This window comes from Sphingomonas sp. BL-S-28, from assembly GCF_055521515.1.
Genome location: NZ_CM145484.1, coordinates 288142 through 343829, shown reverse-complemented (window position 1 = coordinate 343829; position 55688 = coordinate 288142). Strand labels below are relative to the sequence as shown.

51 protein-coding genes (2 of these 51 only partly in view) are annotated in these 55688 nt (G+C 65.4%); 21 read left to right on the top strand and 30 right to left on the bottom strand.

Annotation, left to right across the window (positions count from 1 at the left end; genetic code table 11):
* From ACZ1JC_RS10335 to ACZ1JC_RS10305, 7 genes are all read right to left on the bottom strand, one after another.
* Positions 1-566, bottom strand: the 5' portion of a protein-coding gene (locus ACZ1JC_RS10335) for a GAP family protein (RefSeq protein WP_465136943.1). Its footprint begins 103 nt before the window's first position; only the first 566 of its 669 coding nucleotides appear in the window; it begins with the start codon at positions 564-566; its stop codon lies beyond the left edge, outside the window.
* 64 nt (positions 567-630) lie between these two features.
* Positions 631-2145, bottom strand: a complete 1515-nt coding sequence (locus ACZ1JC_RS10330) for an arylsulfatase (RefSeq protein ID WP_465136944.1) — start codon at positions 2143-2145, stop codon at positions 631-633.
* Positions 2146-2269: 124 nt separating this feature from the next.
* Positions 2270-3718: an ATP-binding protein gene (locus ACZ1JC_RS10325; RefSeq protein WP_465136945.1), complete on the bottom strand. Its 1449-nt coding sequence runs from the start codon at positions 3716-3718 to the stop codon at positions 2270-2272.
* A 14-nt stretch (positions 3719-3732) separates the two neighbouring features.
* Positions 3733-4467, bottom strand: coding sequence for a response regulator (locus ACZ1JC_RS10320; protein WP_465136946.1), 735 nt, complete (start codon positions 4465-4467; stop codon positions 3733-3735).
* Positions 4468-4488: 21 nt separating this feature from the next.
* A complete protein-coding gene (locus ACZ1JC_RS10315; protein ID WP_465138628.1) occupies positions 4489-5076 on the bottom strand; it encodes an EF-hand domain-containing protein in 588 nt (195 codons plus the stop codon).
* A gap of 351 nt (positions 5077-5427) precedes the next feature.
* Positions 5428-5829 (bottom strand): cupin domain-containing protein, encoded by a 402-nt coding sequence (locus ACZ1JC_RS10310; protein WP_465136947.1) that lies wholly within the window; start codon positions 5827-5829, stop codon positions 5428-5430.
* A 66-nt stretch (positions 5830-5895) separates the two neighbouring features.
* Complete coding sequence (locus tag ACZ1JC_RS10305) at positions 5896-7728, bottom strand: aminopeptidase P family protein (protein ID WP_465136948.1); 1833 nt, start codon at positions 7726-7728, stop codon at positions 5896-5898.
* Positions 7729-8101: 373 nt separating this feature from the next.
* On the opposite strand from ACZ1JC_RS10305, the gene ACZ1JC_RS10300 reads away from it, so the two are divergent.
* A complete protein-coding gene (locus ACZ1JC_RS10300) occupies positions 8102-10183 on the top strand; it encodes a S9 family peptidase (RefSeq protein WP_465136949.1) in 2082 nt (693 codons plus the stop codon).
* Entirely contained in the window at positions 10180-10578 is a 399-nt protein-coding gene (locus tag ACZ1JC_RS10295; RefSeq protein WP_465148413.1) for an acyl-CoA thioesterase, read from the top strand. Before ACZ1JC_RS10300 ends, ACZ1JC_RS10295 begins: the two co-directional genes overlap by 4 nt.
* Here the strand turns inward: ACZ1JC_RS10295 and ACZ1JC_RS10290 are convergent.
* From ACZ1JC_RS10290 to ACZ1JC_RS10280, 3 genes are all read right to left on the bottom strand, one after another.
* Positions 10565-12220 (bottom strand): sensor domain-containing diguanylate cyclase, encoded by a 1656-nt coding sequence (locus ACZ1JC_RS10290; RefSeq protein ID WP_465136951.1) that lies wholly within the window; start codon positions 12218-12220, stop codon positions 10565-10567. The two genes, ACZ1JC_RS10295 and ACZ1JC_RS10290, sit on opposite strands and share 14 nt — an antisense overlap.
* Before the next feature lie 117 nt (positions 12221-12337).
* On the bottom strand, positions 12338-13453 hold the full coding sequence (gene ald / locus ACZ1JC_RS10285; protein WP_465136952.1) for an alanine dehydrogenase: 1116 nt from the start codon (positions 13451-13453) through the stop codon (positions 12338-12340).
* A gap of 236 nt (positions 13454-13689) precedes the next feature.
* Complete coding sequence (locus tag ACZ1JC_RS10280) at positions 13690-15444, bottom strand: cation:proton antiporter domain-containing protein (protein WP_465136953.1); 1755 nt, start codon at positions 15442-15444, stop codon at positions 13690-13692.
* A 179-nt stretch (positions 15445-15623) separates the two neighbouring features.
* On the opposite strand from ACZ1JC_RS10280, the gene ACZ1JC_RS10275 reads away from it, so the two are divergent.
* A complete protein-coding gene (locus ACZ1JC_RS10275; protein ID WP_465136954.1) occupies positions 15624-17231 on the top strand; it encodes a M20/M25/M40 family metallo-hydrolase in 1608 nt (535 codons plus the stop codon).
* A gap of 237 nt (positions 17232-17468) precedes the next feature.
* Here ACZ1JC_RS10275 and ACZ1JC_RS10270 read toward each other — a convergent pair whose 3' ends face one another.
* The gene (locus ACZ1JC_RS10270) at positions 17469-19913 is read right to left on the bottom strand and encodes a DNA translocase FtsK (protein ID WP_465136955.1); all 2445 of its coding nucleotides are present in this window, start codon (positions 19911-19913) and stop codon (positions 17469-17471) included.
* An 86-nt stretch (positions 19914-19999) separates the two neighbouring features.
* The gene (locus ACZ1JC_RS10265) at positions 20000-20560 is read right to left on the bottom strand and encodes a thiamine phosphate synthase (protein WP_465136956.1); all 561 of its coding nucleotides are present in this window, start codon (positions 20558-20560) and stop codon (positions 20000-20002) included.
* Between ACZ1JC_RS10265 and ACZ1JC_RS10260 the strand changes: the two genes are divergently transcribed.
* Positions 20559-21227 carry a YggS family pyridoxal phosphate-dependent enzyme gene (locus ACZ1JC_RS10260; protein WP_465136957.1) on the top strand — a complete coding sequence of 223 codons (669 nt, stop codon included), beginning with the start codon at positions 20559-20561 and terminating at the stop codon, positions 21225-21227. The genes ACZ1JC_RS10265 and ACZ1JC_RS10260 overlap by 2 nt on opposite strands.
* A gap of 137 nt (positions 21228-21364) precedes the next feature.
* Here ACZ1JC_RS10260 and ACZ1JC_RS10255 read toward each other — a convergent pair whose 3' ends face one another.
* Complete coding sequence (locus ACZ1JC_RS10255; protein ID WP_465136958.1) at positions 21365-21994, bottom strand: LysE family translocator; 630 nt, start codon at positions 21992-21994, stop codon at positions 21365-21367.
* A gap of 7 nt (positions 21995-22001) precedes the next feature.
* Positions 22002-23477 carry a pyruvate kinase gene (pyk, locus tag ACZ1JC_RS10250; RefSeq protein WP_465136959.1) on the bottom strand — a complete coding sequence of 492 codons (1476 nt, stop codon included), beginning with the start codon at positions 23475-23477 and terminating at the stop codon, positions 22002-22004.
* A 77-nt stretch (positions 23478-23554) separates the two neighbouring features.
* On the opposite strand from pyk, the gene ACZ1JC_RS10245 reads away from it, so the two are divergent.
* The gene (locus ACZ1JC_RS10245; protein WP_465136960.1) at positions 23555-23866 is read left to right on the top strand and encodes a DUF1244 domain-containing protein; all 312 of its coding nucleotides are present in this window, start codon (positions 23555-23557) and stop codon (positions 23864-23866) included.
* Positions 23867-23979: 113 nt separating this feature from the next.
* Here the strand turns inward: ACZ1JC_RS10245 and sugE are convergent, their stop codons facing one another.
* Positions 23980-24297, bottom strand: coding sequence for a quaternary ammonium compound efflux SMR transporter SugE (gene sugE / locus ACZ1JC_RS10240; protein WP_465136961.1), 318 nt, complete (start codon positions 24295-24297; stop codon positions 23980-23982).
* 271 nt (positions 24298-24568) lie between these two features.
* Here sugE and ACZ1JC_RS10235 point away from each other — a divergent pair, with 271 nt between their 5' ends.
* Positions 24569-24805, top strand: a complete 237-nt coding sequence (locus ACZ1JC_RS10235; RefSeq protein WP_142636167.1) for a DUF2312 domain-containing protein — start codon at positions 24569-24571, stop codon at positions 24803-24805.
* Positions 24806-24917: 112 nt separating this feature from the next.
* On the opposite strand, the gene ACZ1JC_RS10230 is transcribed toward ACZ1JC_RS10235, so the two are convergent.
* A complete protein-coding gene (locus ACZ1JC_RS10230) occupies positions 24918-25649 on the bottom strand; it encodes a CPBP family glutamic-type intramembrane protease (protein WP_465136962.1) in 732 nt (243 codons plus the stop codon).
* Between the two features lie 219 nt (positions 25650-25868).
* Here ACZ1JC_RS10230 and ACZ1JC_RS10225 point away from each other — a divergent pair, with 219 nt between their 5' ends.
* The 4 genes from ACZ1JC_RS10225 to ACZ1JC_RS10210 all read left to right on the top strand — a co-directional run bounded on the left by ACZ1JC_RS10225 (position 25869) and on the right by ACZ1JC_RS10210 (position 28200).
* Positions 25869-26633 (top strand): YebC/PmpR family DNA-binding transcriptional regulator, encoded by a 765-nt coding sequence (locus ACZ1JC_RS10225; protein WP_132468669.1) that lies wholly within the window; start codon positions 25869-25871, stop codon positions 26631-26633.
* A gap of 155 nt (positions 26634-26788) precedes the next feature.
* Positions 26789-27202, top strand: coding sequence for a hypothetical protein (locus ACZ1JC_RS10220; RefSeq protein ID WP_465136963.1), 414 nt, complete (start codon positions 26789-26791; stop codon positions 27200-27202).
* Positions 27203-27206: 4 nt separating this feature from the next.
* Positions 27207-27683 (top strand): crossover junction endodeoxyribonuclease RuvC, encoded by a 477-nt coding sequence (gene ruvC / locus ACZ1JC_RS10215; RefSeq protein ID WP_086492366.1) that lies wholly within the window; start codon positions 27207-27209, stop codon positions 27681-27683.
* A gap of 19 nt (positions 27684-27702) precedes the next feature.
* The gene (locus tag ACZ1JC_RS10210) at positions 27703-28200 is read left to right on the top strand and encodes a nucleoside deaminase (protein ID WP_465136964.1); all 498 of its coding nucleotides are present in this window, start codon (positions 27703-27705) and stop codon (positions 28198-28200) included.
* A 57-nt stretch (positions 28201-28257) separates the two neighbouring features.
* Here ACZ1JC_RS10210 and ACZ1JC_RS10205 read toward each other — a convergent pair whose 3' ends face one another.
* Positions 28258-29760 carry a glycosyltransferase family protein gene (locus ACZ1JC_RS10205; RefSeq protein WP_465136965.1) on the bottom strand — a complete coding sequence of 501 codons (1503 nt, stop codon included), beginning with the start codon at positions 29758-29760 and terminating at the stop codon, positions 28258-28260.
* A gap of 85 nt (positions 29761-29845) precedes the next feature.
* Between ACZ1JC_RS10205 and ruvA the strand changes: the two genes are divergently transcribed.
* The 3 genes from ruvA to ruvB are packed head-to-tail and all read left to right on the top strand — an operon-like array spanning position 29846 to position 31898.
* Entirely contained in the window at positions 29846-30454 is a 609-nt protein-coding gene (gene ruvA / locus ACZ1JC_RS10200) for a Holliday junction branch migration protein RuvA (RefSeq protein ID WP_465136966.1), read from the top strand.
* On the top strand, positions 30454-30867 hold the full coding sequence (locus ACZ1JC_RS10195; protein ID WP_465136967.1) for a hypothetical protein: 414 nt from the start codon (positions 30454-30456) through the stop codon (positions 30865-30867). Before ruvA ends, ACZ1JC_RS10195 begins: the two co-directional genes overlap by 1 nt.
* Positions 30864-31898 carry a Holliday junction branch migration DNA helicase RuvB gene (gene ruvB / locus ACZ1JC_RS10190; protein ID WP_465136968.1) on the top strand — a complete coding sequence of 345 codons (1035 nt, stop codon included), beginning with the start codon at positions 30864-30866 and terminating at the stop codon, positions 31896-31898. The genes ACZ1JC_RS10195 and ruvB overlap by 4 nt, the downstream gene beginning before the upstream one ends.
* A 507-nt stretch (positions 31899-32405) precedes the next feature.
* Here the strand turns inward: ruvB and ACZ1JC_RS10185 are convergent.
* From ACZ1JC_RS10185 to ACZ1JC_RS10175, 3 genes are all read right to left on the bottom strand, one after another.
* The gene (locus tag ACZ1JC_RS10185) at positions 32406-32909 is read right to left on the bottom strand and encodes a hypothetical protein (protein ID WP_465136969.1); all 504 of its coding nucleotides are present in this window, start codon (positions 32907-32909) and stop codon (positions 32406-32408) included.
* 443 nt (positions 32910-33352) lie between these two features.
* Positions 33353-36025: an aconitate hydratase AcnA gene (gene acnA, locus ACZ1JC_RS10180; protein WP_465136970.1), complete on the bottom strand. Its 2673-nt coding sequence runs from the start codon at positions 36023-36025 to the stop codon at positions 33353-33355.
* A 174-nt stretch (positions 36026-36199) separates the two neighbouring features.
* Positions 36200-37114 carry a DMT family transporter gene (locus ACZ1JC_RS10175; protein ID WP_465136971.1) on the bottom strand — a complete coding sequence of 305 codons (915 nt, stop codon included), beginning with the start codon at positions 37112-37114 and terminating at the stop codon, positions 36200-36202.
* Positions 37115-37297: 183 nt separating this feature from the next.
* On the opposite strand from ACZ1JC_RS10175, the gene ACZ1JC_RS10170 reads away from it, so the two are divergent.
* From ACZ1JC_RS10170 to ACZ1JC_RS10160, 3 genes are all read left to right on the top strand, one after another.
* Complete coding sequence (locus ACZ1JC_RS10170; protein WP_465136972.1) at positions 37298-38803, top strand: L,D-transpeptidase family protein; 1506 nt, start codon at positions 37298-37300, stop codon at positions 38801-38803.
* A gap of 243 nt (positions 38804-39046) precedes the next feature.
* Positions 39047-39328 carry a hypothetical protein gene (locus tag ACZ1JC_RS10165; RefSeq protein WP_465136973.1) on the top strand — a complete coding sequence of 94 codons (282 nt, stop codon included), beginning with the start codon at positions 39047-39049 and terminating at the stop codon, positions 39326-39328.
* A 43-nt stretch (positions 39329-39371) separates the two neighbouring features.
* Entirely contained in the window at positions 39372-39671 is a 300-nt protein-coding gene (locus ACZ1JC_RS10160) for a hypothetical protein (protein ID WP_465136974.1), read from the top strand.
* Between the two features lie 5 nt (positions 39672-39676).
* Here ACZ1JC_RS10160 and ACZ1JC_RS10155 read toward each other — a convergent pair whose 3' ends face one another.
* Positions 39677-40129, bottom strand: a complete 453-nt coding sequence (locus ACZ1JC_RS10155; protein ID WP_465138629.1) for a YaiI/YqxD family protein — start codon at positions 40127-40129, stop codon at positions 39677-39679.
* A gap of 91 nt (positions 40130-40220) precedes the next feature.
* On the opposite strand from ACZ1JC_RS10155, the gene ACZ1JC_RS10150 reads away from it, so the two are divergent.
* Positions 40221-40880 (top strand): glutathione S-transferase family protein, encoded by a 660-nt coding sequence (locus ACZ1JC_RS10150; RefSeq protein ID WP_465136975.1) that lies wholly within the window; start codon positions 40221-40223, stop codon positions 40878-40880.
* A gap of 4 nt (positions 40881-40884) precedes the next feature.
* Here the strand turns inward: ACZ1JC_RS10150 and ACZ1JC_RS10145 are convergent, their stop codons facing one another.
* On the bottom strand, positions 40885-41331 hold the full coding sequence (locus ACZ1JC_RS10145; RefSeq protein ID WP_465136976.1) for a YiiD C-terminal domain-containing protein: 447 nt from the start codon (positions 41329-41331) through the stop codon (positions 40885-40887).
* Positions 41332-41351: 20 nt separating this feature from the next.
* On the bottom strand, positions 41352-43139 hold the full coding sequence (gene recQ, locus ACZ1JC_RS10140) for a DNA helicase RecQ (protein ID WP_465136977.1): 1788 nt from the start codon (positions 43137-43139) through the stop codon (positions 41352-41354).
* A gap of 161 nt (positions 43140-43300) precedes the next feature.
* Here recQ and ACZ1JC_RS10135 point away from each other — a divergent pair, with 161 nt between their 5' ends.
* Positions 43301-44146 (top strand): SDR family NAD(P)-dependent oxidoreductase, encoded by an 846-nt coding sequence (locus ACZ1JC_RS10135; protein WP_465136978.1) that lies wholly within the window; start codon positions 43301-43303, stop codon positions 44144-44146.
* 41 nt (positions 44147-44187) lie between these two features.
* On the opposite strand, the gene ACZ1JC_RS10130 is transcribed toward ACZ1JC_RS10135, so the two are convergent.
* Complete coding sequence (locus ACZ1JC_RS10130; protein WP_465136979.1) at positions 44188-45378, bottom strand: cation:proton antiporter; 1191 nt, start codon at positions 45376-45378, stop codon at positions 44188-44190.
* 286 nt (positions 45379-45664) lie between these two features.
* Here ACZ1JC_RS10130 and ACZ1JC_RS10125 point away from each other — a divergent pair, with 286 nt between their 5' ends.
* Positions 45665-45967, top strand: a complete 303-nt coding sequence (locus ACZ1JC_RS10125) for a hypothetical protein (protein WP_465136980.1) — start codon at positions 45665-45667, stop codon at positions 45965-45967.
* Positions 45968-46128: 161 nt separating this feature from the next.
* Here ACZ1JC_RS10125 and metH read toward each other — a convergent pair whose 3' ends face one another.
* The 5 genes from metH to ACZ1JC_RS10100 are packed head-to-tail and all read right to left on the bottom strand — an operon-like array spanning position 46129 to position 52278.
* Positions 46129-48753, bottom strand: a complete 2625-nt coding sequence (gene metH / locus ACZ1JC_RS10120; protein WP_465136981.1) for a methionine synthase — start codon at positions 48751-48753, stop codon at positions 46129-46131.
* A 30-nt stretch (positions 48754-48783) separates the two neighbouring features.
* On the bottom strand, positions 48784-49317 hold the full coding sequence (locus tag ACZ1JC_RS10115; protein WP_465136982.1) for an N-acetyltransferase family protein: 534 nt from the start codon (positions 49315-49317) through the stop codon (positions 48784-48786).
* Positions 49318-49325: 8 nt separating this feature from the next.
* Entirely contained in the window at positions 49326-50375 is a 1050-nt protein-coding gene (locus ACZ1JC_RS10110) for a homocysteine S-methyltransferase family protein (RefSeq protein WP_465138630.1), read from the bottom strand.
* The gene (gene metF, locus ACZ1JC_RS10105; RefSeq protein WP_465136983.1) at positions 50375-51277 is read right to left on the bottom strand and encodes a methylenetetrahydrofolate reductase [NAD(P)H]; all 903 of its coding nucleotides are present in this window, start codon (positions 51275-51277) and stop codon (positions 50375-50377) included. Before metF ends, ACZ1JC_RS10110 begins: the two co-directional genes overlap by 1 nt.
* Positions 51274-52278 (bottom strand): ArsR/SmtB family transcription factor, encoded by a 1005-nt coding sequence (locus ACZ1JC_RS10100; RefSeq protein WP_465136984.1) that lies wholly within the window; start codon positions 52276-52278, stop codon positions 51274-51276. Before ACZ1JC_RS10100 ends, metF begins: the two co-directional genes overlap by 4 nt.
* 167 nt (positions 52279-52445) lie before the next feature.
* Between ACZ1JC_RS10100 and ACZ1JC_RS10095 the strand changes: the two genes are divergently transcribed.
* Entirely contained in the window at positions 52446-52622 is a 177-nt protein-coding gene (locus ACZ1JC_RS10095; RefSeq protein WP_165912237.1) for a hypothetical protein, read from the top strand.
* Positions 52623-52826: 204 nt separating this feature from the next.
* Positions 52827-54482 (top strand): NAD+ synthase, encoded by a 1656-nt coding sequence (locus ACZ1JC_RS10090; protein ID WP_465136985.1) that lies wholly within the window; start codon positions 52827-52829, stop codon positions 54480-54482.
* A 39-nt stretch (positions 54483-54521) separates the two neighbouring features.
* On the opposite strand, the gene ACZ1JC_RS10085 is transcribed toward ACZ1JC_RS10090, so the two are convergent.
* On the bottom strand, positions 54522-55688 hold the 3' portion of the coding sequence (locus ACZ1JC_RS10085) for a S10 family peptidase (protein ID WP_465136986.1). It continues 402 nt past the right edge of the window; the window shows 1167 of its 1569 coding nt (coding positions 403-1569); the start codon falls outside the window, past its right edge; its stop codon occupies positions 54522-54524.

The following is a 55688-nucleotide window of genomic DNA, read 5'->3' as shown; positions in this document are numbered from 1 at the left end:
ATCTCGTCAAGCCAAGGCCGCACCCGTTCCCGAGCCACGAAATAGCCGATCACAGGCACGACTACGGTGCTCGCAGCAATCAGCACATAGACCAGGCAAACGAGGGCAGCCTGGCCCGCCGGAAGCCGGAATTGACCGAAGGCCACGCCTGCCGCGATACCGACGGTCAAATTCTTGGGATTCGCCGCATAGATGCCGAACCCCAGTCCGCCGGCCGCGAACGGGCCCATCTTCTCCACGGCTTCAAGCCAGTGGGGAAGCTGGGCGGTCTCGCCCCGGCGCGGCCGGGCCCGCCATTCTTTCCACGCAAGAAACAGCAGGCCGGCGCCAAGAGCCATTTTCACCGCCGCGACAATCCCGCTGCCGCCTTTTCCGAAACCGAGCCCGGCCAGGCTGCCGAACAGGATCAAGGCTGCCGCGATGGCGATCATCCACCCTACCAGGAAAGCCGGAGCCGACATCGAGGCATTGGGCGACATCAGCAGCACGATCATGGCGATGATCGGCAGCGGGCTGATCGACACGCCGACCGCCAAGGGTAGCAATTCACCGATCGCCTCCAGCAACTGCGCCCCTCCTCAAACCGGTGTGCACCGGGCAGCGACAACACGCCGCCCGGTGCCGATCTTGCTAGTCGTGACCCTTGCTCATGAACTGTTCGACCACGTTCGACATGTCGAAGCTCTTGCCGCCCTGTACCGGCGGATACTTCGCGAGCGTCGTAAGGTGATCCTTCATCAGTTCGCCCAGCACGCTCGTCTGCCACGAGACTTTCTGGAGCAGGTGGCCGTAGGAGTCGGAATTGTCGTAGCTTTCGAAGGGATCCATGCGGATGTTGAACACCAGCGGCTTCGAGCGGCCGATCATGTTTCCGTAATAGTCCTCGTTGGTCGAGAAGTGCCATTTCCACGGGCCCATCCGCATCGCTGTCAACTTGGACTCGTTGTAGTGGAACACGTGGTTTCTCGCGGATTCCTCGGCTTTGCCCAGCCAGTAGTCGAGATTGTCGATACCATCGATGTACTGGTTCTTTTCGGAAAGGACCTTCCCTTGCACATCGTCCACACCGGCCGCCTTGGCTAGCGTGGTGAACATGTCCTGATGGCATTGAATGCCGTTCTTGAGCTGCAACGGCTCGATCACGCCTGGCCAGCGCAGCATCGAAATGACCCGTACGCCGCCCTCGTAGGTCGTCATTTTCTCGCCGCGCCACGGCGTCGTCGCGCCATGCGGCCAGGACGAATGCTCGGGGCCATTATCAGTCGAGTACCAGACGATCGTGTCTTCCTCGAGGCCGTTCTCCTTCAGCCAGTCGAGCACGATACCCACGTCGTGATCGTGCTGCAGCATGCCCGATCCGTGAAGATCGGCTTCCGAGGTGTATTTCTCGGCCGCGTAGCGCCACTTGTCGTTGAGACGGGTGTAGAGGTGCATGCGACTGGTGTTGAGCCAAACGAAGAACGGCTCGTCCGCATCCTTCGCGTTCTTCATGAATTCGAGCGCGGGCGGGATGAATTCCTTCTCGTCCACCTCGTGCATGCGTTCCTGATGCAGCGGCCCGGTATCGACGATCTTCTGCTTGCCGATCTTGCCGAAGCGCGGATCCTCGGTCGGATCGTCGACATCGGTGGCCCAGCTGTGGATCACGCCGCGCGCGCCGAACTTCTCTTCGTAGGCCTCCAGGCTTCCCGCATAGGCCTTGGCGAAGTTCTGGTAGTCGCGCTGCTCGTCCTCCTCCGAGACGTTGAGGTGATAGAGGTTGCCGAAGAACTCGTCGAAGCCGTGATTGGTCGGCAAGTGCTCATTGCGGTCGCCGAGATGGCTTTTGCCGAAATGGCCGGTGCGATAACCCACTTCCTTGAGCACTTCGGCGAGGCAGGGCGAGGCCGGTTGCAGGCCGAGCGGATCGCCCGGCTGGCCCACGGTAACCATGCCGGAACGGATCGGATATTGGCCGGTGATGAAAGCTGCACGGCCGGCCGTGCAGCTTTGCTGGGCATAGTGATCGGTGAAGCGGATCCCTTCATAGCCGACGCGATCGATGTTGGGCGTCGTGTAGCCCATCGTGCCCATGCCGTAAGCGCTGACATTCTGCCAGCCGATGTCGTCACCCCAGATCACGAGAATATTGGGTCGCTTCGCCATGGTCTGCTCCGGTTGCGAACTTAGAAGGATGCCGCAGAGATAGTCCGGACCGCTTCGGGCAGGGCATTGGGGAAAGTCAGGAGATGCCGGGGGGATCATCCCCCAGGACTTCTCTTGTCTTCTTTTAACCGACCGGCAGTTCGACTTTCGCCCTCAGGCCTTCGACTGTTCCGTCCGCTGCCATCCGGTTCGCCAGCACCAGCGCGCCGCCGTGCTGTTCGGCAATCGCGCGGGCTAGCGCGAGGCCGAGGCCGGCACCGCCGGTAGCGCTGTTGCGCGACGGGTCGCCGCGCGTGAAGGGGTTCATCATCGCGTGGATCTGGTCTTCGGCGATGCCGGGGCCGTCGTCGTCGATCACGATCACGGCGGTGCGGCCTTCACGCGACAGCGAGACGCGGGCGCGGTCGCCGTAGCGCAGGGCATTGCCGATCAGGTTGCGCAGCGCGCGGCGGATCCAGGTGGGGCGCAGTTCCAGCGCAATGCGTTCGGTGTCGCCCACTTCGACGGGTTCGCCCATGTCCTCGTATTCCTCGATCACCGAGAACATCAGGGCGGAGAGTTCGGTGCGTTCCAGCGGGTCGCTTGGGCGGCCGACGCGGGCGAGCGAGAGGATGTCGTCCAGAGTGCGGACGATATCCTCGATCGTGGTTGCCATACGGCCGCGCTCGACATCGTCGGAAACCGATTCGATGCGTACCCGCAGGGCTGCCAGCGGCGTCTTGAGGTCATGCCCGATGGCGCCCAGCATCACGTCCTTCTCGTCCAGCAGGGCGGCGATGCGTGATTCCATGGCGTTGTGGGCGACGATCAGCCGCTGCATGTCCTCCGGGCCGGAGGGCGGCAACTGGCCGTCGAGGTCCTGCGTGCTGGCGAATCGTTCGAGGCGGCGGGTCAGCGCGGCCAGCGGCCGGGTGATGCGGCGCAGGATCAGCGTAACCGCGACCATCAGCACCGCGTAGATGCTCAGGGTCTGGATCAGGATCGGGCCGAGCAGCACGTTTTCGGGGCGCGGCGCGCGCACGCGGGCGACGATCCAGCTGCTATCCTCCGCCGTGCGGACGCCCACCACCATCAGGTTGGAGCGCATCAGCCCGGAAGTCTCGTCCGGAGAGAGGCCATAACTGGCAGCGCGGCGCATCAAACCGCGGCGGGCATAGCGGTCGTGCCCCGCGGCGCGGTGGACGACGACGACATCGTGGACCGCGAAATCCTGATCGGCGAGGATCTTGGCCAGATCCGCTTCCGCCTCGGCATCGCGCGCCTCACCCGCCATCGCCGGGGAGCTGGTGCTGTATTCGAGGTGATAGCCCTTCGGCGGCGGCCCCGAAAGCGGGCCGGGCGAATCGCCGCGCGGGCCGTTCTGGTGGCGCATGATCCCCCGGGGGCCGCGCGTTTCCATGATCAGGCGGAACACGGCGGCATTGAGCATGCCCGCCTCGTACCCCTCACGCTGGGCGCGATAGACCAGGAAGGCGCCGAGGCCCTGCACCAGCAGCAGCGCGGCGGCGACGGCCAGCAGCATCTGGCCCATCAGGCTGTGGGGCCGGGGTAAACGCGGGCGGAGAGAGGTCATGCGGGTGCGCGCTTTCACTCCGCCGGGGCGGCCATGCGGCGCACGTCGGCGGCCAGCATGTAGCCGCCGCCCCACACCGTCTGGATCAGTTGCGGATTGCGGGAATCGACCTCGATCTTGCGGCGCAGGCGGCTCACCTGATTGTCCACGGCGCGGTCGAACAGATGCGCCTCGCGGCCCTGCACCATGTCCAGCAGGCGGTCGCGGTTGAGCACTTGCCGGGGGTGTTCCAGGAACGCCATCAGCAGGCGGAATTCGACCGAGGAGATGGCGACCGAGGCGCCTTCGGCATCGGTAAGGCGGCGCTTCAGCGGATCGAGCTGCCAGCTTTCGAAGACGAAGACTTCGTTCTCCGGCGCGGCGGCGGCGGTGCGGTTGGCGCGGCGCAGCACGCTGCGGATGCGGGCCACCAGTTCGCGCGGTTCGAACGGTTTCACCACATAGTCGTCGGCGCCGATTTCCAGCCCGACGATGCGGTCGGTCGCCTCGCCTCGCGCGGTGAGGAAGATCACCGGCACGTCCTGCGTCTCCACCAGATGGCGGCAGAGCGAGAGGCCGTCCTCGCCGGGCATCATGATGTCCAGCAGGACAAGATCGGGCTTCTCGTCGCGCAGCAGGCTGCGGGCCTCGGCGGCGCTCTGGGCCTGACTTACGGCAAACCCCTGGCGCGAGAGGTACTCGGCCAGGGGTTCTCTGAGTGCCGCCTCGTCATCGACGAGGAGCAGGCGGACAGGTGTGGTATCGGTCATCGCTATCCGTTCGAACGGGACTTATTTTGCCGGCGTGGATGCCGGCGGGGGCGGAGCGCTGCCCTCGGGCGGGCCGCGGCGTTCGGTGCGCATCTTCTGATGGGCGGCCTGACGCTCTTCCTTGGTGACCTGGCCGTCATGGTTGGTGTCCATCGCGTCGAAGCGCTTCATGGCGGCGGCCATGAACTCGGCCTTGGTGACGGAGCGGTCACCGTCCGCATCGGCCATGCCGTACATGTCACCAGGGCCGCGTCCACCCCAGTGGCCGGGGCCACCGCGTCCGGGGCCGCGCATCGGGCCGTGCTTGCCGGGCGCGCCGGCAGGGGGCGCGGCGCCTTCGGGCGGGGGCGGCATGTCGGGACGGCTTTCGGGGCCACCGCGGTGCCAATCCTTCGGACCGCGATCGGCCATGAATTCAGCCTTGGAAATCGTGCCGTCGTTGTTGGTGTCCAGCCGCTTGAACTGCTCTTCGCGCATCTGGGTGCGACGGGCGTCACGGTCGGCCTGATCGATCTTGCCGTCCTTGTTGACGTCAAGCCGGGCGAACTGGGCTTCGGCGGCGGCTTGCGCTTCGGCGCGGGTGATCGTGCCGTCACCATTGGCATCCATGCGGAAATCTCCCCCGCGCGGCGGAGGGGGCGGTGAGGAGGGCGTTTGCGCACAGGCAACGCCGCCAATGGCGAGCGCTGCGGCGGAAAGACCGATGGCGAGCTTGGTCAGGCGGTGGGTCATCTTGTTTCTCGACTCTTCCGTCAAAAGCGGCCCGTCGGCGATACGGCGCCGGTACGAAGGCGAAAGCCACGGGGCAAGGGAAGGGAGGGGGAAGATTTGCCCCGCGGCTTTCATGGCTTGTTCTACCCGGTGCTTGTCGCGCAGTTGTGCCGCCGTCCTGATTTATTGTCGTCAATTGTCACAGGTTTGGACTTGTGTTCAGCCGGATGCAAGCTTCGGCCTCCCTCTCTAGCGCGGACGGTTCTGCGTGCCTTCGCCCGCCGTCACGAACAGCGCGGATACCGGCCCGGCAACATCGGCCGTATGCCATGCGCCGGGGGGATTGATGGCATATTGGCCCGGGCCGATCGTCACGGTCCGCTCGGTCCCGTCGCGCAGCTGCTGGTGCAGGGTGATTTCGCCGGAAAGGCAGACGACCAGTTCGTCGCCGGCGGGATGCATCTCCCACGAATCCCAGCTTTCGGAAAAGTCGTACATTGACACCAGCCGCCCTTCGGCACCGTCCGCCGCAGTGCGCGCGGAGTAGGCGGTGTACCATTCCATGCCGGTAAAGGCGGGCTGGGCTTCGGCTCTGGCGCCAAGGCCAAGGTGGACCGGATGGGTCCTCAGGTCATGAACGGGATTGGTCATCGGCGCTTCCTTCCGGCAATGCGCTTGCCGGAAGGAAGCTACCGCTGCGGCAGTCCCGCTACAAGGTTAGAGAGCGGCGCACTGCGCTTCCAGCCACGCCAGCGTCGCCGCGTCCTCGGGCGCGGAAAGCTGCGGGCCGATCACCTGCAGCACGCGGGCGTGATAGGCGTTCCACCACGCCGTCTCATCCGCCGTGAACAGCGCGGTATCGACCAGGCGGCGCTCGATCGGCGCGAAAGTGAGCGTTTCGAAGCCGTAGTATTCGCCGTCCGCACCGGGGAACTCGCGCTTTTCGACCAGCACGAGGTTTTCGATGCGGATGCCGTATTCGCCGGCCTTGTAGTAGCCCGGCTCATCGCTGAGGATCATGCCGGGGATCAGGTCCTGCGCGGTGCCGGCCTGCCCGCCCGCCGACTTGGCGATGCGCTGCGGCCCTTCGTGGACCGAGAGGAAGCTGCCGACGCCATGGCCGGTGCCGTGCGCGTAGTCGAGGCCGACCTGCCACAGGAACTGGCGGGCAAGGGCATCGAGCTGGCTGCCGGAGGTGCCCTTGGGGAAGACCGCGCGGTCGATGGCGATGGTGCCCTTCAGCACGCGGGTGAAGCGGTCCTTCACTTCGGCCAGCGGGGTTCCGTTCCCGATCCACACGGTGCGGGTGATGTCGGTGGTGCCGCAGGGATACTGGCCGCCCGAATCGACGAGGTAGACGCTTTCCGGCTCCAGCGTCAGGCTCGATTCGTCGGACACGCGGTAATGCGGGCTGGCCGCGTTCGGCCCGGCGCCGGAGATCGTGTCGAACGACAGGTCGCGTAGGTCGCCGCAGCGCTGGCGGAATTCCAGCAGTTTGGCCGCCGCGCTCATCTCGGTCACTTCGCCCTTCGGCCCTTCGACCGAGAGCCAGTGGAGGAAGCGGGTCATGGCCACGCCGTCGATCGCCTGCGCATCGCGTTGGCCCTGCTGCTCCACAGCGTTCTTCACCGCCTTGGGCAAGATGGTGGGATCGCGGTTTTCGACCACGGTGGCGCCCGCGGCCTTCAGCGTTTCGAAGATCGCCGCCACCGCATTGTCGGGATCGACCGAGACGCGCTTGCCGGCCAGCTTCTTCAGGCCGGCGACGAAGTCCGCACGCGCCTTCACGGTAACGGCGTTGCCCAGATGCTGGCGCAGTGCGGGCGTCACCTTCTCCTCGGCGATGTAGAGGTCCGCCGTGCCGTCGACATGGGCGACGACGTAGGACAGCGCCACCGGTGTGCGCTCCACATCGGTGCCGCGCAAGTTGAGCAGCCAGGCGATCGAATCGAGTGCGGAGATCACCGTCGCGTCGAGGCCCTGCGCGGTCAGCCATTCGGAAACGGCGGCGCGCTTCGCCTTGCTCGATTCACCGGCGAACTTGTCATCGTGCACTTCGGCCGGCGCGGGGGAGGGGGCGGGCTGGTCCTGCCACACCGCGTCGATCGGGTTGCCGTCCACCGGCACCAGCGTCGCGCCCTTGGCGGCGAGCGCGGCCTGCGCGGCTTCCACCCATTTGGAGCCATGGAGCCAGGCGTCGTAGCCGATCTTCGCACCCTTGGGCGCATTCTCGCCCAGCCAGCGGGCGGCGCTGGTCTGCGGCACGCTTTCATAGGCGTAGAACTTGCCGTCCACCTGCTCGCGCACCTGTAGGGTGTAGCGGCCGTCCACGAACATCGCGGCGGCCGGCGACAGCGTCGAATCGGTCAGCACCACGGCCGTACCGGCCGAACCGCCGAAGCCGGTGAGCCAGGCGAGGCGCTGGGCATAGCCGCCGACATATTCGCTCATATGCTCGTCGGAAATGGGAATCACGAAGCCGTCGAGGCCGCGCGACTTGAGTTCCTGACGCAGGGCATCGAGCCGCGCCTCGTGGGTATTCATCAACATGATCGGGGTATCCGGCTTGCGGGGGTCATGGGCGCAACATAGGACCTGCGGCGCGGAAGGGAAAGCATCGGGGCGGCCAATTGCTGCGCAGAAAGCGGGCCGGAACTACGCGATACGGTTCCATTCAACACCTCGTCGTCCCCGCGAAGGCGGGGACCCCGCTTTTGGCACGCAGCGGCGCAGAGACGTGGTGGGTATCTGCACGATCTCTCCGTGTCTTCGCGTCTCTGCGTGAATCAAGAAAGCGGGGCCCCCGCCTTCGCGGGGGCGACGGGTTTGGTTGCGGAGAACTCGGTGGACGATATCGGCCGCCAGCCATCCATCGACATGCCCGACTCTTCCACTTTCGCGAGGCAGGCCCTAGATCGTGCCCATGGCAGATAGCATCCAGACCCTTGCAGGTCCCCCACAGGCGGCAAAGAAGCCGCACAGCTTCACCCGCCACGGCGTGACCGTCGAGGACGATTACGCATGGCTGCGCGATGCCGGCTATCCCGAAGTCACCGACAAGGAGGTGCTCGCGCATCTTGAGGCCGAGAACCAGTGGTTCGAACACCGCATGGCCGGCCAGCAGGGCAAGATCGACCTGCTGTTCAAGGAAATGCGCGCGCGCATCAAGGAAGCCGACAAGTCGGTGCCGCAGAAGGACGGCGATTACCTCTACTGGATCGAGTTCGAGGAAGGCGCCGAGTACAAGAAGTGGTGGCGGAGGCCCGTCGCTGCCAAGGATGACGGTTCTGCGGACGAGCTGATCCTCGACGAAGTGGCGCTGGCCGAGGGCAAGGACTACTTCAACCTCGGCGCGATCTCCACCAGCGCGGACGGCAAGCTGCTGGCCTATTCGGTGGATGACAACGGCTCCGAACGCTTCACCGCGCGGATCAAGGATCTGACCACCGGCGAGCTGCTGGCGGACGAGATTCCCGGCACGCTGTCGGCATTGGTCTGGGTCGCCGATAACAAGGGCCTCGTCTACTCGCTCGCCAACGAGCAGTGGCGGACGGACAATGCCCGCCTGCACTGGCTGGGCCAGCCGCTGGAAAGCGACGTCGAGCTTTATCACGAGGATGACGAGGGCTTCCGCGTCGGCTCTTCGCTCTCGTCCAACGAGCAGTGGCTGCTGATCGGCACCAGCGATCACGAGACCAGCGAATGCCGCATGGTCCGCGCCGACGATCCGCTGGGCGAGCAGATCCTCGTCAAGCCGCGCCAGAAGGGCGTCGAGTACGATGCCGATGAGCGCGACGGCGTGCTCTACATCCACACCAACGACACGCACGAGAACTTCCGCCTCGCCACGGCCCCGCTTGCCAATCCCGGCGAGTGGACGACGCTGATCGAGGGCACGGACGAATTCTACCTGACCGGCGCCGACCTGTTCCGCGATTTCTATGTGATCGAAGGCCGCCGTGCCGGTCTCGACCAGATCGAAGTGCGGTACTACGATGATCCCGCGCGTGTTGAGCCGATCGCGTTTCCCGAGGCGAGCTATTCGGCGGGCCTTTCGAACAATCCCGAATGGCACGTGACGACGCTGCGCCTGACCTACGAGTCGATGGTCAGCCCTTCGAGCGTCTACGACTATGACGTCGCCGCGCGCACGCTGGACGTGCTGAAGGTTCAGGAAATCCCCTCGGGCTATGACGCTTCGCTCTATGCGACCGAGCGGCTGGAGATCGAGGCGCGGGATGGCACCAAGGTTCCGGTTTCGGTGGTCTATCGCCGTGACCGTCAGGGCGCGGGGCCGCTGCATCTCTATGCCTACGGCGCTTACGGCATCTCGATCGATCCGGGCTTCTCGACCGCGCGGCTCAGCCTTGTCGATCGCGGTTTCGCTTATGCCATTGCGCATATCCGGGGTGGCGACGATCTCGGCCGTGCCTGGTACAAGGCAGGCAAGCTGGAAAAGCGCACCAATACCTTCAACGATTTCGTCGATTGCGCGCGCGGGCTGATCGCGCGCGGCTTTACCGAGGCGGGCAAGATCTCGATCTCGGGCGGATCGGCGGGCGGCGAACTGATGGGCGCGGTGATCAACTCCGATCCCGAGCTGTTCGGCGCGGTGGTGGCGCACGTGCCCTTCGTGGACGTGCTGAACACCATGCTCGATGACAGCCTGCCGCTGACGCCGGGCGAATGGCCGGAATGGGGCAACCCCATCGAGGACAAGGCCGCTTTCGAACTGATCCTCAGCTATTCGCCTTACGATCAGGTTTCGGCGCAGAGCTATCCGCCGCTGATGGTGACCGCCGGCCTCAACGACCCGCGTGTGACCTATTGGGAGCCCGCCAAGTGGGTCGCCAAGCTGCGCGAGGTGAAGACGGATGGCAACGAGCTGATCCTCAAGACCAACATGGGCGCGGGCCACGGCGGCAAATCGGGCCGGTTCGAAAGCCTCAAGGAAACGGCGGAAGAATTCGCCTTCATCCTCTGGCAGCTTGGTGTGGAAACTTGAGCGACCGCTTTTCCATGACCTTTACGGCGACGGCCCATGACATCGACGTCATGGGCCACGTCAACAATGCCGTGTGGGTGCAGTGGATGGAGGCGATCGCGACCTCGCACTGGGAGGCTGATGCCACGCCCGAGCAGGTCGAGAAGTACGTCTGGGTCGTGACCCGGCATGAGATCGACTATCGCGGCAATATCGCCGAGGGCGAGAGCGTGACGGCGGATACCTTCATTCCCGAAGGGCCCACCGGCGCGCGGTTCGACCGGCGTGTGGAGTTCCGCAATCAGGCGGGCAAGGTCATCGTCTCCGCCAAGACGACTTGGGCCATGATCGACAAGCAAACCAGCCGCATCATGCGCGTGCCGCCGGAAGTTTCCGAACGGTTCAGTGCAGGCTGACGACGTTCTGTTCGGGCATGGACGGGCTTTGCGATACGGCTGAGAAGGACTTGCTCTCGGTGCGGTTGCGCCCGGCCGCCTTGGCTTCGTAGAGCAGGCGGTCGCACTTGCGGTAGAGGTCGTTGAAGCGCATCGGCGGCGCGCCGGTGACAAGGCCCATGCTGGCGGTCACCGGCCGGTCGAGCAATGCCACTTCGGCGGCGATGCGCGCGGGGATGGCCTGACGACGGCGTTCCGCGCGCTCGGCCCCGTTCTTGCCGCGCAGCAGCAGCAGGAATTCCTCGCCGCCGATGCGCACGACGACGGTATCCTCGTCCGGCATCAGCGCAATTGCGACGGCGCGCAGCACGGCATCGCCAGTGGCGTGGCCGCGCGTGTCGTTGATCGACTTGAAGTGATCGAGATCGAGCACCGCCATCGTATCGAACCCGTCGAGAACGAGGCGGGTATAGCGATCCTCGAACCCGCGGCGGTTGTAGAGGCCGGTCAGTGGATCGCGCTCGGCCAGGCTTTCCAGCACGCGCGCTTGCGTCAGCGCGCGGTCGCGCTGGTCCTTGATCGCCATGAAGCGGTCCGCCGCGCCCAGCGTGGTCACCAGCACTTCGAAAGCGATCGACAGGTGCTGTTCGGCCATCAGCCCCAGCGGCACCCCGGTCATCCCCAGCATCGAGGCGATGCGCACCACGCCCATGGTCATCAGCGGCGCCCAGCCGACGATCTGGAACCACACCGTGCGGCTCCCGCGCGAGGCGGCGGTGCCCATGGTCCATGCGAGCAGGCCGATGCAGGGCAGGAACGCGGCGTAGTAGACGTTCGCCACGCTGGGCAGCAGGACGCCGCCGGCAAAGACGTAGTAGAGGGAACTGGCGATCGTCCACGGCCCCATCGCGTTCAGCAGCCGGCGATGCCGCCTGTCGAGCATTCCGGGTTCGAGCAGGTGGATGAAGAACCGCGACGCGGCGATGATGATCAGCGCCCAGCTTATCGATGACAGCAGGCTGAGTTGCAGGATCGAGAGTGAGAGGAAGCGGTTGATCAGGCCGCTGGTCACCACGGTCTGCACCAGCATCGCGAAGACGCCCAGCGAATGCCACAGGGGAAAGGGCTGGCGCAGCACGCGGAAGATCGCGAAGTTAAGCACCAGCGGCATCAGCATCAGCCCGCAGAGCGCGGCGAGGATCAGTTCGTGATCGCCCACCCGCGATTCGTCGGGAGCGGGACCGATGGCGATATCCGAAAGCAGCCCCTTGTGGCGCGCTCCGGTGACTTTGACGACATAGGCGGCAACCGGGGCATCGCCCGCCAGATGCGGCAACGCCATGCGCATCGTCCAGGAGGTTTCCGCAAATTGCAGGGCGTCGGTGGGCACATCCAGAGTGGCGCTGGTGCCGTCTGCCGCCAGTGCGGTGATCGACAATTCCCGGTAACGCGTCAGCCGCGTGGTCAGCACATCGCCCGACGTTGTCGCACGGCCGCTCATGTCGATGCGGACGAAGCTGGCCAATTCGCCATCCACCGGCCAACGCACCCTGCCGCAATCCCAGCGAGCCGAGTCGCGCGCGAGATCGGCTGCCGATTCGCTTTCGGGGGCGAGGGCGGTGCAGATCGAACCCGGCGCAAAAGCGCCTGCAGCGGCCGGCACGGCAAAAAGTGCCGCGACTGCCCCTGCAATCGATATCAGAAAGTGCCGTGCCCCGGGAAACATCATTGCTCCCTTGATAGCACGGCACTCAAGATATGGTTAACAGCTAGGCAAAAATTACCGCAGCAGACTATCTGTAGATATGTGCACGTAGCCCAGTTCGGTCGCCACGGCTTCGAAAGTTACGTGGCCGGCGTGGACGTTGAGGCCCGCCGCCAAGTGAGGATCGGCCTTGAGGGCGGCCTTCCAGCCGAGGTTCGCGATGGCGAGAGCATGCGGCAGCGTCACGTTGTTCAGCGCGTAAGTGCTGGTGCGAGCGACGGCGCCGGGCATGTTGGCGACGCAGTAATGCACCACGCCCTCCACCACGAAAGTTGGATCGGCGTGGGTGGTGGGGTGGCTGGTTTCGAAGCAGCCGCCCTGATCGATGGCGACGTCCACCAGCACCGCGCCGGTTTTCATCGTCTTCAGCATTGCGCGGCTGACCAGCTTTGGCGCGGCGGCGCCGGGGATCAGCACCGCGCCGATGACGAGGTCCGCCTCGGCAACGCTCTCGGCCAGGTTGGCGTTGCTGGAAAAACGCGTCTTGGCGCGGGCTTCGAAGTGGATGCCCAGCCGTTCCAGCACGTCCGGATTACGGTCGAGAATGGTCACGTCGGCGCCCAGGCCCACGGCCATCTGCGCGGCGTTGAAGCCCACCACGCCGCCGCCGATCACCGCGACTTTGCCCGGCATCACGCCGGGCACGCCGCCCAGCAGCACGCCCCGCCCGCCATGCGCCTTCTCCAGCGCCGTCGCCCCCGCCTGTATCGACATGCGGCCGGCCACCTGGCTCATCGGCTTCAGCAGCGGCAGCTGGCCGCCCGGGCCGGTCACCGTCTCATAGGCGATGGCGGTCACGCCCGACTTCACCAAATCCGCCGTCTGCTCCGGATCGGGCGCGAGGTGGAGGTAGGTGAACAGGATCTGCCCCTCGCGCAGCATCGCGCGCTCAGCGGGTTGCGGCTCCTTCACCTTCACGATCATCTCGCAGCCCGCGAAGATTTCGGCGGCGGTGTCGACCAGCGTCGCGCCCTGCTTCGCATAGGCATCGTCGCTGGCGCCGATGCCGAGGCCGGCGCCTTTCTCGACCCAGACCTCATGCCCGTGGGCTACGAGTTCGCACACGCTCTCCGGCGTCAGGCCGACGCGATATTCGTGGTTCTTGATTTCCCGGACGGTTCCGATGCGCATCGTTTCGACTCCGCAAAAGATTCTCGTGCGCGATGGAATACACCGGCAGGACGGGATTTCATCGCGATTAGAGGATCATGGGAGAAGGCCGCGTATGTCCTCCCCGGCACGGGGAGGTGGCAGTCGCGAAGCGACTGACGGAGGGGAGGCGCGTTCTCATGCGAAGTTTGCGTAAACCGCGAGTCCCCTCCACCACCCTTCGGGCGGTCCCCCTCCCCGTGCCGGGGAGGACAACCTCAATGCGCGTCGCGCAGGTCCTGTGTGATGATGCGATCCCGCGCGGCGCGGATGTCGCCGGTTTCGTACTGGATCGACAGGCGCTCCTTGTCGCTGGCGCGGTACATGCTTTCGGCATTGTCGATCTGCTCGCCCGAGAGGCCCAAGTCCTCCAGCGCCTCGCGCGCCATGGAGACGGCGGATTCCATCACTTCGCGCACCATGAACGTGACCGGCGCGTCCATCAGCCGGATCATCGTGCGCCGGTCGAAGACGCGGGCCATGATGCGGGCTTCGGGGAAAGCCTCGTGCACGCCGTGGAGGAAGCTTTCGGAAAGCTGGTCGCCATCGATGCAGAAGACGATCATCTTCGCCTCACCCGCGCCCGCCTGCCGCAGCAGGTCGATCCGGGTGCCGTCGCCGAACCACACTTTCGCGCCGAAGCCACCGGCGACGTCGATCATCTCGATATCGGTGTCGATCAGCGTCACTTCGATCTCGGCGGCGATCAGCACTTGCGCCACGGTCTGGCCGAAGCGGCCATAACCGACCACCAGCGCGCGGGCGCCGTCCTTGCGCGGGCCCTCGCGGGTTTCCTTGCTCGTGGGCATCTCGCGGACGCGGGCGGTGGCCATCATCAGGAACGGGGTGGTGACCATCGACAGCGTGACGATGGCGCTGAACAGGCTGGCGGCGCTGGGGTCGATCAGCCAGGCGTCCCGTGCCTGCGCGAACAGCACGAAGCCGAATTCGCCGCCCTGGCTCAACAACAGGCCCAGCGCCAGCGCGCTGCGCCAGTTCATGCGGAAGGCCAGGCCGATCAGGAAGATCACCCCGCTCTTCACCGCGATCAGCGCGAGGGCCATGGTGGCGACGAACAGCGGCCGCTCGGCAATGGCGGAAAGGTCCAGCATCATGCCCACGGACATGAAGAACAGGCCTAGCAGCAGCGTGCGGAACGGCTCCACGTCCGCTTCCAGTTCATGGCGATAGGGCGTATCGGCCAGCATGACGCCGGCGATGAAAGCGCCCAGCGCGGTGGAGAGGCCCAGCGACTGCATCAGCGCGGCTGACGCGATCACCGTGAACAGCGCGGCGAAGACGAACATCTCGCGCTCGCCCAAGTTGCCGATCAGGCGGAACAGCGGGCGGATCACGAAGCGGCCGGCCAGGATCAGGCCGACAATCGCGGCCAGCGTCTCCAGCACCAGAATCCAGCCCGGAGGGCCTGCGGGCAGGTGCGGATTGCGGTTCATCGCGGCGATGATCGTGATCAGCGGGATAATCGACAGATCCTGAAACAGCAGGATCGCGAAGGATCGCTCGCCAAATGGCGTATGCAGGCGGCCTTCGCTTTGCAGCAGCGGCAAGACCTGCGCGGTAGAGGACAGGCCCAGCGGCAGACCCAGTGCCAGCGATGCGGCAATGCTGAAGCCGGTGGAGTAATAGATCACCGCCGTGATCGCCAGGCCGCAGAGCGTGACTTGCAGCAGGCCCAGCCCGAAAATCTCGCTGCGCATCCGCCATAGCCGCCGGGGCGCCAGTTCCAGCCCGACGATGAACAGCAGGAAGGTGATGCCGAGTTCGGCGATGCCCAGCTTGTTTTCGGGATCGCCGACAAGGTTCAGGATGAACGGCCCAAGGATCGCGCCCGCCAGCAAATACCCCAGCGTGGCACCCAGCCCCAGGCGGCGGAACAGCAGGACGAAGGCAAGCGCGGTGCCGAGCAGCAGGAAGCCGTCGCGCAGCAGGAATGCCTGGGAGTGATCTTGCATCGGGTCCTTTCGGGGGGCGGGAACTTGGGTTGCCGTTAGGGCGACAGGGTAGGGGTATTGGCGGGCAATTGTAAGGCTGGCGTTGGGATGGCTTGACCTTGCCCGTCAATCCCGCTTCCTTTCGGCCAGCGGGGGCCTGTCAGAGCCCCATAATTGCGTAATTTCAAGGGGGTAATCCAATGCGTGCGTTTCTTCTGGCCGGGGCTGCGGCTCTGGTGACGGTCCCGCTGTCGATGGCGGGGGCGCAGTCCACCGATGCCCAGATCGACAAGGTGATTGCCGAAGGGCTCAGCCACAGCGAGGCGATGGCCAATGCCTCCGAGCTGATGGACGGCATCGGCCCGCGCCTTTCGCACTCCGAAAATCTGGAGAAGGCGCAGGCCTGGGCCATGGCCAAGTTCAGCGGCTATGGCCTGACGAACGTTCACAAGGAGCCGTTCCGCTTCGGCATGGCCTGGAACCTCGATTCGTGGTCGGCCTCTATGGTCTCGCCGCGCGGGCTGGTGATGCGTTCGATCCCGGTGGCGTGGTCGCCGGCGACTTCGGGCACCTTGCGCGCGCCGGTGATCCTGGCGCCGATGAGCAAGAAGGAGCATTTCGACGCGTGGCGCGGCAAGCTGGCGGGCAAGATCGTCATGGTCAGCCTGCCCGGCACCGGCAGCGAGCCCGACAAGGCGGCGTTCCGCCGTCTGGATGCGGCGGAGATTTCAAAGGACGATCATTTTGACCTGCCGGCGGACGAAAACGACCGCGATATTCATTTCGTGCAGCGGATGTTGTTTGTCAAAGAGCTGTCGGAATTCCTGAAGTCCGAAGGCGCGGTGGGCATGGTCCGGATCAGTTACCGCGACGCTGGATTGGTGCATGGCGAAGGTTACAATCTTGCGCCGGATCAGCAATTGGTGCTGCCGTTCATGGAACTGGCGGCCGAGGACTATCGCCGTCTCGCCCGGCTGGAAGTGACCGGCAAAGTACCGGCGATGGAAATGGCGATCGCCGCGCGGTTCGATCGCAGCAACCTCGACGACGCCAACGTCATTGCCGACATTCCGGGCCGCGATCCCAAGGCGGGCTATGTGATGGCGGGCGGCCACTTCGACAGTTGGATCGCCGGTGATGGCGCCAGCGATAACGGCGCGGGCAGTGTGGTGGTGATGGAAGCCGCGCGCATCCTCTCCAAGATGCCCAAGCCCCGCCGCACGATCCGCTTTGCTCTGTGGTCGGGCGAGGAACAGGGCCTGCTGGGATCGATCGCCTATATCGAACAGCACATGGCGACGCGCGGGCTCGATCCGAACGTCTCTGGCCTCGACCGGATGGTGCGCTGGCCCTTGGCATGGCCGATCACCACCAAGCCGGGCTATGCGGACATGAAGGCCTATTTCAACCTCGACAACGGTTCCGGCAAGATCCGCGGCATCTATGGCGAGGGCAACATTGCGGCGATCCCGACGCTGGAGAAGTGGCTGAAGCCCTTCGCCTCGATGGGGGCGACCGAGGTGGTGGCCGGCAGGACCGGCGGTACCGATCACCAGTACATGCAGGCGGTGGGCTTGCCGGCGTACCAGTTCGTGCAGGACCCGCTCGATTATGGCAGCCGCGTGCACCATTCGAGCATCGATACCGTCGATCACATGAAGGTGGACGATATCCGTCAGGCGGCGACGATCATGGCGGGGATGCTGTGGCAGGCGGCCAATTCGGATGTAGAATTGCCGCGTCCGCCGTTGCCGTTGAAGCCGGGCAAGTCCGATCCGTTCAAGGTGCAGGACCCGGACGAGAAGTAAAGGAAAGGCAAGATCCTCCCCCCTCGGGGGAGGTGGCAGCGCGCAGCGCTGACGGAGGGGGCTTTCGGCAGCGTTGTGCTTTCCCCCTCCACCACCCTTCGGGCGGTCCCCCTCCCCCGGTGGGGGAGGAGCTAGGTAGTGCAAGGTTGCCTCACAGGCGCGCCGTCTATCGGCAGCACCCGCCGAAACGGTATTGGGAGTGCAGGGGGCTATGCTCCCCTGCTTATCCTTTCCCCCTTAAAGCGGCGCCCCGTTCTCATCGCGGTAGATATCGCGCCGGCCGACATGGTTCGCCGGGCCGACGTAGCCGTCCTGTTCCATGCGCTCGACCCACTTGGCAGCGGTGTTGTAGCCCACGCCCATCTGGCGCTGCAGCCAGGATACCGAGACCTTCTGGTTCTCGAACACCAGCTGGCACACCTGACGGTACTTGCGCTCTTCCGGCTGGTCGGAGGCGGTGGCGTCGAGGTCGTCGAAGCCGAACGAGCCTTCTTCCGGCTCGTTGGTAACCGCATCGACATAGTCGGGCTTGCCCTGCGCGCGCCAGTGATCGGCAACGTGTTCGACTTCCTCGTCCGAGACGAAGGGGCCGTGGACGCGCTTCACCGGGTCGGAGCTGGGCTTGTAGAGCATGTCGCCCTTGCCGAGCAGCTGCTCGGCACCCTGTTCGCCCAGAATGGTGCGGCTGTCGATGCGGCTGGTGACGGCGAAGGACACGCGGGTCGGCAGGTTGGCCTTGATGACGCCGGTGATGACGTCGACCGAGGGGCGCTGCGTCGCCATGATCAGGTGGATGCCCGCCGCGCGGCTCTTTTGCGAGAGGCGCTGGATCAGCACTTCGATTTCCTTGCCGACGGTGACCATAAGGTCGGCCAATTCGTCGACGATGAGGACGATCTGCGGCAGCGTCTCGTAATCGAGCTGGCGGTCTTCGTAGAGTTCCTCGCCCGTCTCCGGGTCGAAACCGATCTGGATGCGGCGGCCCAGCGGCTTGCCCTTGGCGGCGGCGGCGCGGACTTTCTCGTTGAAGCTGGCGAGGTTGCGGACCGAAATCTCGCTCATTTGGCGATAGCGGCGCTCCATTTCCTCCACCGCCCACTTCAGCGCGCGCACGGCCTTGGGCGGTTCGGTGACGACGGGCGAGAGCAAGTGCGGAATATCGTCGTAGCTCTTGAGTTCCAGCACCTTGGGATCGACCAGGATCAGGCGGCACTGCGCCGGCGTCAGGCGGTAGAGCAGCGAGAGCAGGATGGTGTTGAGACCCACCGACTTACCGGAGCCCGTCGTACCGGCGACCAGCAAGTGCGGCATCGTCGCAAGGTCCGCCACCACCGGCTCGCCGGCGATGTCCTTGCCGAGGATGATCGGCAGCATGCCCTTGTGTTCGGCGAAAGCTTCGGAGGCGACCATCTCCTTGAACGAGACCATCTGGCGGTCCGCGTTGGGCAGTTCGATGCCCATGACGGTGCGGCCGGGGATCGAGGAGACGCGGGCCGAGATCGCGGACATATTGCGGGCGATATCGTCGGCCAGGCCGATCACGCGGCTGGACTTGATGCCCGGCGCCGGTTCCAGTTCGTACATAGTGACGACCGGGCCGGTGCGCACGGCGGTAATCTCGCCCTTCACGTTGAAGTCGTCCAGCACGGTTTCCAGCAGGCGCGCATTGCGCTCCAGGCTGAGCTTGTCGATCTTCGGCTGCGAGTTCGGCGGCGGGTCTTTCAGCAGTTCGAGGCCCGGCAGCGCGAACTTGTCGAACATGTCCTTCTGACGATTGCCGATATTGAGCTGCGCGGGGGTGGCAGCGGCCTTGGGATCGCTGATTTCGGGCGCCTTGCGCGGCTTGGCGGCGGGCTCGCGAGCGGTTGCGGCTGCCGGTTCGCCGTCGAAATCGTCGTCCATGAACGGCGCGGATTGGGCTTTCGGTGCCTTCTCGCGCGTCTTTTCCTTCTCGGCGGTGCGGGGCGATACCTCGTCCCGCGCGGGCAGGCGGCCGATGCGGCCGGGCAGGGTCAGCAACCGGCCCCAGTCCCACGCAAACACGCTGCCGGCCAGCAGCAGCCCGCCACCAAGGCAGACCACGGCAATGACGAAAGCGGCCCAGGTGGCGAAGACTCCGGGCAGGAAGCCGGTCAGCGTTTCGATCACCCAGGCGCCGAGCAGGCCGGAAATGCCGCCCATCGATGCGGGCAAGGTGCCGCCGGGCTGGACGTAGGTGAGGCCGAGCAGGGTGCTGGTCGCACCGGCCTGCGGGAAGGCGAGGCTCAGCACCGTGGCGATCAGCACCATCGCGAGGGCCAGCACGAAGACCGGGCGCCACCAGCGCTGGTTCGAATGCTCGATCTCGCTGTCCTCTTCCTCCACCAGCAGCCAGAGCTTGCGGGCGAAAACGTAGAGCAGCGGCACGAACAGCGCTGAAACCGGGCCAAACAGCAGCAGCACGCGCTCCGCCACCCAGGCGCCGACCGGGCCCATCCAGTTCTCCGCCGGGCCGCCGGCAGCGGTGGAGGCGGAGGGGTCGGTCTGGTGGTAGCTCAGCAGCGCGAGGGTGAGGAAGGCCATCGCCGCGAAGAGCAGCAGGGCGCCGCCCAGTTCGCCCGCGCGGCGCAAGGACCGCTTGAGCACTGCGCGCCAGTCCGGCTTGGCGATTCGCCGTCCGGGTGCGAGGGGCCGTGTCGCCATTGGAAATTCCCTTGATTTCGGCCCGTTATATTGCGTCGGCGGGGGAGTCGTCGTCAAGAATGGATCGGGAACAAGGCTGTGAACGGTTACGTAAATGCCTGAATCGCCGCCCATTTGCGGACGGGCAGAGTGCGGGCGCGATGCGGCGTCATGCCGCCCAGCGCGATCACCGGCATTCGCGAGCGTGCCGCCATGAGGCGAAACCGCGTCGGGCCGAGGGTCGCCGCGCCGGGGTGCGAGCGGGTGGCGAAGACCGGCGAGAGCAGCACCAGATCGGCGCGGGCGCGGTGGGCTTTTGCGAGTTCGCGCAGTGAATGGACGGTGACGAGGCGCAAGATCGCGGGGCCTCGGGTGAGTTTTTCTGCCGCGCCGTAGGCTCCGTCGGCGCCCCATCGCCGGGCCTCGTGAGCGCTACCGGATAAGACAATGGCGTGGCCGAAACGGCGGGCCACACGCTTCAAAACCGCGAAACGGGCGCGGCGCTCGGCGGGCGGCAGGTGGTAATGGCGCAGCACCAGCCCCGATCCGCGCGGCAGCCGGGCCAGCGCGGTTTCGAGCGCGGCGTCGTTGCGTGCGTCGCTCACGAGCCAGATGTCAGGAAGAGGTGGCTGGCGGTTCGGCACGGGGACGCTATAGCAGCGCGCCATGGATCAGCCAGCTTCTCCTCTTCAGGCCGTTCGCGCCCGCATCGCCCACGCCGCCAGCATTGCCGGGCGTGAGGCCGGGGCGATCGAACTCGTCGCCATTTCCAAGACCCATCCGGCCGAAGCCATTCTGCCGCTGATCGCCGAGGGCCAGCGCGTGTTCGGCGAAAACCGCGTGCAGGAAGCCGAGGCCAAGTGGCCCGCGCTGCGTGAGGCGCATCCTGATGTGGTGCTGCATCTCGTCGGCCAGCTTCAGTCCAACAAGGCCGAGGAAGCCGTCGCGCTGTTCGACTGCATCCACTCGCTCGATCGGCCCTCGCTGGTTGCGGCGCTGGCCAAGGCGATGGACAAGCTGGGCCGCCGGGTGCCGTGCTTCGTGCAGGTGAACATCGGCGCGGAAGAGCAGAAGGGCGGCTGCCCGATTGCCGAAGGGCCCGCGCTGCTGGCCGAAGTCCGCGCGGCGGATATTCCGCTGGCCGGCCTGATGTGCGTGCCGCCGGCGGGGATCGAGGCGGCGCCGTTCTTCGCGCTGCTCGCCAAGATCGCGGCGGACAATGGTGTGTCGGGCCTGTCGATGGGCATGAGCGAGGATTTCGAGACGGCGATCATGCTCGGCGCGACGCATGTGCGCGTGGGTAGTGCGCTGTTCGGGGCGCGGCCTGCAGTCTGACGGGACCTAAGCTCCTCCCCCCTCGGGGGAGGTGGCAGCGCGAAGCGCTGACGGAGGGGGGTTCGGCAGCGTTGCGCTTGCGCCCTCCACCACCCTGCGGGTGGTCCCCCTCCCCCGGTGGGGGAGGATCTTTTGCCTTAGGCCGCCCGAAACGCCAGCAGCGACAGGCCGAAACCGGCGAACAGCCCGCCGGTTAGCCGGTTGAACACCCGCTTCACCCCGGCCTTGCCAAGATGGCGCGAGAGCGCTCGGCCGCTGAACGCGTAGACCGAGTACCAGAACGCCTCGATCACCGCGAAGACCGCCACCAGAATGGCGAACTGGCTTGCTTGCGGGCGGGCCGGGTCGATGAACTGCGGCAGGAAGGCCGCCGCAAAAACGATGGCCTTGGGATTGCTGATCGAGATCGCATAGCCGCCACGCAGCAGCGCCAGCCACGAGATTTCGGGCCGCACCGTCTGCGCGATGTCGTCATCTTCGGAAACCGGCGCGCGCCATGCCTTGACCGCAAGGAACAGCAGATAACCGGCACCGGCGATACGCAGCGCGGTGAAAGTCCCCGGCAGGGCATGCAGCAGCGCGCCAAGGCCCACGGCGGAGGCGGCCAGCAGGGTGACGAGACCCAGCAGGCAGCCCGCCATGGTGGCCAGAGTGCGCTTCACGCCCAGTTCCACGCTGCGGGACAGCACGTGGAGCATGTTGGGGCCCGGCGTCGCGCTCAGCAGGAAGACCGCGACGGCGTAGATCCAGAGGGTGTGAAGCGCCATCGGGTCCTCAGTCCAGTTCGTTGCCGGTCAGGGTCACGACGTGGAGCAGGTTGGTCGAACCCGGCACGCCGAACGGCACGCCGGCCAGGGCCACAAGGCGGGTGCCGGCGGCACCGAAGCCGTGGCGCAGCGCCATGCGCTTGCCCTTGGCGATCATCTCCTCGAAGCTGCCGATGTCCCGCGTGGTCACCGTATGCGCGCCCCACAGCAGGGCGAGGCGGCGCGCGGTCTTTTCGGCCGGGGTGAGCACCAGCATCGGCGCCGCGGGGCGCTCGCGCGCCACGCGGCGGGCCGAGCCGCCCGAACCGGTGAAGACGATGATGCCTTCGATCGGCAGGGTATCGGCAATCGTCGCGCAGGAGGCCGAAAGCGCGTCGGCGGTCGTCGCGTCGGGCGGGGTCTGGGTGAGGTGAATACGCTCGCGATAGGTCGAATCGGTTTCGACCGAGACGGCAATGCGATCCATGATCGTCACCGCTTCCACCGGCCACTGGCCGGCGGCGGTTTCGGCCGAGAGCATCACCGCGTCGGCACCGTCGTAAACGGCATTGGCAACGTCGGACACTTCGGCGCGGGTGGGCGAGGGGCTGGTGATCATCGATTCCAGCATCTGCGTGGCCACGACCACCGGCTTGCCGCTGGCGCGCGTCTTGGCGACGATGTGCTTCTGGATCGGCGGCACCTGTTCGGGCAGCAGTTCCACGCCAAGGTCGCCGCGCGCGACCATGATGCCGTCCGACAGTTCGATGATGCCGTCGATCGACTGCACGGCGGCCGGCTTTTCGATCTTCGACATCAGCGCGCAGGCACCGCCGATCAGGCGGCGGGCCTCTGCCACGTCCTCGGGGCGCTGCACGAAGGAGAGGCCGATCCAGTCGGCGCCCTGCTCCACGGCGAACGAAAGGTCGCGGCGGTCCTTGTCGGTCAGCGCCGGGACGGGGACGATCGCGTCGGGCACGTTCACGCCCTTGCGGTCCGAAATCGTGCCGCCCACTTCGGCGGTGCACAGGATGCTGTCGGCATCGGCCTTGATGACCACGAAGCGCAGCTTGCCGTCGTCGATCAGCAGGCGCTGGCCCTTTTCAAGGATGCCGAACAGTTCGGGATGCGGCAGGCAGACGCGGTTTTCGTCGCCCGGCGTCGGATCGCGGTCCAGCGTGAAGTGGGCGCCGTGGCGGACGAAGACCTTGCCTTCGGCAAAAGTGCCGACGCGCAGCTTCGGGCCCTGGAGGTCGCACAGGATGGCGATGGGGCGCATCGAATCCTTTTCCACCGCGCGGATATTGGCGATGGTTTCGCGGTGCGTGTCGTGATCGCCGTGGCTCATGTTGACGCGGAACGCATCGGCGCCGGCTTTCAGCAGCTTCTCGATGGTTTCCTTGTCACGGCTCGCCGGGCCCAGCGTGGCAAGGATCTTGACCTTGCGCTGGCGCTTGATGCCGCGATGGTGGGGCGAACGGCGGAATGGGGGAGTGGTTGCCAAGGTCAGTGTGCCTCTTCCTGTATCGGTGCGACCTATGGCAAAGGCTGTCGGACAAACCAAGGACCAAGCGACGCGCCATGCACGAAAACAACTCTATAGACGCTCTTGATGACGCGGTTGCGGCATCGGCCTTCCGCCGGCTCGTCAAACATTTGCAGACGCGCCACGATGCCGAGAACATCGATCTGATGGGATTGGCCGGATTCTGCCGCAATTGCCTGGCGGACTGGATCCGCGATGCCGGTTTCGAAGGCGACAAGGCCGCCGCGCGCGAAGTGATCCACGGCATGCCGTTCGATGAATGGAAAGCGAAGTTCCAGAGCGAGGCGACGCCCGAGCAATTGGCGCGGATGGAAGAGAGCCTGAAGAAGAATGGCGGCGGGCACTGAGTCTAGGCCGGGTCTTCACTCCGACAATTGATGCTGCCCGGAGTCTGTTTGAAAATTCGCTGAAGGCGAATTTTGCGGCACCGGCCCTCTCAGGGCATTTTTCAAACAGACTCTCAGGAACTGGCCAGCTTCATCAAGACCAGCCCTGCCAGGATCAGTCCGGCAGCGGCAAGGCGCAGGGGGCTGGCCGATTCGCCCATGAAGGCGATGCCCACGGCAAAGGCGCCCAGCGCACCGATGCCGGTCCACACCATATAGGCCGTGCCCAGGGGCAGGCGCTTCATCGCCCAGGCCAGCAGCGCGAAGCTGGCGAACATCGCGGTGATCGTGATCACGCTCGGCCAAAGGCGGGTGAAGCCTTCCGAATGCTTCATGGCCGAGGCCCAGACGACCTCGAACAGGCCGGCGATGACAAGAACGATCCAGGACACGACTGCGGGCAACCTCCTAAGCGTGGTTGCCGGGCCGTCCCGGTCTTGAAGCTCCGCTCTTCGATCCGGAAGGGGGGAGGCGGGAACGTGGTCGCCGCAAGGGCCAGATAGGCGGCGGGGGCGGGCAAGGCAACCGATGGCGGCGACCGGTGGACTTATCCCGCGATACGCACAGGATTTCCACAGCCCCCGGCTTTGCCCGAATCCCCGGGAGCCGCTATCAGCGCCCGCCAACTCAGATTCATCACGATATATTCCGGAGCTTTACCCGATGGCCGAAACCACCGACGATCGCCTGCGCCTCCTGATCGAGCGCGTCGAGCGCCTCGAAGAAGAAAAGAAGGGCATCGGCGACGATATCCGCGACGTTTACAACGAAGCCAAGGCTGTCGGCTACGACGTCAAGATCATGCGCCAGATCGTCCGCATCCGTAAGATGAAGCCGGATGACCGCCGCGAAATGGACATGCTGCTCGATACCTACAAGACCGCGCTCGGCATCGACTGATTCTGTCCGGCCTCACGGCCGGAAGCGGCACCGGCCCTCTCCCCCACCCGACCTCCCCAATTCTACCCGGTAGGGGAGGTCGGGCGGGGGAGAAGGCCGGTGCCGTAAATTCTTACCCCCCAAGATGCACCAGCAGCATGGTCGCCGCATTGGCGCCTGCGTGCTGGAGCATCGCGGCGGGCAGGCCGATGCGCTGGCGCGTGAAGCCCAGCATCAGCGCGGCCCACAGCTGCGGCAGCACCAGCGGCAGCGTCCATGCCGAGATGCTGGGATAGTTCGTCAGGTGCACACCCGCGAACAGCAGCGCCACGATCCAGAACACGACAGGATAGGCTGCGCGATAACGGGCCGGCGTCTCCCGCTTGCGCAGGACGATCCATCCCGTCAGCGCCGCAATCACCAGCGCCAGCAGTGAAGCCGCCAGAACGAGCGGCGCAATCGCCTTGGTGGCCACCACAAGAATCGCGAACAGCCCCGCGCAGCCGAGCAACCACAGCGCGCGGGGGCGGCCCGTCTGCCAGCCGCGAAACACCATCTCTTCCGCCAGTGGCGCGATCAGCACCGTGAACGGCAGCAGCCAGCCAGAGGGCAGCTTGTCGAAGGCATCGGGCGCCGGCAGGTGCATGGCCTGCTGCCACAGGCCGATCAGCGGCAGCACCACCAGGAATAGCCCGGCGATGTGCAGCACTTCCATTATGCCCAGCGCCGCCCATCCCGAGCGGGAGCGCAAGCCGATAGGCGAAAGCACGGCCGGGCGCTTCAGGAACGCGGGAAGCTCCCGCACCACGTCGAGTGCGCGAGGCAGAGGGCGGTCAGGGGCGGCGATGTCGATCCGTGTGGCCATGGCCGATGTGCTAACCCATGTTCCTTGCAAAATCCTTTGGGCCTGCGCGTCGCGCCCGTCCCGTGTGGAACCTGGCACTGTGCGGCACCGGAACGGGCCGGTTGCCCTTGGGTGCCGGCCTGTTGTAAGGCGCCCCCCACATCATTCACCGGACCTCATTCTCCGGCCCGTGCGGACTCGTCCGCAGGCAGGCAGACGAGCGAAGCAAGAGCGCAACCCATGGCAGGCCATTCCAAATTCAAGAACATCATGCACCGCAAGGGCGCGCAGGATAAGAAGCGCTCGGCGCAGTTCAGCAAGCTCAGCCGCGAAATCACCGTCGCGGCCAAGATGGGCATGCCCGATCCGGACATGAACCCCCGCCTGCGCGCCGCCGTCAACGCGGCCAAGGCGCAGTCTATGCCCAAGGACAACATCCAGCGCGCCATCGACAAGGCGAGCAAGGGCGATGCCGAGAACTATGAAGAAGTGCGCTACGAAGGCTACGGCCCGGGCGGCGTTGCCCTCATCGTCGAGGCGCTGACCGACAACCGCAACCGCACCGCCACCAACGTGCGCACCGCGTTCTCCAAGAACGGCGGCAACCTTGGTGCCTCGGGCGCGGTTTCGCACGGTTTCGAACGCCTCGGCCTGATCGAGTACCCCGCCAGCGTGGGTGACGAGGACAAGGTCCTCGAAGCCGCGATCGAAGCCGGTGCCGACGATGTCGAAAGCGATATGGGCGATGGCGACGAGAACCCCGGCAGCCACCAGATCTGGGTTTCGGTCGATTCGCTGCACGAAGTCGCCCGCGAACTGGAAAAGGTTCTGGGCGAGGCCGAAGGCGTGAAGCTGGCGTGGAAGCCCAACCTGACCGTCGACGTCGATGCCGACACCGCCGGCACGCTGATGAAGCTGGTCGACACCCTTGAGGACGACGACGACGTCCAGACCGTCTGGGGCAACTACGAAATCTCCGACGAAGTCATGGAGAAGCTGGGCTGACCAGCTTTCGTGTAGCGATCGTTTCCCCGGCGCTGGCCATTGCGGCGCTGGGAACGGCCTGGCTGGCATTCGCGCCGACCGGGCCGGCGATTGCGCAGAACGCTGCGCCGCTTGCCAAGCAGGTTGTCGCCAATCACTGCGCGGCGGGCGAGCGGGTGCTTTATTCCTGCACGTTCCCGCGCGGGGTGGGATCGCTCTGCGCTGACGCTACATCGCTGCATTACCGGTACGGTCCGCGCGGCAAGGCGCAGATCGACCTTGCCAGCCGGCCGGATTGGTCGAACGTCCATCAGGGTGACGTGCGCGGGCAGGGCAACGGCTATCAACGCCATGTTCGCCTGACCAACGGCCGCTTCCATTACGTCGTGTTCGAAGGGATGGACGGCAATCTCACCGACAATCCCGGCCGCACTTATTCGGGCATCGCCGTGCTGGAAGGGCCCCAGGGCGAGCGTGCCGTGGCGACGCTGACCTGCCCTGGCCGCTCGGCGCACGATCTCGACACCCGTCTGATCCAGGAACGCGCCGGGGCCGAGGAAGAGAACGGCCCCTTCGACATGTGGTACTGACGCCATGATCATCATCGGCCTCGATCCGGGGCTCACCTGCACCGGCTGGGGCATCGTCGCCAAGAGCGGCAGCCGCCTCAGCCATGTCGCCAACGGGCAGATCCGCACCGACGCCAAGGCCGGCATGGCGGAGCGTCTGGTCGAGCTGGACGCGGCGCTGACCGACGTGATCCTGCATCATCGCCCCGATGCGGGCGCGGTGGAGGAAGTCTTCGTCAACGTGAACCCGCAGTCCACGCTGAAGCTGGGGCAGGCGCGCGGCGTGGCGATGCTGTCGATCGCCCGCGCGGGGCTGCCGGTAGCGGAATATTCCACCAAGGTCATCAAGAAGGCGCTGGTCGGCACCGGCGGGGCCGACAAGAAGCAGATCCAGCACATGCTGAAAGTGCTGCTGCCCGGCGTGAAGCTGGCGGGCGAGGACGCCTCCGACGCGCTCGCCGTCGCCATCACCCATGCCAACATGCTGGGGAGCCACCGCTAGGGCGGCGCGTTGTTCGCGCATGGACCTGCGCGACGACGAACACTGGATGGCCGAGGCGATCCGCCTCGCCGTGAGCGAAAAGGGCGCCGATCCCGCCCATACCCCCATCGCCGCGCTGGTGGTGCTGGATGGCCACCTGATTGCCTCGGGTGTCAATCGCACCGAGGAATGCTGCGACGCCACCGCCCATGCCGAGATCGAGGCGTTCCGCGCGGCGGGCAGGGCGCTCGGGTCGATGCGGATAGAGGGGGCGACGCTCTACTCCACGCTCCAGCCCTGCGGCATGTGCACGATGGCGGCGATCTGGGCGGGGGTGAACCGCATCGTCTACGGTGCCGGCAGGGACGATGTGCATCCGATGTATTTCGAGGCGCGGCACCTCTCCACGCTCGATTTCGTGGCGGATGCCTGGAAGGACGATCTGACTCTGACGGGCGGCGTTCTGCGGGAGAACTGCGCGGCACTATACTATCGCCCTTGGGATCGGGTGCCTGAGGCGGAGCAGGCCAATGACTAGGCCGCCGTTCCGCTGATTAGGCCGTCTTTCCGCTGATCCGCATTGTGCCCCGTGGGTCTAAAGTCGGTGCCGGATCAGTGTCGCCTGATAGCTGTAATAGCCAGCCGGGGTGCAGCGACCCGCGCGCTGGTAGAGGCAGGGGAATCCGTCCGGCCCCGGCTTGCAGGCCATTCTGCGATAGCCGCGGGGTATCTGTGCGTCCTTGGCGAGAAACAGCGCGTTGGAACTTGCGATGATCGCAGCGGGCAGCGGGTCACGACCGGCGATCCAGCCTTCGGGAATAAGCGTCAAGGGCCGGGGGCGAGCCATCATCGAAGGAACGAGGTGGCTCTTGTATTCGTAGGGCAGGGCGATGCCGCAGATCGCGTTCCGGTCTGGTGCCGATTCTACCAAGGCGGCCATGTCGCCGCCGCCACGAAAGGCGCCGGCCCCACCAGTGACATGCGCGGACCATAGCGAGCACAGGGCCCAACTCAGACAGAGCAGGCCGATCACCTGCGGGCTCAACCGGCTTTCGCCGTCGGACGACGGCCGACCTTGCCCAAGGTAACGCTCTGCCAGCCGGGTGGAGCCGATGGCGGCCAGCACCAGCAGTGTCAGCGGCGTCATCCACACGTAGCGGTATTCCTTGTGGCCGATCAGGCTGAAGACAAGGAGATTGACCAGCGCGGCCCATAGCAGGGGCCGCAATCGCGCCGGCACGAACAGCGAAAGCAGAACCACCGCCGGCGCTACGGGAGCCAGGTGGGAATAGAGCATCGCGACATAGGCGGTGGGCGGCAGCGTGCCGAACTGCTCCTGCAGCCCGTTGCCCAGATTCTGGTAGTAGGTCGTCCAGACCCAGAAAAAGGGTATGTGCCCGGCGGCCAGATCGCTGATGCCGCCGATCAACGCGGCCAGCAGTCCGCCGGCGATGACGGGAAGCCAGCGTTCCCGATCCAGCCGCAAGGTCAGGATCGCCAGCGTCGCCGCAAACGCCACGTGCTGGAGGCGGATGAACACGGCAAGGCCTAGCAGCAACCCGGCGATGAACAGCGTGCGCCGGTTCGTTCCGGGGGCCAGCAGCAATGCCGCCCCCAGCAGCATCGGCCCGGCGCCCAGGCTTTCGGTAAGCATGAACTCGCTGAACAACACGCTCTCCCACCAGAGCGCGGCCACCGTCAGAGCCACCAGCGCCGCCGCGCGCGAATGAAGCGCGCCCAGCTTCCAGGCTGCCGGCAAGGCTATCAGCGTCAGGATCATGAAGAACGCGCGGGCCAGCCCCAGATGAAGGAGCGATCCCGGCGCCAGCCAGTGACCCAGCGCCACCGGTGCAACCAGCAATTCCGGGACCAGTGCGCTGCGCAGGCCCACCCGGTTTTCCCAGGGGATCAGGCCCGCGCCGGTAACCATGCGATTGGCCTGTTCGAGGTACTGCATCACCTCGTCGGAGTAGCCGATGTCGAACAGCGAAAAGCCGCGTATCCGCAGAAACAGTCCTGCCGCGGTGACCACCGCGATGGCGGCGATCCAGCCTGCGGAAAGGCGCGCGGCGGCGGTCTGCTCCGTAGTTTCCCCCATGCCCTGCGTCTTAAGGGGATTTGCAAGGCTTGTCACTTGCATGGGGAGAGGGCGGCGTGCATAGGAATGACATGGGGAACAAACCATGATCGCCAAGCTCTCGGGTCTGCTCGACGACACCGGCCCGGACTGGGCCATTATCGACGTGAACGGCGTCGGTTATCTCGTCCATTGTTCGGCGCGCACGCTCGATCACCTCGGCATCCGAGGCGACAAAGTGGTGGTCCATACGGAGATGCAGGTCAGCGAGACCGACCAGCGCCTGATCGGCTTCACCAGCGGGGCGGAGCGTAACTGGTTCCGCCTGCTGAGGGCGGTGCAGGGCGTGGGTTCCAAAGTGGCGCTGGCGATCCTTTCGGCGCTGACCACCGAGGAATTGCAGCGCGCCTGCGCCGGGGGCGATAGCGCCATGGTCGCGCGCGCCAACGGCGTTGGGCCGAAGCTCGCCAGCCGTATCGTCAACGAGCTGAAGGACAAGGCCGGCGGCATGCCCACGGTTCCCGGCGCGCCCGGGCTTGCGGCGGTGGCGGCACCGGTCGGATTTTCCAGTGCCGATGCCGTCTCCGCGCTCCAGAACCTCGGCTTCAAGCCTGCGGTCGCCAGCATGGCGGTCGGCAAGGCGGTGGAGGAACTGGGCGAGGATGCCGGGCTCAACGACCTTGTCCGCGTGGCGCTGAAGAGGGCCTCAGGATAATGTACGTCGATCGTTATGCCGGTCCCATCGAACCGCCGCGACGATTGGCAATGTGCCTTGGCGTGTTGGCCAGCCCGATCTCCATTACGATCGGACTGATCATCATATCATGGCCGTTCGCTCTTGGTTTTGCTGGCTTGGCTTTGCCGTTTTGCATCGTGGTAGGCATCCCGGCGGCGTTCAGCGCGCGTAGACGTATAGAACTCACTTTTATTAACTGCATGGCAGTTGGAGGCACCGCCGGATTCTTGGCGGGGATAGCGATCATGTTCGCCGCAGCCATTTGCGATTGGTTTTACGAAATCGCGGCATGGTTCTGCATTCTGATTCTGGGCGGGGTTGTCTGCGGTGGAATAGCGTTCCCATGGATTAAATGGCTGGACCGGCGACTTCCGATAACAGGCAACTCATGACCGATAACCCCATCCTCACTTCCACCCGCCAGCCGGAGGACGCCGATGCGGCGTTGCGGCCGAAGACTTTGGCCGAATTCGTCGGGCAGGCGGCGGCGAAGGACAACCTTCGCGTGTTCATCGAAAGCGCCAAGTCGCGGCGCGAGGCGATGGATCATACGCTGTTCTTCGGCCCGCCCGGCCTTGGCAAGACCACGCTGGCGCAGATCGTCGCGCGCGAACTGGGTGTGGGCTTTCGCGCCACCAGCGGGCCGGTGATTGCCAAGGCGGGGGATCTGGCGGCGCTGCTGACCAATCTCGAACATGGCGACGTGCTGTTCATTGACGAGATCCACCGTCTCAATCCGGTGGTGGAGGAAGTGCTCTATCCGGCGATGGAGGACCGCGCGCTCGATCTGATCATCGGTGAAGGGCCGTCTGCGCGTTCGGTGCGGATCGACCTGCCTCCCTTCACGCTAGTCGGCGCGACGACGCGGCAGGGCCTGCTGCAGACGCCGCTGCGCGATCGTTTCGGCATTCCCGTTCGGCTGCAGTTCTACACTGTGGAGGAGCTGGAAAAGGTCGTTACCCGCGGCGCGGGCCTGCTGGGCATCGGCATGGACAAGGGCGGCGCGACCGAGATCGCGCGCCGTTCGCGGGGCACGCCGCGCGTGGCGGGGCGTCTGATGCGCCGCGTGCGGGACTTTGCCCATGTCGCCGGTTCGGACGTGATCACCCACGCCATCGCCGACGATGCGCTGACGCGGCTGGAAGTCGATTCGATCGGGCTCGATGCGCAGGACCGTCGCTATCTCCGGATGATCGCGGATATCTACAAGGGCGGCCCGGTCGGCGTGGAGACGCTGGCGGCGGGGCTTTCCGAACCGCGCGATACGATCGAGGAAGTGATCGAGCCTTACCTGATCCAGCTTGGCCTCATTGCCCGTACGGCGCGGGGACGGTGCCTGAACGATCGGGGCTGGACGCATCTGGGCATGACACCCCCGCAGCAACCGGGGCAGGGCGGACTGTTCGATTCGCAGGCGGACTGACGCGAGCGCGCACAGCACCGTGAGCGGGGCCAAAACTGTCGGGTCTGTTTACAAACCGGGCTTACGGTAGTCCCGCTTCGGTACAGTCTTGAATCTGATCGTCAAATCGGGTGCGATTTAACGCTTTCCTGGTCCTGAAACCCGGTTAACGGCATTGTTCCCTTAACCCCTCTCTGCGCTTTGTAGTGGCATGTCGGTCTGATGCGGCGCTGGTCGCTGTCGGGAGGTCCGAGGGAGCGAAGAGAGAAACGGTATGTCGGTTCGAATGGCTTTGGCGAAACTGTCTGCCTGTGCGGCAGGGTGCGCGATCATCGGCGGCGGCGCGGTTCACGTTGCGGAAACGCAGGCGAGCGGCGTGGAATACCACAAGCTGAAGCAGGCCAAGGTGGCGAAAGTCACCAGGAAACCGGCCCGCCGCGTCATTCCTCCGCGTGCCCCGGCCCATGCCCGCCGCGACATTCCGCGTCCAAGCCCGATCGAACCGGTCTTCGCGGCAGCGCCGCCGGCCTATATTCCGCCTGCGCCCGTGTCGGCACCTGTCGCCACCGGCGGCGGCATGGCACCTGTGGTGATCGGCGGTGGCGGATCGAGCGGTGGCTTCGGTGGCGGCTTCTTCGGTGGTTTCTTCGGCGGCGGTGGCGGTGGATCGAGCGGCGGCAATGTCGTCATCAGTTCCACCTCGACGTCGACCGGATCGACCTCGACATCTTCGGGCGGTTCCAGTTCCAGCAGCAGCGGCGGATCGACGTCGTCCTCTTCGTCGACCGGTGGCCTGACTTCAACGACATCGACAGGCGGCGTCACCTCGACCACGTCGACGGGTGGGATTACCTCGACGACGACCACGGGCGGGATCACCTCGACCAGTTCGACTTCGGGCGATGTTTCGACCAGCACGTCCAGTTCGGGCAATGTCTCGACCAGTTCCAGCACGTCGAGTTCGTCTTCCACGTCTTCGTCGACGTCGTCCTCCACTTCGAGTTCGACCTCCTCGTCGACTTCGTCCAGCACCAGTTCCTCTACGTCGGGTGGGTCTGGCGGTCCGCCACCACCGCCGCCGCCACACGACGTCCCCGCGCCGCCGATGCTGATCCTGTTCGGCGCCGCCGCTGCTGCCGTGATCGGCCGTCAGCGGTTGGCAAAGAAGGGATCCGCCTGAGGGCGCGGGTCCGGGCCGAGCCGACCCAAGGCGGCCGGTCTGGAGAAAGGGGTGAGCGTCGGGGGGCGCTCGCCCCTTTTTCTTTGGTTTGTTGGAAATGCCTGCGGCATTTCCATGCGGCACCGGCCCACTCCCCCACCCGACCACCCATCAGGATACACTCGTGGGTGGTCGGGTGGGGGAGTGGGCCGGTGCCGCAAAATCCGCCTTCAGCGGATTTTCACAGCAAAGAAAAACCCCGCCCCGCACGAGGCGGGACGGGGCTTCCTTCTTGAGCCGGTAGGCGGCTGGTCGCTTAGGCGGCCAGCTTGCGCAGCACGTACTGCAGGATGCCGCCGTTGTTGAAGTATTCCACTTCGTTGGCGGTATCGATGCGGCACAGCGCGGTGAAGGTGAAGGTCGAACCGTCCGGACGGGTCACTTCGACTTCCACGTCCTGGCGCGGCTTGAGGCTGGCAACGCCCTTGATCGTGAAGGCGTCGTCGCCGGTCAGGCCCAGGGTCTGGCGGGTGTCGCCATCCTTGAACTGCAGCGGCAGCACGCCCATGCCGACCAGGTTCGAACGGTGGATACGCTCGAAGCTCTCGACGATCACGGCGCGGACGCCGAGCAGGTTGGTGCCCTTGGCCGCCCAGTCGCGCGACGAACCGGTGCCGTACTCCTTGCCGGCCACGACCACCATCGGCGTGCCCTGCTCCTTGTACTTCTGCGCGACGTCGTAGACCGGCAGAACCTCTTCACCGAAGCGGCTCATGCCGCCTTCGATGCCGGGGACCATTTCGTTGCGGATGCGGATGTTGGCGAACGTGCCGCGCATCATGACTTCGTGGTGACCACGGCGCGAACCGTAGGAGTTGAAGTCCGCCTTGGCGACCTGGTGCTCCATCAGCCACTGGCCCGCCGGGCTGTCGGCCTTGATCGAACCGGCCGGCGAGATGTGGTCGGTGGTGATCGAATCGCCGAGGATCAGGAGGGGTTTCGCCTCGATGATGTCGTTCACCGGCGCCGGGGTCATTTCCAGGCCTTCGAAGTACGGCGGGTTGGCGACATACGTCGAACCGGCGCGCCACGAGTAGGTTTCCGAACCGGTGACGTTGATCGCCTGCCAGTGCTTGTCGCCCTTGTAGACGTCGGCATAGCGGGCCTGGAACATCGGGCGGTCCATGCAAGTGGCCATGGTTTCAGCCACTTCGTTGTTGGTCGGCCAGATGTCCTTGAGGAACACGTCGGTGCCGTCCTTGCTGACGCCGATCGGGGTGGTGGTGAAGTCTTCCACCACGGTGCCCTTCAGAGCGTAGGCAACGACCAGCGGCGGCGAGGCCAGGAAGTTCGCGCGCACGTCCGGCGAGACGCGGCCTTCGAAGTTGCGGTTGCCCGAGATGACGGCGCTGGCGACCAGGCCGTTCTCGTTGATCGCCTTCGAGATCGGTTCCGCGAGCGGGCCCGAGTTGCCGATGCAGGTGGTGCAGCCGTAACCGACGAGGTTGAAGCCGATGTTGTCGAGGTGCGACTGCAGGCCGGCCTTGTTCAGGTAGTCGGTGACGACCTGCGAACCGGGGGCGAGCGAGGTCTTCACCCAGGGCTTGGGCTTCAGGCCCAGCTCGTCGGCCTTCTTGGCGACGAGACCGGCGGCGACCAGCACGCTCGGGTTCGAGGTGTTGGTGCAGCTGGTGATGGCGGCGATCATGACGTCGCCGTCACCGATGTCGAAGTCCTTGCCTTCGACGGGGACGCGCTGTGCCGACTTCTTGTAGGTCTCGGCCATGTCCTTGTTGAACACGTCGTCGACGTCGGGAAGGGCAACCCAGTCCTGCGGACGCTTCGGGCCGGCGAGCGAAGGCACGACGGTCGAGATGTCGAGTTCGAGGGTCGACGAGAAGATCGGATCGGCAGCGCCGGCTTCCATCCAGAAGCCCTGTTCCTTGGCATAGGCTTCGACGAGGGCGATCTGCTCTTCTTCACGGCCGGTGAGGCGCAGGTAGTCGAGCGTCTTGTCGTCGATGCCGAAGAAGCCGCAGGTGGCGCCGTATTCCGGAGCCATGTTGGCGAGCGTCGCACGGTCGGCCAGCGACAGCGAGGCAAGGCCGGGGCCGAAGTATTCGACGAAGCGGCCGACCACGCCGTGCTTGCGCAGCATCGAGGTGCAGGTGAGCACGAGGTCGGTAGCGGTGACGCCTTCCTTCAGCTCGCCGGTGAACTTGAAGCCGACGACTTCGGGGATGAGCATCGAGACCGGCTGCCCGAGCATCGCGGCTTCCGCCTCGATGCCGCCGACGCCCCAGCCCAGCACGCCCAGGCCGTTGACCATGGTGGTGTGGCTGTCGGTGCCGACGCAAGTGTCGGGATAGGCAACGGTTTCACCGTTCTGGTCTTCGCTGGTCCACACCGACTTGGCGATGTTTTCCAGGTTCACCTGGTGGCAGATGCCGGTGCCCGGGGGAACCGCGTAGAAGTTGGCGAGCGACTTGGAGCCCCACTTGAGGAAGTCGTAACGCTCCATGTTGCGCTGGTATTCGATCTCAACGTTCTCTTCGAACGCCTTGGGGTGACCGAATTCGTCGACCATGACCGAGTGGTCGATCACGAGGTTCACGGGGACCAGCGGGTTGATCTTGCTGGTGTCACCGCCGAGCTTGGCGATCGCGTCGCGCATCGCGGCAAGATCCACCACGCAGGGCACGCCGGTGAAGTCCTGCAGCAGAACGCGCGCCGGGCGGTACTGGATCTCTTCACCGGTGGTGGGGTTCTTCTGCCAATCGACCACCGCCTGAACGTGATCGGTCGAGACGGTGAAGCCGCCGTCTTCGAAGCGCAGCAGGTTTTCCAGCAGCACCTTCATCGAGAACGGCAGGCGGCTGATGTCGCCCAGCTTCTCGGAGGCTTTCTTGAGCGAGTAGTAAGCGACGTCCTTGCCGCCGACGGTCATGGTGCTGCGGGTACCGAGCGTATCCTGTCCGACCTGGGTCATTTGGGTCTTATCCCCTTCTGTATGGAGCCTGTCGCCAATAGCGCGGCCCCCTTCACGGAACCGAACTGGCCAGGTCCCGAAAAGGATCGCCGTGCTGCATCGCGACAAAGCGGAGTCTGCGGCCCCGCCGATGCGCGTTCCGGGCCTTAAGGTCAAGGGGGGCTGGCCGCTGACTTACGATGTGTGACTTGCGTTTCTTGCACCGATCCAGCAGCCGCCAACGATCAGCAACGTGCCCGCAACAGTGGCAATGCCCAGCCGCTCATCGAACATCAGCCAGCCCAGCAGTGCGGCCCAGAGGAAGCCGGTATATTCGATCGGCAGCAGCACTTGCGTCTCGGCGCGGGCGTAACCCCATGAAAGAAACAGCAATGCGCTGGTCGCCAGGGCTGCCCCGGCGAGGATGAGGCCCAGGCTGCGGGGATCGGGAACGACCGCCAGCCACGGCGAAAAAACAAGGAAAATCAAGGTTACGCCAAGGTTCTGGAACATCGCGACCTCCACTGGCTTGGCCAGCAGGGCCTGCTTGCGCTGGAGTACGAGATTCACCGCATAGAAGACCGAGGAGACGAGGACGGCGGCGGTGCCCTGCACCGCCTGCTCGGAATATTCCCCGCCGCCCAGCTTTCCGGCCAGAATGACGACGACCCCGACGACCCCCAGCAGGGAGGCAAGGATGGCCTGCGGTCGGATCTTTTCGCCCAGAATCAGTGCCGCGAAATAGAGCGCGATGATCGGCGAGAGGAAAGACAGGGCCATTCCTTCGGCCATAGGAATTCGTGCAAGGCCATAGAAAAAGAGCGCAGCCATCGCCGAAGTGATCGCTGCGCGCAGGGCATGGACCGACAGAACCGCGCGCGAAGGGGTAGGCCTGCCCGCCGCCAGCCACAGCGGAACGGTCATCAGCGTGCCGAACAGGTTGCGCAGCAGCAGCGCGGTGTAGACCCCCACCGCCAGCGAGGCGCCCTTGATCGTCGCGTCCATCGTGCTGAACGTGGCGATACCGGCTGCCACCGCGAGCACGGGCCCAAATCGTGCAAGCAGCGTTTGCGAGCGGTGGGCGGGTGAGGAAGGCGCGGGCGCGTGCATGGCAGTTCGCCTGTCGCCCCCTGCAAGCGCGCACGCAAGCAATTCATCGCAGGGTCAGGCGAAATCCTTGAATTGGGCACTATATGGGGGCAAAGCGGTTTTATCCGGCAGCGGCGCTTTTCGCGGCTGCGGTTCCCCCATGCATGACGACGTGGGCTCTATGACAGACAGGTTCAGGACAAGATGGCGAGTTTGAAGCGGTTCGGTTGCAGCGTGCTGGCGGTTGTCGCGGCAACGGGCCTTGTGGCGCAGCCCGTGGTGGCCCAGAAAACGGACAGCACTACGGCCCCGAAGGCCAAGAAGCTTTCGACGCCGACCTCGATCCTGCCCGCCGCGCAGGCGACGCCGCAGCCCGCCGCGACATCGCAGCCCAAGACGACGAAGGGAACGCCCTCTTCGGTTCCGACGACTGCGCCGACTACGGGGCCGGCCTCTGCCCCCAGCGGCGTGCCGCCGGTGGTGCCGGTTACCATCCCCGCGCCCGGCCAACCCGGTCAGCACGATGCGTTGCTGGCGGAGCCGGTGATGTCGTGGTCGCTGGCGGATGCCAAGGCGCTGCTGCAGACCATCGGCTATATCGGCAAGGAAGGTCTGGTTCCGGCCGACTACCAGCCTGCCGCGCTCAAGGCGGCCATTGCAAAAGGCGAAGGCGACGAGCTGGACCAGCTGGCCAGTCGCGTGTTCGGCTGGCTGATCGAGGATCTTCGCGACGGCCGCACGCCGATGACGGCGCGCGTGCAGTGGTTCGCGGTCGATCCCGATCAGGACGTGATGCCCACGGCGCAGATCATGGCGCAGGCGCTGTCGAACCATGACGTTGCCAGCGTGGTCGACCAGCTGGCGCCGACCAACCCGGACTATGCCGCGCTGAAGGCCGCGTACAATGCCACGCCGGTGACGGACAAGGCCAAGCGCGCGCTGATTCAGGCGAACATGGACCGCTGGCGCTGGCTCGCCCGCGATCTGGGCGACGTTTACCTGATGACCAACGTGCCGGAATTCCAGCTTCGCCTCGTAGTGAAGAACAAGATCATCCGCACGTACAAGACCGTGGTCGGCAAGCCGGGCCGCACCGCGACGCCGCAGCTGGCCGAAACGGTGACGGCGGTGGTGTTCAATCCCACCTGGACAGTGCCGCAGTCGATCGTGAAGGGTGAAGGCCTTGGCGCGAAAGTGCTGAACAATCCCGGTTGGGCGAAGTCGGCCGGATACAAGGCGACCAAGAGCGCGGACGGCGTGATCACCGTCGTCCAGCAGCCGGGGCCGGGCAACTCGCTGGGCCTGATGAAGATCGACATGCCCAACCCGCATGCCATCTATCTGCACGACACCCCTTCGAAGCAGTATTTCAACGCCGACGTGCGCGCGTTCAGCCACGGCTGCATCCGCACCGAGCGCGCGGTGGAACTGGGTATGACGATGGCGATCCTGGGGGCGCAGAAGACTGCGACCGAAGCGGCCGACATCTCACGCTCCGGCCAGTACACCAAGGTGGAAATGACGCGCACCTTCCCGGTCTACGTCTCTTACTTCACTTTCGCGCGCGCGATCGATGGCCAGCTGACGGCGTTCAACGACCTCTACGGCCGCGACAAGCCGGTGCTCGACAGCTTCAACGCCCCGCGTCAGCTGAAGACGACCCAGCGCGCGAGCGAGGAAGAAGTCATCAAGCTGGATAACCCGCTTTAAGGTTTGAAAATCCGCTGCCAGCGGATTTTGGCGGCACCAGCCCTCTCCCCCACCCGACCACCCGACGACAGTACCCTATGGGTGGTCGGGTGGGGGAGAGGGCTGGTGCCGCAAGCCATTCGCGGATGCGAATGGCGCACCAAGCCAAGACTCAACGCGCGGGCGATTGGCGGGACTCTGGCCTTGCCTCGGGCAGCGCGGGTGGCCACCTAGGCGGACGATGTTTGCCGAGGAAACCCGATCATGAGCGAGAACACCGACCGCATCGGCGAGGCGACCGCGCGGATCGTCGAACTCGAAGCCGAACTGGAGGCCTCTGGCACCACCACCCGCGCCGAGGCTGAATTGGCCCGTGCCAAGGCGTTGCTGCACGAATGGGTGGATAGCGTGGTTGCCGTGGTCGCCACCCCCGGCGTCGGCCGCGCAGTGCTGATCCACGACAACGGCACCGAATCGCGCATCGCCTCGCCCGATCTGCCGTTCCGGCTGGCCGTGCCGGTTTCCTTCGAGCCGCGGGAAAGCTAAGCCGTCGTATACCCAGCGGTGGGCCAGCGGTGGGAGTACGACGATGGTCTGGGATTTGCGGCGTGCCCTGCTCCGCAAGGAAGAGTTTGAATCGGGGCGCCTCACCGATTTCGAGTTTCGCGAAACCGTTCGCACGCTCAAGCTGATGGCGCAGGCGTTCGATGCCGATGAGGCGGCCGTGCTGGACGCCCTGATCGACCATGGTTTCGATGCCGCGCTACACGGCTTTCCCGAAATGCTGGGCGAGGAGACGCGCGATGCCGTCTGCCTGCGCCTGCGCAAGGACGCGCGCCAGATGCTGATCCGCGAGCGGGGCGATCCCACGCCCTATCGACTGGGCTAGAGCGGTTAGACCCGGCGCAGCAATTTCACCAGCATCTGGTCGAGGCTCGACAGGAACCGCGAGCGGTCTGCCTTGCTGAACGGCGGCGGTCCCCCGATCACGTCGCCACCGGCGCGCAAGTCGGCCATGATCGCGCGCGTGGCGATGGCACCGCCGATCGAGGACATGGTGAAGGGCTTGCCGTTCGGCGCCAGAACTTCCGCGCCCAGTTTCAGGCAGCGGTCGGCCAGCAGGATGTCGGCGGTGATGACCACAGTGCCGGGCGCGGTGTTCTCCACGATCCAGTCGTCGGCAGCGTCGAAGGAATCGCTCACCACCTTGCGGGAGATGAGCGGCGACTGCGGCACCCGGATCGGGCTGTTGCTGACGACGACCACCGGCACCTTGTAGCGCTCGGCAACGCGGTAAGTTTCGTCCTTCACGGGGCAGGCGTCGGCGTCGATCAATATGCGGATCATGGCAGCGTCATAGCCCATGCCACGCAAATGGCGAACATGGTTGCCGAATTTGCGGTCCCGGCGCATCATGCCGCCGAACCGGAGAGCCGCCATGCCGCAGCCTACGATCACCGCTTTCGCTCGCTCGCCGGATCGCGGCCGGGGACTTGCCCGAGACATGGCGGTCCGCTGGGCGCTGGAGGAAGTGGGGCAGCCCTACACCGTGCGCCTCGTTTCGTTCGAGGAGATGAAGCAGCCGGCGCATCGCTCGCGTCATCCGTTCGGCCAGATCCCGACTTATGAGCAGGGCGATCTCGCGCTGTTCGAATCCGGGGCCATCGTGCTGCACATCGCGCAGACCCATGCCGGGCTGCTGCCGCTGGATGGCGATGCGCGGGCGCGGGCGGTCATGTGGATGTTCGCCGCGCTCAGTTCGGTGGAGCCGGTGATCATGCAGCGGTCAGAAGTGTTGCTGTTCGAGCGGGAACGGCCCTGGTACGAAACGCGCCTGCAATCGATAGAGGAACGCATCGGCGCGCGGCTGGCGGAACTGTCGGCCCGTCTCGGCACGGCGGAATGGCTCGATGGAGCATTCAGCGCTGGCGATCTGATGATGGTGCAGGTCTTGCGCCGGCTCGGTGGATCGGATGTGCTGGCCGCGAACGAAACCGTGCTGGGCTATGTCGCGCGGGGTGAGGCGCGGCCGGCGTTCCAGCGCGCCTTTGCCGCCCAGCACGCCGTTTTCGTGGAAGCCGCGGCGGGCGATTCCTGAAGGTTCAGCGAAGAAACGCCACAAAACGGCCACTCAGCCGGCCGACGGTCTTGCCGTCTCGGGTCAATTCGGACTGCACCTCGATCCGGGCGCGTTTCATCCGCAGCAGCGTCTTCACGAAGCCCGGCCATGTGGCGGGGACTTGCAGAAATCCCCGAGCTTCGAAAGCGCCGTCGATTGGCAGATCGTAGTCAATCCGGTTGGACTGGATCACGACTTCGGCGCTCAGCCCTTCCGCCACGAGCCGCGTATGGACCACCGACCAGGCGGCAAGGATGCCCAGCGCGGATGCGCTGCCGCCGAACACGGTGTGCTTGTGATTGATGTTGGGTTCCAGCGGCGCCGTGAGCACCACCGCGCCCGGCTCGGCGGAGACGACCGCCACTTGCATCGCAGCCGACAGGGGGATCTGGCGGTGCAGATAGGCTTGAAGATCGCGTTCATTGCTCATCGGCCATCCCCTGCGAAGGATCAGTGCTGGCGGATCACCGCCAGGAATTCCTCGCCATAGGCTTCCAGCTTGCGCGCACCGATGCCGCCGATCGCGCCCATTTCGGTGAGCGTTGACGGACGGGCATTGGCCATTTCGCGCAAGGTGGCATCGTGGAAGATGACGTAGGGCGGCACCCCGGCCTGCTGGGCCAGATCGCGGCGCAGCGCGCGCAGCGCTTCGAACAGCGGATGGCCGACCGGATTGGCGCCGCTGTCGCTGCTGCCGCCGCGCCTTTTGCGCTCACGCTTGGGCGGCACGACGATGGCGACGGCGGCCTCACCCTTGAGGATCGCGCGGGCATCGCCGCCCAGCGACAACCCGCCATGTTCGGTCGGCAACAGGCTGCCGCGCGCCTGAAGCGCGCGGGCGAGCGATTTCAGTAGCGGCTTCTCGTCCTCGGTCAGAATGCCGAAAACCGAAAGCTGGTCATGCCCGCGTTGCAGCACGCGGTCGTCGGTGATCCCGCAGAGCACCTTTTCGAGATGGCCGAGCCCGTAGCTTTGCCCGGTGCGGTAGACGGCCGAGAGCAGCTTGCGCGCCAGTTCGGTGACATCGACCACGCCGGCGGGGTTGAGGCAGTTGTCGCAATTGCCGCAAGTCTGCGCGGGCGTTTCGCCGAAGTGGCGCAGGAGCACGGCGCGCCGACATTCGGCGGTTTCGACGAGTGCGGCCAGCGAATCGAGGCGCTGGCGTTCGCTCTGCTGGCGGCTGGGATCGACTTCGGAAAGGCGCTGGCGGGCGCGGGCGAAGTCGTCCGCACCCCAGAACATCACCGCCACCGAAGGGTCACCGTCGCGCCCCGCGCGGCCGGTTTCCTGATAATAGGCCTCGATCGACTTGGGGATGCCGGCATGGGCGACGAAGCGCACGTCGGGCTTGTCGATGCCCATGCCGAAGGCGACCGTGGCCACCATCACCATGTCTTCGGAGGCGACGAAGGCGGCCTGATTGCGCGCGCGCACTTCGGGGTCGAGCCCGGCGTGATAGGGCAGCACGCGGCGGCCGGTGGCGGAGGCGAGCGTTTCGGCCAGTTGCTCCACGCGGGCGCGGGTGGGGGCGTAGACGATGCCGGGGCCGGGGTTTTCGTCCATCACGGCTTTAAGCTGCCGCATCGCATTCTCGCGCGGGCGGATGGCATAGCGGATGTTCGGCCGGTCGAACCCGGCGACGATCAGGCCTTCGTCTGGAATGCCGAGCTGGGCGAGGATGTCCGAACGGGTGTGATGGTCTGCCGTTGCCGTCAGCGCGAGACGCGGGACGGTGGGGAAGGCATCGAGCAGCGGCTTCAGCAGCCGGTAATCGGGCCGGAAATCGTGGCCCCATTCGGAAACGCAGTGTGCCTCGTCGATGGCGAAAAGGGCGACGCGCGACTGTTCCAGCAGTTCGCGGAAGTAGGGCTGGCTGGCGCGTTCGGGGGCGATGTAGAGCAAGTCCAGCTCGCCCGCGCGGAAGCGGTCCATCGTCTGGCCGCGATCGGCATCGGCGCTGGTCAGCGTGGCGGCGCGGATGCCGTTGGCGGTGGCCGAGCGCAACTGGTCGTGCATCAGCGCGATCAGCGGGGAGACGACCACGCAGGTCCCCTCCAGCATGACGGCGGGCAGCTGATAGGTCAGTGACTTGCCGGCGCCGGTGGGCATCACCGCAAGGGTGGAGCGCCCCTCCAGCACGCGGGTGACGACATCCTCCTGCACGCCGCGAAAGGCGGAGAACCCGAAGGTCGCATGGAGCGCTTCGAGAGCATCAGGCAGAAGATCGGCATCGGGCACGGCCGGGCTTATGGCAGAGGCAGGGGGGCGCTGAAAACCGCTTGGCCGATGATTTCCTCCGATTCCGCCCCTTCCGCTTGCGGTTTTGCCAGAGGGGTAGTCGAGTTCGAGTTACAAAACGGCAAGTTGGACTGCCGGAACGACATAGTGGAGAGATGGGCATGACGCAGCGCGTAGCGGTGGTGACGGGGGCGAGTTCGGGCATCGGGCTGGAAACGGCGCGGGCCCTGGCGGCGCAAGGTTTCCGCGTGTTCGGCGTGGGCCGCGATGCCGGGCGCTGCGCGGCGGCGCAGGCCGATCTGGGCAGCGGTGTGGAGATGCTGCGCGGCGATCTTTCGCTGCTGGCCGAGGCCGACCGGCTGGCGGACGAGATTGCCGGCAAGGTCGACCGGGTCGACGTGCTGGTGAACAATGCCGGCGGCATGGCGCGCGAGCAGGAAATGACGGCGGAAGGCTTCGAGGCGAATTACGTCGGCAATTTCCTGGCGCCTTTCGCGCTGACGGCGCGGCTCTTGCCGCTGTTGCGCAAGGCAGCGGCGGATGCGCCTGAAGGTAGCGTGCGGATCGTCAACACCGCCTCGGACGGCAGCGAGATGATCCCCGGCATCAATCTGGGCGATCTGCAGAACCTGAACAATTGGAGCCCCGGCGCGGCCTATTGCAGCGGCAAGCTGGCCAATGTGCTCCATGCCCGTGCCTTGGCCTCGCGCGTGGAGGACGACGGCATCGTCGCGCATTCGGTCCATCCGGGCACGGTGGGCAGCAACTTCTTCTCGCACACGCCGGACAGCGTGCAGGCGGCCTATGGCGATGCGCCCAAGCTCTCGCCGGAGCAAGGGGCGGATACGGTGATCTGGCTCGCTTCGGCGGAGGAACCGGGCCGGTCGAGCGGCGGCTATTGGTACGAGCGGGCCGCGCGCAAACCGAATCCACTGGTGGAGGATGCCGCCTTCGTGGAGGCGTTCTGGGCGGCGGCGGAGAAGCTGGCCGGCCGATCCGGCGTCTGAAAATGAAAAAGGCCGGGATGATGATCCCGGCCTTTTCTCTATCAACTTTCGTTCGTGCCGAGCCGTGCAAGGCGCGGCTTGACGATGGGCACGGTGAGCATCGTGCTCATCACCGCCATCAGCAGCAGCGCGGTGAAGGTTTCTGCGGTGATGATCTTCTTGTCGAGCAGTACGTTGACGAAGATGATCATGATCAGCGCCTTGGTCTGGAGCATCCAGCCGATGATCGAGGCATCGCCCTTCTTCCAGCCGAGCAGCTTTCCGGCAAGGTGAACCCCCGCCAGCTTGCCGCCGACCGAGGCGACGAGGAACAGCAGCGCCGCGCCGAAGACCATGGCGCCGCCCATCCCCCAGTTGGTGCGCAGGCCGGTGCTGAGGAAGAACACCGGCATCACCGTCAGCAGCAGGAATTCGCGGAAACCGTCGAGCTTCTCGCGCGTGAACCAGTGGGCATCGAGCACGACGCCGGCGAGGAACGCGCCCACCATGAAGTGCAGGCCCGACCAGTCGGCAGCGAAGCCGACCATGGCGAGCCAGATCAGCGAGGCGTACCAGCGGTCCTGCTCATTGATGCGCTTGAACAGCGCACGGACGATCAGCGAGGCTACCGCGAAACCGATGAGGAACAGGCCCTGCCGTCCCACGCGCTCCCAGTCGACCAGGATCAGCGCCAGCACGCCCCAGATGGCGATATCGTCAAGGCTGGCATAGCGCAGCAGGCGCTGGCCTAGTGGCGCGCGGAAGATGCCGAGCTTTTCCATCAGCAGCACCAGGATCGGCAGCGCGGTGACGGCGCAGGCCATGCCTATGCCCAGCACGGCTTGCGGATAGCTGCCTTCCGGCCCAATCCACCCGGGCGTCTTGAGCAGCAGCGCGGCGGCAACCGCACCGAACAGCAGCGGCGTCAGCAGCGCGCAGGCGGCGGTCAGGCTGGTTTCGCCGCGATGCTTCCAGGCGTCCGACAGGTCCAGTTCCACGCCGGCGACGAAGACGAACATCATCACCGCCCACCAGGCCACGCCGTTGAGCGCGGTCATGACTTGCGGGTTGAAGACGAAAGTGTGGAAGTCCGGCGCGATGTGCCCCAGCACGCCCGGCCCCAGCAGGATGCCGCCGATGATCTGGACGACCACCAGCGGCGCCCAATGTTCGGTGCGGAGCAGGCGCCAGACCAGATAGGGCACGCCGAGAATCACGGTCAGCGCGATCAGATAGATTTCAGTCAGGCCCATTGTGCCCCTCATCCCCCTTGTACTTTGGGTTGTACTTTGGGCCAATGCATGACGTGGAGGCGATGCTTTCGCAATGGCGCCCAAGGGCGCGCGCTGCGGGACTTGTGGAAGTCTTTTCAATGCACTGCGCGGCGGCGGAGAAATTCCGTTCATCCCAGGTGCTTGGACCATGCGCACTTTTACACAGAAAGTGCTTAGCCCGGTGGACGGCATAGCTGCGGCTATCTGAGGCGCGACGGCGGATACAAACGATTTCAGTTCCGCCCTACCTAAGGGAGTGCCTGATATGGGACGTTACTTGCACGATGCGCCTGCCAGCCTGGAAGCCACGCTGGGCGTCAGCCCCAACGAATGCCGCGCGGCGATGCTGAGCGAATTGGAATTCGCCGATACCGCCCGCGTCCTCAAGACGCTGGCGCGCGAGATGGGGCATGACGAGCGCGTCGTGATCGAGCGGCTGGCCCGGCATGGGCTGGAAGCGGCACTGGGCGAACTGTCGGCCGGGCAGGGCTCCGGCGTGAGCGAGGCCTATCGGCGGCACCGCGCCTATTGGCTAGGTGGCCGGTCAGCGCGCGAAAAGGCGCACTGACCGGCGTGAGTATTTGTTTGAAAATTCGCGAAACGCGAATTTCGCGGCACCGGCCCTCTCCCCCACCCGACCACCCATAGGGTACTATCGTCGGGTGGTCGGGTGGTGGAGAGGGCCGGTGCCGCGCTAAAATGCCCTTCAGGGCATTTTCAAACGGACTCTCAATCGAGGTTGGGGCGCAGCCAGCGTTCGGCGGTGGGCATGTCCACGCCGCGACGGCCGGCATAGTCTTCCAGCTGATCGCGGCCGATGCGGGCGACGCCGAAGTACGACGATTCCGGGTGGGCGAAGTAGAAGCCCGAAACCGCCGCCGTCGGCAGCATGGCCTGGCTTTCGGTCAGCACGATCCCGGCATTGTCCGATGCCTTGAGCAGATCGAACAGGATCGGCTTCAGCGAATGGTCGGGGCAGGCCGGGTAGCCGGGGGCGGGGCGGATGCCGCGATATTCCTCGCGGATCAGCGCCTCGTTGGTGAACTGTTCGTCGGGCGCATAGCCCCAGAGCTTGGTGCGCACGTGCTGGTGCAGACGTTCGGCAAAGGCTTCCGCGAAACGGTCCGCCAGCGCCTTCAGCAGAATGTCCGAATAGTCGTCGTGCCCGGCCTGGAAGCGTTCCAGATGCGGCTCGATGCCGTGGATGCCGACGGCGAAGCCGCCCAACCAGTCATCCTGCGTGTCGATGAAGTCGGCGAGGCAGTAATTGGCGCGGTCACGCGACTTCTTCACCTGCTGGCGCAGCATCGGAAGGCGAGTGCCGTCATCGAGCAGCACATCGTCACCGTCGCGGTGGGCGGGCCAAAAGGCGCAGACGCCCTTGGCGGTCAGCCACTTCTCGTCGATGATCTTGGCCAGCATCGCTTGCGCATCGGCGAAGAGGTTGCGGGCGCTTTCGCCCACAACTTCGTCGTTCAGGATCGCGGGATAATTGCCTGCCAGTTCCCAGGCGCGGAAGAACGGCGTCCAGTCGAACGTCGCGGCCAGATCGGCAAGGTCCCATTCCTCGAACACATGAAGCCCCGGCTGCACCGGCGCGGCGGGCTTCTGCGTGAAGTCCGGCTTGAAGGCATTCGCGCGCGCATCGGCGATGGGCAGCAGGTCGCTCTGGCCCTTGCCTTCACGGGCAATGCGCACCTTCTCGTACTCGTCGGCGACCGAGGCCACGAACGGATCCGCCTGCGTGTCCGAAAGCAGCTGCGAGGCGACGCCGACCGCGCGGCTGGCGTCGAGCACGTGAACCACCGGGCCCTTGTAAGCCGGATCGATGCGCAGCGCGGTGTGGACCTTGGAGGTCGTGGCGCCGCCGATCAGCAGCGGGATGTTCATCTCCGCACGCTGCATTTCCTCGGCCACGGTCACCATCTCGTCCAGCGAGGGAGTGATCAGGCCGGAAAGGCCGATGATGTCGGCATCGTTCTCGTTCGCGGATTCAAGGATCTTGCTCCACGGCACCATGACGCCAAGGTCGATCACTTCGTAGCCGTTGCACTGCAGCACGACGCCGACGATGTTCTTGCCGATGTCATGCACGTCCCCCTTGACGGTGGCCATGATGATGCGGCCCTTGGCCTTGGTGCCGGCGTCCTTCTCCGCTTCGATGAAGGGGATCAGGTGGGCGACCGCCTTCTTCATGACGCGGGCGGACTTCACGACCTGCGGCAGGAACATCTTGCCCGAACCGAACAGATCGCCCACCACGTTCATGCCGCCCATCAGCGGGCCTTCGATCACCTCGATCGGCCGGCCGCCGCGCGCGGCGATCGCGGCGCGGGCTTCCTCGGTATCTTCCACCACATAGGCGTCGATGCCGCGCACCAGCGCGTGCTCGATACGCTTGACCACGTCCCAGCCGCGCCATTCCTCGGCGGCCTTTTCGGCGACGGTGTCCTTGCCCTTGTAGCTTTCGGCCAGGTCGATCAGGCGCTCGGTCGAAGTCTTGCCGTCCTCACCCACGCCGGGGCGGCGCATCATGATGACGTCTTCGCAAGCCTCGCGCAGGGCGGGGTCGATCTGGTCGTAGACGTCGAGCTGACCGGCGTTGACGATCGACATGTCGAGACCGGCGGGGATTGCGTGGTAGAGGAACACCGAGTGCATCGCCCGGCGCACCGTCTCGTTGCCGCGGAACGAGAACGAGAGGTTGGAGAGGCCGCCGGAGAAGTGCACGTGCGGGCAGGCGGCCTTGATCTCGGCCACCGCCTCGATGAAGTCCAGGCCGTAGCGGTCATGTTCCTCGATGCCGGTGGCGACGGCGAAGACGTTCGCGTCGAAGATGATATCCTCGGGCGGGAAGCCGATGCCGGTCAGCAGGTCATAGGCGCGCTTGCAGATCTCGACCTTGCGCTCCTTGGTGTCCGCCTGGCCGGTTTCGTCGAAAGCCATGACAACCACGGCGGCGCCGTAGTTCATGCACTTGCGCGCCTGCTCCAGGAACGGCTCCACGCCTTCCTTCATCGAGATCGAATTGACGATCGGCTTGCCCGACACGCACTTGAGGCCGGCCTCGATCACGTCCCACTTGGAGCTGTCGACCATCACCGGCACGCGGGCGATGTCGGGCTCGGCCGCGATCAGGTTGAGGTAGGTGGTCATGGCCTCGACCGCGTCCAGCAGGCCTTCGTCCATGTTGACGTCGATCACTTGCGCGCCGTTTTCCACCTGCTGGCGGGCCACTTCGATGGCGGCGGGATAGTCGCCGGCCATGATCAGCTTCTTGAACTTGGCCGAGCCGGTAACGTTGGTGCGCTCACCGATATTGACGAAACGGGCGCCGGAAGCAGTCGAGGTCATGGGTCTGGTTCTCTGATTATGGGGCCAGATTTACTGGGCAGCAGGCACGAGCGAGCGCGCCAGCACGAGGTCGTCATAAGTCTTGCCGCCGACGTCGAACTGGCGGGTGCCGATCTGTTCGAAGCCATGCTTGGCGTAGAAGGCAAGGGCGCGCAGATTGTCGTCCTTGACGCCCAGCAGCATGCGCGACTGCCCTTCCGCAGCTTCCACCACGGTGCGCATCATGGTGCCCGCCATCAGCGAGCCCTGAAAGCGCGAGAGGATATAGATGCGCTTCAACTCAATATCGCCATCTTCGGCCTGTTCGAGTTCGGGCGCACAGATCATCGCATAGCCCACCGGCGCATCGCCCGGCTTCACTTCGGCCAGCCACGCCTTCGCGCCTTTGGCGAAATAGGCGCGGTAGGTCTCGGCCGAATGGGCGGTGCGGCAATGCTCGATAATGCCGCCGCCGTCGACCGAACCGGCAAAGGCTTCGAGGAAGGTTGCCGCGCCGATCAGCGCCAGCGCCTCGGCATCGTCGGGGCCGGCTTGGCGGATGCGCCAGAGGGGAATGTCGTTCATGATCCGGGTCAGTCCGCCGGAACCGCGAAGGGTTCCAGACCGGCAAGCTTGGTCTCGGGCTTCAGGTCCGGAACGTGACGCGGGGCCATGCCGGCAACCTTCTGTGCGATGGCGCCGATATGCGCGGGGGTGGAGCCGCAGCAGCCGCCCAGCACATTGACCTGACCCGCCACGGCCCATTCGCCGACGAAGCCCGCAGTCGTCTCGGGCATCTCGTCATAGGCGCCCAGTTCGTTGGGCAGGCCGGCGTTGGGGTAGATCATGATCAGGGTGTCGGCGATTTCCGACAGCGTCTTCACATGCGGGCGCAGTTGGGTGGCGCCGAACGAGCAGTTGAGCCCGATCGTCACCGGCTTGGCATGGCGTACCGCATACCAGAACGCCTCGACCGTGTGGCCCGAGAGGTTGCGGCCCGAAAGGTCGGTCAGCGTCATCGACAGCATGATCGGCACTTCTCGGCCGAGGTCCGCCTCAAGCTGGCGCACGGCCATGATCCCGGCCTTGGCGTTCAGCGTGTCGAACACCGTCTCGATCAGGATGAAGTCCGCGCCGCCTTCGACGAGGGCAGCGGCCTGTTCCTTGTAGACATCGACCAGCGTGTCCCAGTCGATCTCGCGGTAGCCGGGATCGTTGACGTCGGGGCTGAGCGAAAGCGTCTTGTTGGTCGGCCCGATGGCGCCGGCGACGAAGCGCGGGCGCCCGTCCTTGGCTACGAACTCGTCGGCCAGACGGCGGGCGAGCTTCGCCGATTCGACGTTGATCTCGCGCACCAGATGCTCGGCGCCGTAATCGGCCTGGCTGATGCGGTTGGCCGAGAAAGTGTTGGTTTCGGCAATATCGGCGCCGGCCTCGAAATAGGCGCGGTGGATCGATTCCGGCACCTCGGGCTTGGTCAGCGCGAGGATGTCGTTATTGCCCTTCTGATCGTGGCTGAGGCCGAGATCGCCGGCATAGTCGGCTTCGGAGAGCTTCCAGTTCTGGATCTCGGTACCGAAGGCGCCATCGGTGATGAGGATGCGCTTGGCCGCCTCTGTCAGAAATTTCTCACGCGCGCTCATCATGCGCTCTCCTTCGGCCGCAACCCCAGGAGCTGGCAGATCGCATAGGCCTGCTCCGCGCGGTTGAGAGTGTAGAAATGAAAATCGCGGACGCCGCCCTCGTACAGCTTGCGGCACAAGTCGGCGGCGGCAACCGCGGCGACCAGTGCGCGCGGACCGGGGCGCTCGTCAAGGCCTTCGAACATGGCTTCCAGCCAGACCGGAATCTCGGTGTTGCCGGACATGCGGCGGATCGCGGCGAAGCTGGTCACCGGCATGATGCCGGGCAGGATCGGCGCGGTGATGCCGGCGGCCTGCGCCTTGTCGAGAAAGCGGAAATAGGCATCGGCCGAAAAGAAGAATTGCGTGATCGCGCGGTTGGCGCCGGCATCGATCTTGCGTTTCAGGTTGTCCAGATCGTGCTGAGCGCTGACCGCTTCGGGATGGACTTCGGGATAGGCGGCCACCGAAATGTCGAAATCGTGCCGGGCTTTCAGGCCGGCCACCAATTCGGCGGCGCTGGCATAGCCTTCCGGATGCGGAGTGAAGACGCCGCCCTGGCTCGGCGGCGGATCGCCGCGCAGCGCGACGATATGGCGCACGCCGGCTTCCCAGTACTGGTCGACGATCTCGTCGATCTCACCCTTGCTGGCGCCAACGCAGGTCAGATGCGCGGCGGGGACGAGATTCGTTTCGCGCACGAGGCGGGCAACAGTCGAATGCGTACGCTCACGCGTGGAGCCGCCGGCACCGTACGTCACCGAGACGAACGAAGGGGCCAGCGGGGCCAACTGGGTGATCGCATCCCACAGCTGTTCTTCCATCTTCTCCGTCTTGGGCGGGAAGAATTCGAAGGAGACGGAAATGTCGCCCGGCAGGCACCCGAATGCGGGGCCCTGTTCCGGTCGTTGAGCAGACGTCATGAGGTCGCGGTCTTTCTGTCGTTGGATTCGGTGTCGTTTGCGGGCGGATGAGCGTCGATCCGGCGCGCTGTCCAAATTTTAACTGTCAGCGGATCGCCCGGCAGCGTGACCGGAGCATCGGGCGCGAAGCCCGCATCTTCCAGCAGTGACGCCATCTGTTCGTCGGCGAAACCGAGGCGCGCGTGGGCGTGGCGCTCACGCAAGTCCTCACGCTCGTGCGCGGCAAGATCGACCACGGCGATTCGCCCGTCCTTGCGGGTGACGCGCGCGGCTTCGGCCAGCACGGTGGCGGGTTCCTGTGCATAGTGCAGCACCTGATGGAACATCACGGTGTCGAACGCGCCTTCCGCGAAAGGCAGCGCGGTGAAGTCGCCCTGGACCAGAGAGAGCCGTTCCGGTGGCAAAGATTGCAAGCGCGCACGCGCGATCCGCAACATTTCCGGGCTCTTGTCCAGCGCGGTGACATGGCTTGATTTGCCTGCCAGCAGCTCGGCGATGCGCCCCGTGCCGGTACCGACATCCAGCAGCGCGCCCAGCTTGTTGCGGCCCAGCGCGGCCTGCAGCGCGGCTTCCACCGGGCCGTCGGCGCCGATCAGCTGGCGCAGCGTGTCCCACTCTTCGGCGTGGCGGGCGAAGTAGGCCTGTGCATTCGCCTCGCGCGCGTCGCGGATGGCGGCCAGCTGGCGGCGATCTTCTGCGCAGCGGGCGGCGAAGGCGGGATCGTCCCGCTCGGCAACGGCCAGCAGGCGGGCAGCGGCGGCGCCCATGGGCGGTTCGCCGCTTTCCTTGACCGCGCTGCGCAGGAATACCCAGCTGCCTTCCTTGCGGCGCGCCGCAAGGCCCGCTTCGCACAGGATTCGAATATGGCGGGATACGCGCGGCTGGCTCTGCCCCAGCACTTGCGCCAATTCACCGACAGCCAGTTCCATATGCGCCAGCAGGCGCATCATGCGCAGGCGCGTCGGCTCCGAAAGGGCCCTCAGAAGCGGGTCGATTTGCATGGAGGATCATATAAAGATATCTTTATATGTGTGCAAGCCTGAGGAATTCCGCCGGTTTTGGACCCCTTACTTCCTATTTGCGTTGCACAATCGTCTCGTCTAAAGAATGCCCCGCAGGCTTGCCTGCAAGCGTTGGCCTGTGCGCCAAACAATGCAAGGGGATTCGCATGAAGAAGATTGCTTTTGCCGCGTTCGCGTCGGCTGCCGCTCTGTCGCTCGCTGCTTGCGGTGGCACCAAGCCCGCCGCTGATGCGACTTCGGAATCGGTTGAAACCGTTCCTGAAGAAACCATGGCCGCTACCACCGACGGTGCGACCGACGCTGCTACCGCGGCTGCCGAGTAATCCGGCCGGGGGCTCGGCAATCGCCATTTCTGGCGAGGCGCCGGCCCCCAGTTGCTTTCCGCCCGAGGTTGCAAGCAACCGAAGGATAAATGGAAAGTCCGTTGTAAGACGGAAAAAGCCCTCCCCGATGGGAGGGTTTTTTATTGCCTGCAATACAGGCATCCCCTGTTGCCGAAGCGCCGGCGCAGGCGCATCAAGCCCTTGATGCCGGATACGCTCAAGATCACGCTGGCGCAGCTCAACCAGTCCGTCGGCGATCTCGACGGTAACGCCGAAGGCGTTCTGGCGGCCCGTGCGAAAGCCCGGGACGCGGACCTCGTGGTCTTCCCCGAGCTGCATCTGGTGGGTTATCCACCGGAAGATTTGATCCTCAAGCCCGCGCTGATCGAACGCGCGGCGGCCCGTCTGCAGACGCTGGCCGAAGCCACCGCTGCGGACGGCCCGGCAATGCTGGTCGGCTCCGCGTTCGTGCTCGATGGTGCACTGCACAACGGTGTGGCCCTGCTCGATCAGGGGCGAGTCATGGCGGTGCGGCTCAAGCACGAATTGCCCAATTACGGCACATTCGACGAGATGCGGCTGTTCCAGCCCGGCCCGCTGCCAGAGCCGGTGATTCTGCGCGGCACCCTGATCGGCGTGCCGATCTGCGAGGATATCTGGCGCCCCGAGGTCTGCCGCCATCTGGCCGACTTCGGCGCCGAGATGTTCATCTGCATCAACGGCAGTCCCTATGAGATCAACAAGGACGCGCTGCGCATCGAAGGCGTGGCCAAGCGCCGCGCGGTCGATACCGGATTGCCGCTGGCCTATCTCAACCGCGTGGGCGGGCAGGACGAACTGGTGTTCGACGGTGCCAGCTTCGTGGTGAACGGCGATGGCGCGCTGGCGGTGCAGCTTGCGGACTGGGAGGAGCAGGTCGTCGAGACGCGCTGGACCCGTACTGCGCAGGGCTGGCGCTGCGATCGCGGCAAGCTGGAGACCTTGGCGACGCATCCGGAGGATATCTATTGCGCCATGGTGCTGGCGCTGCGCGATTACGTGAATCGCAACGGCTTTCCCGGCGTCGTGCTGGGCCTGTCGGGCGGAATCGATTCGGCGACATGCGCGGCGATCGCCGTCGATGCGCTGGGGCCGAAAAGGGTCTGGGGGGTAATGATGCCCTCCCGCTTCACCAGCCGGCAGAGCCTGGACGACGCTGCCGGCTGTGCCGATGCGCTGGGCATCCGCTATTCGGTCCTGCCGATCGGTGAGGCGATCGCCGGCTTCGATTCGATGCTGGGCGAAAGTTTCGAGGGCACCAACCGCGACATTGCCGAGGAAAATCTCCAGTCCCGCATTCGCGGCACCGCCTTGATGGCGCTGTCCAACAAGTTCGGGCCGATGCTGATGACCACCGGCAACAAGAGCGAGATGAGCGTCGGCTATGCGACGATCTATGGCGACATGGCGGGCGGCTACAATCCGCTCAAAGATGCCTACAAGTCGACCGTCTTCGCGATTGCCGGCTGGCGCAATCGCCATGTTCCGCGAATCGGACTGGGGCCGGAGGGGGTCGTGATTCCCGATTCGACCCTCTCACGCGAACCCAGCGCGGAATTGCGCGCCGACCAACGCGATTCGGACAGCCTGCCGCCCTACGATGTGTTGGATCCCATCCTGCTGGGGCTTGTCGAGAACGACAAGAGCGTGGCGCAGTTGGTCCACGAGGGGTTCGATCGCGCTACCGTCCGGCAGGTGGAGCGGCTGCTGCATCTTGCCGAATACAAGCGGCGGCAAGCGTCTCCCGGGGTCAAGCTGACGGCGCGCAACTTCGGGCGCGATCGCCGTTATCCGATCTCGCACGCGTTCCGTAGCGGATAACGAATGGGGCGGCGCATTCGCTACGCCGCCCCTTCGTTTTCAGCGCGCGCCGTCCGCGTAGAAGCGCTGCATGTCGAGCCGCATCTGGTGGAGCGCCTCGGGGTTCAGATAGACCATGTGGCCGGCCGGATAGTAATGGAACTGCAGGTTCTGCTGCAGCGATGCCGGCAGCATCATGTGCTTCAGGTCCCGCTCGGTGGAGAAGAACGGCGTCGCCATGTCGTAGTAGCCGTTGAGCGACAGCACGCGCAGATGCGGATTGGTGCGCATCGCGCTCGACAGGTCCACCGTCACGTCGGCGACGTTCTGGTGGCGGCCATAGCCCGAAGCGGGGCTTTCGTGCGACCAGTCCCACTTGAACGTGCCGCCCTCGCTGGCGCTCAGGCGATAGTCGAGGTCGGTCTTGTAGCCCAGCTTGTTGCCCAGCATGTCGAGGAAGCTGCCGATGTAGAGGCCGCTGATCGCCGTGTCGGATGCATCGAACTCCGGCCCTTCGCCTGCCGAATCGGCATCGACGCCGAGGTAGCGGCCGTCGAAGCGGCCCACCGTCTCCCGTTCACCGCGCAGCAGTTCCTTGCGGAAGCGATTGAGGTCGATCCGCAGGTTGGCCTGCTTGATGTAATCCACCGAGATGCCGGTGAAGCGGCTGAGCTGCTGAGCCACCGCATCAAGCTCGGCGGGCGGAATGTCCTGCCCCTTGGCCAGCGCGCTGGCATAGGCGCCGTTGGCGAACTGGCGGGCCTGTGCGACGAATTCCTCCACCGTGGCGGGGCGGTCGGCGACGCGGTTGTGATACCAGGCGACGGCGGCATAAGTCGGCAAGTAGCCGACATAGACATTGTCGAAGCCCGACTGACGCACGCCGTAGTTCATGATCGAGGACAGCAGGACCACGCCGTTCAGCGCCATGCCGCGATCTTCCAGCTGATAGGCCAACGCGCCGGAGCGGGTGGTGCCATAGCTTTCGCCGAAGATGTACTTGGGATCGCCCCAGCGGCCGTTCTTCGAAACGTAGCGGAAGATCGCCTTGGCAAAGGCATCGACGTCCTGATCGACGCCGTAGAAATCGGCCGGCTTGGCATCGCCCAGCGGCCGCGAGTAACCGGCGCCGACGGCATCGATAAACACCATGTCGGTGCTGCCGATCAGGCTGTCCGGATTGGGGCCGACATCGTATGGCGCGGGGGCAACGGCTGTGGGATCGGT

Excerpts from the sequence above, each read along its gene's own strand:
- ACZ1JC_RS10150 (WP_465136975.1), top strand. The coding sequence starts at position 40,221 with ATGCCGCAGCCTACGATCACCGCTTTCGCTCGCTCGCCGGATCGCGGC.
- ACZ1JC_RS10260 (WP_465136957.1), top strand. The coding sequence starts at position 20,559 with ATGGATCAGCCAGCTTCTCCTCTTCAGGCCGTTCGCGCCCGCATCGCC.
- ACZ1JC_RS10270 (WP_465136955.1), bottom strand. The coding sequence starts at position 19,913 with ATGGCGACACGGCCCCTCGCACCCGGACGGCGAATCGCCAAGCCGGAC.
- ACZ1JC_RS10175 (WP_465136971.1), bottom strand. The coding sequence starts at position 37,114 with ATGCACGCGCCCGCGCCTTCCTCACCCGCCCACCGCTCGCAAACGCTG.
- ACZ1JC_RS10090 (WP_465136985.1), top strand. The coding sequence starts at position 52,827 with ATGCCGGATACGCTCAAGATCACGCTGGCGCAGCTCAACCAGTCCGTC.
- ruvC (WP_086492366.1), top strand. The coding sequence starts at position 27,207 with ATGATCATCATCGGCCTCGATCCGGGGCTCACCTGCACCGGCTGGGGC.
- ACZ1JC_RS10305 (WP_465136948.1), bottom strand. The coding sequence starts at position 7,728 with ATGTTGATGAATACCCACGAGGCGCGGCTCGATGCCCTGCGTCAGGAA.
- ACZ1JC_RS10205 (WP_465136965.1), bottom strand. The coding sequence starts at position 29,760 with ATGGGGGAAACTACGGAGCAGACCGCCGCCGCGCGCCTTTCCGCAGGC.
- ACZ1JC_RS10170 (WP_465136972.1), top strand. The coding sequence starts at position 37,298 with ATGGCGAGTTTGAAGCGGTTCGGTTGCAGCGTGCTGGCGGTTGTCGCG.
- metH (WP_465136981.1), bottom strand. The coding sequence starts at position 48,753 with ATGACCTCGACTGCTTCCGGCGCCCGTTTCGTCAATATCGGTGAGCGC.
- ACZ1JC_RS10330 (WP_465136944.1), bottom strand. The coding sequence starts at position 2,145 with ATGGCGAAGCGACCCAATATTCTCGTGATCTGGGGTGACGACATCGGC.
- ACZ1JC_RS10155 (WP_465138629.1), bottom strand. The coding sequence starts at position 40,129 with ATGATCCGCATATTGATCGACGCCGACGCCTGCCCCGTGAAGGACGAA.
- ACZ1JC_RS10320 (WP_465136946.1), bottom strand. The coding sequence starts at position 4,467 with ATGACCGATACCACACCTGTCCGCCTGCTCCTCGTCGATGACGAGGCG.
- ACZ1JC_RS10280 (WP_465136953.1), bottom strand. The coding sequence starts at position 15,444 with ATGCAAGATCACTCCCAGGCATTCCTGCTGCGCGACGGCTTCCTGCTG.
- ACZ1JC_RS10310 (WP_465136947.1), bottom strand. The coding sequence starts at position 5,829 with ATGACCAATCCCGTTCATGACCTGAGGACCCATCCGGTCCACCTTGGC.
- ACZ1JC_RS10125 (WP_465136980.1), top strand. The coding sequence starts at position 45,665 with ATGGGACGTTACTTGCACGATGCGCCTGCCAGCCTGGAAGCCACGCTG.
- ACZ1JC_RS10225 (WP_132468669.1), top strand. The coding sequence starts at position 25,869 with ATGGCAGGCCATTCCAAATTCAAGAACATCATGCACCGCAAGGGCGCG.
- ACZ1JC_RS10160 (WP_465136974.1), top strand. The coding sequence starts at position 39,372 with ATGGTCTGGGATTTGCGGCGTGCCCTGCTCCGCAAGGAAGAGTTTGAA.
- ald (WP_465136952.1), bottom strand. The coding sequence starts at position 13,453 with ATGCGCATCGGAACCGTCCGGGAAATCAAGAACCACGAATATCGCGTC.
- ACZ1JC_RS10165 (WP_465136973.1), top strand. The coding sequence starts at position 39,047 with ATGAGCGAGAACACCGACCGCATCGGCGAGGCGACCGCGCGGATCGTC.
- ruvB (WP_465136968.1), top strand. The coding sequence starts at position 30,864 with ATGACCGATAACCCCATCCTCACTTCCACCCGCCAGCCGGAGGACGCC.
- ACZ1JC_RS10245 (WP_465136960.1), top strand. The coding sequence starts at position 23,555 with ATGCACGAAAACAACTCTATAGACGCTCTTGATGACGCGGTTGCGGCA.
- ruvA (WP_465136966.1), top strand. The coding sequence starts at position 29,846 with ATGATCGCCAAGCTCTCGGGTCTGCTCGACGACACCGGCCCGGACTGG.
- metF (WP_465136983.1), bottom strand. The coding sequence starts at position 51,277 with ATGACGTCTGCTCAACGACCGGAACAGGGCCCCGCATTCGGGTGCCTG.
- ACZ1JC_RS10100 (WP_465136984.1), bottom strand. The coding sequence starts at position 52,278 with ATGCAAATCGACCCGCTTCTGAGGGCCCTTTCGGAGCCGACGCGCCTG.
- ACZ1JC_RS10265 (WP_465136956.1), bottom strand. The coding sequence starts at position 20,560 with ATGGCGCGCTGCTATAGCGTCCCCGTGCCGAACCGCCAGCCACCTCTT.
- ACZ1JC_RS10275 (WP_465136954.1), top strand. The coding sequence starts at position 15,624 with ATGCGTGCGTTTCTTCTGGCCGGGGCTGCGGCTCTGGTGACGGTCCCG.
- acnA (WP_465136970.1), bottom strand. The coding sequence starts at position 36,025 with ATGACCCAGGTCGGACAGGATACGCTCGGTACCCGCAGCACCATGACC.
- ACZ1JC_RS10145 (WP_465136976.1), bottom strand. The coding sequence starts at position 41,331 with ATGAGCAATGAACGCGATCTTCAAGCCTATCTGCACCGCCAGATCCCC.
- ACZ1JC_RS10210 (WP_465136964.1), top strand. The coding sequence starts at position 27,703 with ATGGACCTGCGCGACGACGAACACTGGATGGCCGAGGCGATCCGCCTC.
- ACZ1JC_RS10110 (WP_465138630.1), bottom strand. The coding sequence starts at position 50,375 with ATGAGCGCGCGTGAGAAATTTCTGACAGAGGCGGCCAAGCGCATCCTC.
- ACZ1JC_RS10255 (WP_465136958.1), bottom strand. The coding sequence starts at position 21,994 with ATGGCGCTTCACACCCTCTGGATCTACGCCGTCGCGGTCTTCCTGCTG.
- ACZ1JC_RS10315 (WP_465138628.1), bottom strand. The coding sequence starts at position 5,076 with ATGGATGCCAATGGTGACGGCACGATCACCCGCGCCGAAGCGCAAGCC.
- ACZ1JC_RS10130 (WP_465136979.1), bottom strand. The coding sequence starts at position 45,378 with ATGGGCCTGACTGAAATCTATCTGATCGCGCTGACCGTGATTCTCGGC.
- ACZ1JC_RS10230 (WP_465136962.1), bottom strand. The coding sequence starts at position 25,649 with ATGGCCACACGGATCGACATCGCCGCCCCTGACCGCCCTCTGCCTCGC.
- ACZ1JC_RS10135 (WP_465136978.1), top strand. The coding sequence starts at position 43,301 with ATGACGCAGCGCGTAGCGGTGGTGACGGGGGCGAGTTCGGGCATCGGG.
- ACZ1JC_RS10235 (WP_142636167.1), top strand. The coding sequence starts at position 24,569 with ATGGCCGAAACCACCGACGATCGCCTGCGCCTCCTGATCGAGCGCGTC.
- ACZ1JC_RS10325 (WP_465136945.1), bottom strand. The coding sequence starts at position 3,718 with ATGACCTCTCTCCGCCCGCGTTTACCCCGGCCCCACAGCCTGATGGGC.
- ACZ1JC_RS10095 (WP_165912237.1), top strand. The coding sequence starts at position 52,446 with ATGAAGAAGATTGCTTTTGCCGCGTTCGCGTCGGCTGCCGCTCTGTCG.
- ACZ1JC_RS10115 (WP_465136982.1), bottom strand. The coding sequence starts at position 49,317 with ATGAACGACATTCCCCTCTGGCGCATCCGCCAAGCCGGCCCCGACGAT.
- ACZ1JC_RS10195 (WP_465136967.1), top strand. The coding sequence starts at position 30,454 with ATGTACGTCGATCGTTATGCCGGTCCCATCGAACCGCCGCGACGATTG.
- ACZ1JC_RS10300 (WP_465136949.1), top strand. The coding sequence starts at position 8,102 with ATGGCAGATAGCATCCAGACCCTTGCAGGTCCCCCACAGGCGGCAAAG.